Here is a 56233-nt window from a genome sequence, read left to right as displayed (position 1 = left end):
AGCTATGCGCTGCGGCGGCGGCTGCTGCGCGGCTTCTTCCTGCGCCGTGGTTCTGCCAGCGAAGATGCCGAAGATCTGGCGCAGGAGGTTTACCTGCGGCTGCTGCGCAGCACCGGTGAGCATGCCGACGCGGTCGAGAACCCGGAAGCCTACCTGTTCACCGTGGCGGCCAACCTGGCGCGCGAGCACGCGCGCGCGCGTTCGTCGCTGCCGCCGTTGGAGGACGTCGACCTCCTGGCCGAAGTGCTGAAGAGCGAAGAAGACATCGAAGGCGAATTCGAGCGCGCGCAGCGCTGGAACGATATCCGCACCACCATCGCACGGCTGCCGGCCACCACGCGGCGGGTGATGGAGCTGCATTACCGCGACGGGCTGGACTGCCCGGCAATCAGCCAGCAGTTGCAGGTGTCGGTGCACATGGTGCGCAAGCATATCGGCAAGGGGCTGGAAGCCTGCAGGAAGGCGCTGGGCGCCAGGGAGCTCACATGAAACGGAATCCATCGGGTGCGGCCGACGACGCGATCGCCAGCGAGGCCATGGACTGGTTCCAGCGCAATCGCGAGGGCGTGCTGGGCGAAGCCGAGCGGGTTGCGTTGCTGGACTGGATGAAGCGCTCGCCGGAGCATGTGCGCGCCTATATGCACGCCCTCGCACTGCACCGGCAGGTCGGTGAGGCGCTGCAATCGGCATCGGCTGAAGAGGCCTCGGTACCGCCACAGCAGGCCGCTGCCAAGGTCGTGCCGCTGTTCGGACACGCACAGGCCCCGCTGCGCAGTGCGCCGCACAGCCGTCGCACGCGTTGGTGGGGGGCGGCTGCCGCAGCCTGTATCGCCCTGCTCGGCGTGGGCCTGGTACCGCAGCTGATGCCCACCGAGCAGCTGTACAGCGCCGACCATGGTGAACTGCGTGACCTGGTGCTGCCCGACCAGACCCGGGTGCGGCTGAACGCGGACAGCCGCCTGCGGGTGCGCATGGGCGGGTTCAGCCGCAAGGCGGAACTGCTGCAGGGCGAGGCGACGTTCGACATCGCACGCGATCGGCGCCCGTTCGAAGTGCAGGTGAACGGGTTGCAGATCCGCGATATCGGCACGGTGTTCGATGTGTCGCGACGGCTGCAGGGCACCCGCATCGGTGTGGTTTCCGGCGAGGTGGAAGTGTGGAGCCAGGGTGCGGATGCGCGGCGTCTTGCACAGCTGGGCAAAGGCCAGGTGGTGCAGGTCGACGCGCGCAGCCATGCCGTGGAGTCGTTGGATGTGCCGCTGTCGATGCTGCTGGACTGGCAGCAACGCAAGGTCTCTTTCCTGGACGAGCGGCTGGATGAGGTGGCCGCCGCCTTCAACCGCCACAACCAGGTGCAGGTTCGGGTGCTGGATGAAGGTGCGGCGTCGGCGCGGTTGTCCGGCAGCCTGGATGCGCATCGCATCGGTGCGCTGCAGGCCTTCCTCGAACGCGACCCGCGTTTCGTGGTGAGGCGCGAAGGGGACACGGTGCGGGTCGGCAGTCGCTGAGGGCGGCGCGGCCGTGCACTGTCAGAAAAGATTCATCGAATCCGCGTTCTCCACTTCGGTGGAAGCGGGCTCTTACATGGGAGAAGCCGCTGTCGAGATGCACAGCGGCACCTGCTGCTTTCTCTCTTCCAAGGACCCGTGATGCGCAACACGCTTTACCTGTCGATCATCCTTGCCCTGTCTCCGTGCAGCGTACCGTCGGCTTTCGCGGCCGGTAGCGAAGGGCTGGAGGCGCGAGTGTCTACCCCGATCGCGGCGCAGCCGCTGGCGCGCGCGCTGGAGCAGTTGTCGCGCAGTTCCGGCGTGCAGTTCCTGTACTCGGCCAGCGGCGATGCCCGCATGGCCGGGGGGGTGCCGCGCGGTGCCACCGTCAAGCAGGCGCTGGACGCGCTGCTGGCAGGGACCGGCCTGGGCTACACCGTGGTGGATGGCAATGTCATCGCCATCGATCCGGCACCGGCACGCAACGAACCGAAGCCGGCCGCGCCGAAGCCGCGCGAGGCCGAGGCGATGGTGGCGCCGACCCTGGGCACGGTGAAGGTGATTGCCGCACACGAGGTGATCGACCAGAAGAAGACCTCGCCGGTGATCAAGGATTCGGTGGTCTACGACGAGATGGACAGCTACGGCGACGAGACGCTGGCCGAAAGCCTGATGGCTGCGCCGGGGCTGAGTGCCGTGGAGGATGCCGGTGAGCCCCGTTACGTGACGGTGCGTGGCGTGCAGGCCAACCTCAACTACACCACCATCGATGGCATAGCGATTGCCAGCGTGGGTGGAAGTGGCTCCGGTGAGCGCATGAACAACCTGCAGCTGATTCCCAGCGACATCGGCACCCGCACCGACATCTACAAGAGCTTCAGCGCGGAGCAGGCGCCGGATGCGATCGGCGGCGTGATCGACATCATCAGCCGCAGCGCCTTCGACCGGTCCGGCAAGTACGTGTTCGCCGATGTGGCTGGCATCCATTCCACGGCCGAGACCAATGTCGAGCGCAGCGCCGGTGGCAACCACGAGACCCTGGGTCACTTCGGCAAGAGCGCCAAGATGGTGTTCTCCAACCAGTTCGGCGCCGACCAGGAATTCGGCCTTGTTGCGGTAGCGCGCTATGAGCAGCGTTCGCGCAACAGCGTCAAGCGCTGGGTGGAGTCGAACTACTACTACAACGACGCTGGCAAGTACCTCACCGACGGCACCACCGGGCCGGACGAGGCCAAGGGCTGGAACGGGCTGCGTGCGCCCGGCAATTTCAGCACCGGCACCTACACCAACTTCATCACCAACTTCGGTGGCTCGGCCAAGCTGGAATGGAAGCCATCGGACGATCCTTTCTACGCATCGTTGCTGCTGTACTCGTACCGGTTCTACGAGAACTCGACGATGAACAAGACCGATCTGTACGGCAACGCCAAGTTTCCGATCCGCAACCAGACCGAAGACAGCGGCACCACCCAGATCAACAGCATCTACATCAAGAACCGCCACGACCGCTGGGACCGCAACAACCGCGGTGCCATCGCCAGCTTCAACTGGGACCTGGGTGACCGCTCGCGGCTGACCCTGCGCGGTGGCCACACCGAAGAGACCTTCCACAACAGCCAGGTCTACTGGGGGGTACGCGCCTACCCGAGCAACCTGTTCGTCGATTACGAGAACGACAGCCACGGCTTTCCCAATGCGGTGGCGGTTTCCGATTCCAGCCTGCTGACCAGCTCGGCGTTCAAGCTCAACCCGGCACAGGCCTATGTCTCGCCGCGCGACGCCAAGGAGAGCATCGACAACCTGCGTGCCGACTTCAGCTACAACATCGACGCCGATGCGCGTGGCTTTGGCCTGGCCGCCGGTGCCGAGTACCGTCACCTGAAGATCTGGCAGGACATCGACTTCGACTACTACAAGAGCAGTGCGACGCTGAACGATTACCTGTACCCGGGTTCGACCCTGCTGGGCAGCGTGCCGGGCTTCCCGCTGATCGACAACCGCAAGTGGAACGAGGAGCTGGCACCGAGGCTGGGCAGCAACAACGCGGCCTATCCCAATGCCAACTTCACCAGCGACTACAAGTACGTGGAGGACATCACCAATGCCTATGTATCCGCGCACTACGCCTGGGACCGGCTGCTGCTGATCGGCGGCCTGCGCTACGACCACACGCGCTTCGATGCCTACAGCCCGTTCAGCGACGATGGCGGCACCACCTATACCTCTGCTTTCCGCAAGGCGAGCGGCGGCTACAACAACCTGCTGCCGTCATTGAATGCGACGTTCAAGCTCACCGAGGACCAGCGCCTGCGCTTCTCCGCCAGCCGCACGCTGGGCCGGCCGACGCCGAGCAACATCGCCCAGGCCACCAGCACCAGCTGTGGCGATGACGAGGAGGGCAGGGGCTTCTGCACGATCAAGCAGGGCAACGCCAACCTGCAGCCGCGACGTTCCACCAACATCGACCTGGCGTGGGACCTGTACTTCAATGGCAATAACGGCCTGGTCTCGATCGCGCTGTTCGACAAGGTGATCAAGGACGACATCTACACCCTGACCACCTTCGAGAACGTGGGTGACACGCGCTACCGGGTCACCCAGCCGATGAACACCGATGAGTCCAGGCTGCGCGGCGTCGAGTTCGCGGTCGCCAACCGCAACCTGCAGTGGGGCCGCCAGCGCTTCGACATGTACTTCAACGCGACGCGGCTGGAAGGCCAGACCAACTACCGCATCAGTGATGGTACCGAGCGTCGCCTGGACCGTCTGCTGTACCAGCCGGACTGGTCGCTCAACGGCTCGGTGATCTGGCGCATGCCGTGGAAGAGCGCGCAGCTGCGTCTGTCTGGCACCTACCGCAGCCGGATGCTGGTCGACTTTGGTGATACCCAATGGCTGGATTCGTACTACGACCCGTACATGACCTTCAACATGGCCTTCAGCCACAAGGTCAGCAGGCACGTGACGCTGAAGTACGAGGCCAAGAACCTGTTCAACACGCAGCCGACCTACAGCACCGGTCCGAATGGGCGCTTCCGTACCGAGATCGACGACTACGGCCGCTTCTTCTACTTCCACATCATCTACAACTGAGGGCGCAGCCGTGGATACGATCAATCGCAGGCGATTCCTGGCCCTGGCCGGCCTGTCCGCTGCCGGCGCGTGGATGGGCACGGCGCACGCGCTGGCCGCACAGACCGATGCCGCCGCGCTGAACCCGCGCAACCTGCTGGCGTCGCCGCGGTTCGCCAGCACGCCGTTCACCCTGGGCGTGGCCTCGGGTGATCCTTCGGCCGATGGCATGGTGCTGTGGACACGGCTGGCGACCGAGCCGCTGGTGTTCGGCGGTGGCATGCCGACCCGGCCGATGGTGGTCGAATGGCAGCTGGCCGCGGACGAGGGCATGCGCAAGGTGGTACGCCAGGGTTCGGCGATGGCGCATCCCGAACTCGGCCACGCCGTGCACGTGGAGCTGGGTGGGTTGGCGCCCGCACGGCCTTATTGGTACCGCTTCACCGTAGGCGGCCACGCCAGTGCGGTCGGTTGCACCCGCACGCTGCCCGCAGCCACGGCCGCAGTGGATCGCGTGCGTTTTGCGGTGGCCGGTTGCCAGCACTACGAAGAAGGCCACTACACCGCGTGGCGGCGCATTGCCGAGGAACCGCTGGATTTCGTCTTCCACTACGGTGATTACATCTACGAAGGCGAAAGCCAGCCGGGCCTGCGGAAAATGAACGGCCAGCCGTTCACCAACCTGCGCAATCATGTCGGGCCGCAGACCTACACGCTGGACGACTACCGTCGCCGCTACGCCCAGTACAAGAGCGATGCCGACCTGCAGGCCGCGCATGCGTCGGCGCCGTGGTTCGTCACCTTCGATGACCATGAAGTGGACAACAACTGGGCCGGCGCCCAAGACCAGGACGATACGCCCAGCGAAGTGTTCCTGCTGCGCCGCGCACAGGCGTTCCAGGCCTACTACGAGAACATGCCACTGCGCCGTTCGGCGTTCCCGCGCGATGGCCACATGCAGATGTACCGGCGCGCACGCTATGGCACGCTGATGGACCTGCACCTGCTCGACACACGCCAGTACCGCAGCAAGCAGGTAAACATGGCGCTGCGCGAGGAGGTGGAATCGCCGGAGCGCAGCATTGTGGGTGCGAAGCAGGAGCGCTGGCTGTTCGACGGCCTGGCCGATGCCGCGCCGCGCTGGCACACCATTGCCCACCAGGTGGCGCTGGGCAACTACATGCGCGAGAAGAACGGGTTGGTGCAGTCGTCCGACGACCAATGGTCGGGCTATCTGGACAGCCGCCGGCGCCTGCTCGACCACATCCAGAAGGTCGGATTCGGCAACGTGGTGACGGCGTGTGGCGACGCGCACCGGCATTACGCCAGCGACCTGGTGCAGGACCATCGTGATTCAGGCGTGGTCTCCAGTGAGTTCCTCGCCACTTCGATCACTTCCGGCGCCGACGGCCAGGGCGTGGATGCGTACGCAAGGAATCAGCTCGCGCACAGCCCTTATCTGAGGGCGACCACCGACAAGCGTGGCTATGTGCTGTGCGATGTCACCCGTGATGCGTGGATCGGCGACATGAAAACGCTGGATACCGTGATGCAGCCAGATGGCGCACTGCAGAGCTGGAAGCGCTATGCGGTGGAGCACGGCCGGCCGGGATTGCAGGAGGCCTGATCAGGCACGCCCCCTTGTAGAGTCGAGCCATGCTCGACTGCTTTTCGATCGTTCTTCGATCATTGACCGGAAAAAGCAGTCGAGCATGGCTCGACTCTACAAGGGCGGAGCGGCTCAATCGTGCTCGAACCGCAGTGGTTCGCTGCCCATCGCCGGGTCACTGGTGCCAGGACGCCCATCCTCGGCACGGCCCGCTAGGCGCAGCACACTCTCACCTGCGCTGACCTGCAGGTCATACCAGCCGGCGGTAGGCGTTGCATCCCACGCCAACGACGTCTCTGCATGCGCGGGCAGTGCCAGCGTCTGCTCGGGCATGTGCCCGGCATAGGCACCGGCATGCACGCGCACTTGCTGCGCGCTGTCACCCAGATTGCGCAGGTGCAGCCGCAGCTGGCTGCCAGCATGTTCAACCATGGCCTGCACGGCAGGTGCCTTGGTCGCCCCCTGGAAATGGCGGTGGAAGCCATTCGGGCCCAGCAGCCAAAGGTCGTAGCGACCGTGTACATCCAGCGGCCAGCGCTCCTGCAGTGCTGTGCCCGGTACCAGTGTATAGCGGCGTGGCACCGCACCCAGCCGCAGCCGATCGTAGACATGCAGGACCGCTGCCGCACCTTCGCAGGACAACACCAGTTCCACGCCCGAGGCGTCGATCGCGGCAATCGATGCCTGCGGCCGATAGGGCAGGGCACGCGCCGGGCGTACGCCACGTTCCTGTTGCGCCGGTTCCAGCCCCTCCGGCAACGTCGGCACGGTGCGTCCCGGCAGGGCGGCGGCACGTGCGGCCACCGCGCTCACGTCGGGCAGGCCGCGTACGAACGGACGGGTATCGCGCTGGGCGAAGTCGAAGGCGTTGCTCAGGTCTCCGCAGACCGCACGGCGCCAGGGTGAGATATCCGGTGCGGCCACGCCGAAGCGGCGTTCGATCAGCCGTATGACCGAGGTGTGGTCGTACACCTGCGAATCGACCCAGCCACCGCGGCTCCATGGCGAAATCACGTACAGCGGCACGCGCGGACCCAGCCCATAGGGGCGGCCGCGCAGCTCGGCGGCGTCGTACTTCTCGTCGCCCGGTGCCGGATGGCTGTGGTATTCGCCTTCGGTACTGACCGAAGAGGTACCCGCCCAGCCACCGTTTATCGGTGACGGCGGTGCCGGTGGCGGCATGTGGTCGAAGAAGCCGTCGTTCTCGTCGAACATCAGCAGCAGGGCGGTGCGGCTCCACACCTCCGGATCGGCGGTCAGTGCATCCAGCACGCGTGCGGTATAGGCCGCGCCCTGGGCCGGGCTGGAGGGGCCGGGATGCTCGCTGCCGGCCGCGTCGGCGATGATGAAGCTGACCTGCGGCAGACGCCCATCGACCACGTCCTGGCGCAGCTGCGCCAGGCCACGGGTGCTGACGCCACGTGCGCGCAGCTGCGGGTCATGTCCCGGCGCAGCGCGGTAGGCCTGGCGGAACGCCTCGAAACCCGCCAGCGGGTTGTCGGTGAAGTTGTCGGCCATGTCCTGGTAGATCTGCCAGGAGACACCCGCCTTCTGCAGGCGTTCGACATAGCTGGTCCAGCGATACGACGCCGGATGCCCGCCGTGCTCGGGGAAGTTGTCGTGCGAGTTGGCGATCACCGGGCCGCCAGCACGCGCGTGTGCATCATTGTGACCGGTCCACAGGAACACCCGGTTCGGGTTGGTTCCGGCCTGCATCGCGCAGTGGTAGGCGTCGCAGATGGTGAAGGCATCGGCCAGGGCGAACTGGAAGGGCAGGTCGCTGCGCTGGAAGTAGCCCATCGAGTGGTTCTGCTTGGCCTTCGGCCATTGCCCCATGCGTCCGTGGTCCCAGGCCCGTTGTGCGTCCGGCCAGGTGTGTGGTGTGCCCTCCACCCGCATGTAGCCGAAGTGCGCAGCGGTATCCAGCGGGAACGGTGCGATCGCGCGCGTGCCGCTGGCATCGGGTTGCAGCCACAGGCTGCGGGTACGGCCGCCAGCCTGTAGCGCCGGCGCGGGAGCCACGAAGCGATCGCCGAAACCACGCACGCCCGGCAGCGTGCCGAAGTAGTGGTCGAACGAGCGGTTTTCCTGCATGAACACCACGATGTGCTGCAGGTCTTCGAGGCTGCGCGTCTGCGCGGCGGGGGCGATCGCTGCGGCCCGGGCGATGCTGGGCAGCAGCGGGGAAAGGCCGGCGGCAACGCCGGCCTGCAACAACCGGCGTCGGCCGATATCAGTCACGGGCTCACTCACAGGTCCACACGGAAGGAGATGCCGACAGTGCGCGGGGCGCCGATGAAGGCGTTGTCGCGGCCGTCCACCCCTGCAAGATACCGCTTGTCGGTGAGGTTGCTCACCACCAGGTTGGCACCCATGCCCTTCAGGCGCGGCGACAGGCCCTGCAGGTCGAAGCCGATATTGGCGTTGAACACGGTGGCCGAAGGCAGCTTGTTGACGTTGGCGGCATCGAGGTAGCGCGTGCCGAGGTAGCGACCGGACAGGCCGAAGTTCCAGTTTTCGCCCTGCCAGTCGGCCGACAGCACCAGGGTCTGCTCGGGCTGGCCGATCACCTTGGCACCGTCGACGATGCCCAGCTGGGTATCACGTGCGGCATCGCCACTGCCCAGGTACTTGGAGCGGTTGTAGGTATAGGCGGCGTTGAGGCGCCAGCCGTTGTCCCAGCCATAGCCGAACGCCGCCTCCAGGCCGTTGCTTTCCACGCCGCCGAAGTTCTCGTAAACGCCGTCGGTCTCGCCGAGGTAGTCGATGCCGCTGACGAAGCCGGCCGGCAGGTAGACGATGCGGTTATCGAACTTGATGTTGTACAGGGTGACCGAGGCGGTCAGCGGCCAGCGGCTGATGCGCATGCCCACTTCGATGTTGTCGGCGGTCTCCGGCTCGACGTTGCGGAAGCGCTGCGGGTCGGTCTCGCCGAGCACGCCGGAGGGAATGGCGGCGAAGTTCTGCGAGTAGCCAGCGAACAGCTCCATGCCTTCCACGCCGGGCGCCCAGGTGAAGCCGGTGGACAGCAGCGGATCGGACTTGGAATCGGATTTGACGTGCTCGCTGGCACCGATCACGCGGCGGCGCGACTGGTCGACGAAGAACTGCTTCACGCCCAGGCGTGCGCTGAACGGCCCGAAGCGGGCCACGTCCTCGACGTAGTACATCTGCTCCTCAACCTTGTACTTGTCCTCGAACTGCACCCAGTACGGCTGGTGATCGAAGGCGATGTCCTGGCCGACATTGAGCAGGCGGTGCCAGTCGCGGCGCGCCGAGCGGTCCAGCTTCTCCACCCACAGGCCGCCGCGGATCGTGTTGTCGACCGCACCGAAGGTCTGCCGCCATTCGACGTCGGCGGTCACGCCCATGCGGTCGTTGTCGTAGTGGGTGTGGCGATACGACTGCGCGCCCAGTACGTTGCCGGCATAGCAGTTCGGATCGTACTCGGCAGTGAAGCCCAGCCGCGGGCTGCAGCTGGCAAGGCGCTGCGCGGCACTGCCATCGGGATTGACGAAGAAGATCTGGCCGCGGTTGCTGCCGCCGTACACGGTCTTTCCACCGATGTACTCCGACTCCGGGCGACCGGCACCATCATCGCTGACCTGCGCCAGGTACGGTGGCAGCCAGTCGCCACGACCTTCCATGCGGTGCCCGTAAGCCGCCACCGAGGCCTTGAAGCCGTTGCCGCCGTCGAAGGCCGCGCGCAGGTAGCCGAAGGTGTTCTCGCGCAGCGCACGCGAACCGGAGCGGTAGTTCTGGTCCAGGTAGGGGATGCCGGTGAGGGTGCCGACCAGGTTGTCGCGGTCCGGATTGGTGGCGAAGCCCTTCGGCGAGACGCTGGTGTACTCGGGCTCGTCGGCATCGTTGTAGGACAGGTAGCCGGTCAGCGTCCAGCGATCCAGCTCGGTGATGAACTTGCCGGCGATGTGGTCGTTGCTGGTCTTGCCGCTGCCGTCGATCCAGTCGTGCACGCGTGCCGATGAGGCGCTGACCCAGGCGCGGGTGTGGCCGCCGAGCAGGCCGGTGTCGTAGCGTACGTAGTACTTGCGTGCCTCGTTGTCACCGGCACCGACGACGAAGCGCAGGCGGCTGTCCTGCAGTGGGTCGCTGGTGAGGAAGTTGAGCGTGCCACCCAGCGCCTCGTTCGAGCGCGAGGAGATGTCGGCGGTGCCCTGGCTGACTTCCACCGTCTCCAGGTCCAGGGTGTCGATGTAGCGGTTGGCGAGCGAGCCGCCGCCGTAGCCGGAGCCGCCATTGGGCAGGCCGTCGATGGTGGTGCCGATCTGCTGGGTGTCACGGTTGGTCACGAAGCCGCGCATGCTGATCTGCGTACCCCACACCGACGAACCGGTGGCATCGGCCTCGCTGACCACCACGCCGGGCACTTCGTTGAGCGCGTCGTTGACGCTGCTCATCACGGTCTGCCGGTTCAGCGTCTCCGCGCGTACCGAGGTCTTGGCGTAGCTGGTGGCCTGGCCGATCACCTGGACCTGGTCGAGGGTGCGTGCATCGCTGCTGCGCGCTTCGCCCGTATCGCCCTGCGGTGCGTCGGCCAGGGCGTCCAGTGCGGGGGCGATCAGCAGGGCAAGCAGCGAGACACGGGGAAAGCGCGCAATCGTTCGCATCGAAACCGGACCTTCTAAAGGGGGAAGCTCTGGAGTGTCGGCAGCGGCAATGACATCGGCATGACGTGGCGGCGCACGAACGAAGGCACTGTGGGGACAGTCACGGCCTTCGGTTATGCTCGGCGCTTCAATGGAGCTGAGGTGGTGGCGATGCAGAAGCGGTCGAGGATCTGGCTGGGGGGCGCAGCACTGGTGCTGCTGGCAGGGTGCAACCGGACGCCGGCAGGCGAACAGGCGACCGCACCACCGCCACCGGCTGCAGGCGAGAGCGCCGCCGCGGCGGCAGCGCCGGCGGGTTCATTGGCAGCGGCCGACGGCACCGCACTCACCGACCGCGATGGCAAGCCGGTGCCGCTGGTGCCGTTCGACACCAGCAGCGTGCCGCTGAGCGATACCGCGCTGGGCGGACTGCCGTTCTTCAGCCTGCCGCAGGGCTACGCGCCGCAGAACGCCCCGCACCCGCGCGCCTGGGCGCGCTTCCCGTTCCGGATGGGCGAGGGGGTGCATTGGGTGGAAGGTCCGAGCTGGTCGGCACGCATCGTGACCGACAGTGAGGCGGCCCCCGACAAGGCGTTCTCCGCGATGGAAGTGCAGCGCAACTTCGACGGTGTGATCACCGCCGCTGGCGGCCGCAAGGTCTTTGAAGGCAAGCTGCTGCGCGACATCTACTACGGCCGGCAACTGGAAGGCGAGATCGGTGGTGGCTTCATCGATGCGGTGAACGGTGAACAGGACGCACCCACCACCGTCTATGTGCTGCGCCAGGCCAACCGCACCGTGTGGGTGCAGCTGGCGGTGGACAGCAACGGCGCCGGTCTGGTGGTCGTGGATGACGTTCCGTTCAAGGCCACCGCGCAGTGGTCGGACAGTTTCCCGCATCTGTCCCTGCCGGCCGGCTATCGTGAGCGCAACACGCCCGAGCAGCGTGATTTCGATGCCTTCCTGTTCTGGACGGGAGATCACTTCGAACCGGTCGAGGGCCGCACCTTCGCTGCCGATTTCGACAAGGGCGAGCGCGAATACTCGATGCATGAAGTACGCCGCAACCTTGAGGCGATGATGGCCCAGGCCAACGGCACCAAGGTGTTCGAGGGGCGCATCCCGCACGAGGCGGCCGAGGGTGTGTCGAAGCAGGTGCAGTCGTCCTACGGCAACGCGGCCAGCTACAGCTGGGACAACTACGACACCGTGGTCTATCGCGTCGATCTGGCTGATGGCCGCCAGGTGTGGGTGCATGCTCGCCTGGAATACCTCAGCGCAGGCTGGGTCGTGGTCGAGCGCAAAGGCTTCACCCAGACGGCGGCGCTGCTGCCGGCCGATGCGTTGAAGAAGAAGCTGGACAGCGACGGCCGCGTGGCGATCCAGGTCAACTTCGCCACCGACAAGGCGCAGATCCTGCCGACGTCCGAACCGCAACTGGCGCAGGTGCTGGACCTGCTGCGTGCCGACCCGTCGCTGAAACTGTCGATTGAAGGCCACACCGACAACAGTGGCGCGGCCGCGCACAACCGCAGCTTGTCCGAGGATCGGGCCCGGTCGGTGGTGGCGGCGTTGACCGCCAAGGGCATCGCCGCCGACCGCCTGCAGGCGGCCGGCTTCGGTGCCGACAGGCCGGTGGCCGACAATGGCAGCGAGGAAGGCAAAGCGCGCAATCGCCGGGTCGAGCTGGTCAAGCGCTGAACCACGCCCTCCTCAGTACCGCGCGTCCTTGGGTTTCGGGTCGCGCGGCCAGTCCTTGCTCTTGTTGGCGAAGTCCGGCCGCGGCTGGTTGATGAAGTAGCTGGCGATGTCCACCGCATCCTGGTCGGGCATCACCTGCTGGCCCAGTGGTGGCTCGCGGGTCACCGCCGGCGGCATGTTGTGCTTGACGAAACCGGCCGCCTTGTACAGGCGCGCCATGCCGGCGCCGATGTTGAAGCTGTGGTCGCCCCACAGTGGCGGGAAGGCGATATCACCGCTGGCATCGCGCCGGCCTTCGCCGTTGTCGCCATGGCAGGCAGCACACTGCACGGCGTACAGCGCCTGGCCACGGATCGGGTCCGGGGTCAGCGTGCTGTCGATGGGGCCCTCGCTGGCGGCGGCCACCTTTGCACCGTCTGGCACGGGACTGCTCAGCCACGCCATGTAGTCGAGCATCGCGCGCATCTGCGGTGAGTCCTTCGGTAGCGGCTTACCGTTCATTGAGCGCTGCAGGCAGCCATTGATGCGCTCAGTCAGCCCGATCACCTTGCCCGGACGCGGCATGTAACGCGGATAGGCGCCGCCGCCGGTGTTGAAGTAGTGGTTGCCGAACGGTCGCTTGCCCTCGGCCATGTGGCACGAATTGCAGTTCAGATCGTTGCCGACGTTGTCCGGAAGCAGGCGCGCGGTCTCGTTGAGGATGCGGCGTCCAAGCATCACTGATTCTGCATTGCCCAGCCCGGCGATCTCCTCGGCACTCGGGGCGTGGTAGTGCCCGACCACCTTGCCCTGCGCATCGAGGATATCGATCGTGCTGGCTACGGCAGCATCCAGGTCCGGGTACAGATGGCGATAGGCGAGGGCGCCGGCACCGGCCAGCAGCAGGAGGGTGACCACGCTGCCGACGAGCAGGCGGGAGCGTTTGCGCGAACGTTTCATCGTGCGGCCTCCTGCGGAACGTAGTGCACCGGCTTGTCACGCACCACCCTGCGCATGCGCGCCACGTCGACCTCGCTCACCGCACTGGCCTGGTTGCCCCAGCTGCTGCGGATGAAGGTCAGGATCTGTGCCAGCTGCGCATTCGGCAGCTGCTCGAAGCCGGGCATGGTGAAGGCCATGCGGTCGTGCGGGGTATGCGGCGTGCGGCCGCCGATCAGGGTCACCTGCACCAGCGAGCTGGGGTCATCGGCGAACACGATCGAGTTGCCGGCCAGGGCCGGATAGACGCGTGGCATGCCGCGGCCGTCGGCGCGATGGCACGCCTGGCAGTGCTCGGCATAGGCCAGCGAGCCGGCCACGCGATAGTCGCCGCTGCGCAGTGCGGCGGTGGTGGTGTCGGTACCCGGCGACCACTGCGAACTGCGGCCCTCGCGCGCCGGCAGCTGTTTCAGGTAGCGGGCCATCGCCAGCAGGTCGGCGTCGGACAGGTACTGGGTGCTGTGCTCGACCACATCGGCCATGCCGCCGAAGGCTGCCGAGCGATCGGTGCGGCCGGTGCGCAGGAAGTCGACGATCTCGCCCTCGCTCCAGCTGGCGAGGCCGGTCGACTCGTTGCGCAGGTTCTTCGCGTACCAGCCTTCGAGCACCGAGCCGGACAGGAACTGGCGGCTGCCATCATCGGCCATCGCCTTTTCCTGGAACGCCAGGCCACGTGGCGTGTGGCAGGCGCCACAGTGGGCCAGGCCTTCCACCAGTTCGGCGCCGCGCTGCTGGCCGGCATCCAACGACGGATCCGGGTTGAACGTGCGCGGGCGTGCGAACAGCAGCTGCCACCAGGCCAGTGGCCAGCGCATGTTGGCCGGCCACGGGATCGTGCTGTCGGCGTTGTCCTGCTTCACCGGCTGCACCGAGCCCATGAAATAGGCGTACAGCGCCTTGATCTCGGCATCGCTGGCGATCACGTACGAGGTATACGGCATCGCCGGATACAGTGGCTGGCCATCGTGACGGAAGCCGCGGCGCACCGCGCGTTCGAAGTCGGCGTAGTCGTAGGCACCGATGCCGGTGTCCGGATCGGGCGTGATGTTGGTCGAGTAGATCGTGCCCATCGGCGTTTGCATGCCGAGGCCACCGGCGAACGGCTTGCCGCCCGGCGCGGTGTGACAGGCGGCGCAGTCGGCGGCGCGCGACAGGTACTGTCCCTGCGCGATCAGTGCCGGGTCGTGGATGTCGACCTGCGCCGTCTGTCGAGGTGCGAACCAGTAGGGCGTGGTGCGGGCGATGCCGTAGGCGGCGGCCAGCGTGGCGGCCAGGGCAATGGCGAGCTTGAACGAGGTGCGCATGGCGGCACTGTGGGCAATCCCGCGCGCGCGTTCATTGATCCGGATCAATGACTGAACGGATACAGCTTGTACACCAAGCTGAATCGTTCCTGCGTTGTCATCAAGCCGTCATCCGCGCGCGATAGATGACCGGTCTATCGGGGCGTTAACGTCCCTGCCTGTCTGATTCACCCCTATGACGTGATATGAAGCGCCTGCTGCTGTTGCTGGCGTGCGCCGGCCTGTGGCTGGCTGCATGCTCCTCCTCCATCAATGCCTCGTCCACCTCACTCGCCGATCGGCTGATCGCACCGGGTGGCGTATCGACCCTGCTCGATCGCCCGCGCATTGCCGCGGCCATCGCCGAACTGCCCAACCGCCATGGCTTCGCGCCGGGCCGCGATGGCGTGCCGATCTTCTGGCGTGTGTTCGATCCCGGCGATTACGGCGCGCGTTACCACTACCTGCCGCAGCGCCATGAGAACGGCCTGCCGCTGGATACCGGCCTGAGCCTGGCGGTGCCGCAGCCGTTCCGCGCGCAGACGCCGCGCGGCACCGTAGTGCTGCTGCACGGCTGGATGATGAACGGTGATTCGATGCTGCCGTGGTCGCTGCAGCTGGCCGAGTCCGGCTACCGCGTGATCACCCTGGACCTGCGCAACCATGGCCAGTCCGGTGCCGGTCCGTCCGGATACGGCACCTACGAATCCGATGACGTGGTTGATGTGATCGGTGAGCTGCGTGCACGCGGTGAAGTGACCGGTCCGTTGTACCTGTTCGGTGTGTCCTACGGCGCGGCCACGGCGGTGTTCACCGCCGACAAGCTGGGCGACCAGGTGGAAGGCGTGGTGGCGATGGAATCGTTCGCCAATGCCGGTGTGGCGATCCGCACCATGATCCCGCACCTGATGGGACTGCAGCCGGAAGGCCTGAAGGCGCAGGCGGTGGCGTCGTACGCGCGCTGGCGCTACGGCGGCCAGGACATCAACCAGGTGATCGCCGCCGCCAGCCGCCGCATCGATGTTGACCTGGACCGCGTGGACGTGGCGCGCGCGTTGGCCGATACCCGCGCCTGCGTACTGCTGCTGCACGGGCAGGGCGACCAGCACATTCCGGTCAGCCAGGGCCGCGAACTGGCCCAGGCCAATCCGCGCGCGCACTACATCGAGATGCGCGGCGAGGACCACATCACCCTGCCGCTGCGACTGGACCTGCTGGCGGGCGTGGTCGATGACTGGATGGCGCGCGACGAGCACCATCCGCAGAGCGCGTGCCCGGCACCACAGCTGCCGGCCCAGGCCGAGTGGCTGGTGCACGACACCAACCTGCCGGTGAAGGCTCCAACGCGCGGTTGAACAAAAAAGGGGACGGAGGGGATTAAGTCGTTTCCCGCACACCTGGGCCAGAAACGACTTAATCCCCTCCGTCCCCTTTTTCTGTCAGGGCAGGCGTCGTGCCAGTGAGCGCGCCGACGCGGCGACGCCGAGCAGCAACGCGGCCACGCACAGGAGGGCGAAGCCGAGGCTGGTGGCGTGTGCGAGTGCGCCGATCGCGGCCGGACCGGCCAGGATGCCGGCATACCCCAGCGTGGTGACCGCGGTGATGGCGATGCTCTCCGGCATCACCCGCTGTTGGCCCGCCATCGAGAACAGCGCCGGCACGATGTTGGCGCAGCCCAGCCCGACCAGTACGTAGCCGGCCAGCGCCACCGGGAACGATGGCACCAGCGTCGCCAGGGTGAATCCCGCAGCCGCGGTGATGCCGCCGAAGACCAGGGTGCGGGTCCGGCCGAGGCGCTCGACGATGCCGTCGCCGAACAGGCGCATCGCGGTCATCGCCAGGGTGAACAGTGCGAAGCCGGCACCGGCCTGGTCACGTGGCACCTGCCGCACTTCGGCGAGGAACACCGCGCTCCAGTCCAGCATCGAGCCCTCGGCGAGGAACACCACGAAGGCCAGCACGCCGATGAACAGCACCACGCCATGCGGCAGTGCCAGCAGGGGGCCTTCATGCAGGATCCGTTGTGGGCGCCAGTGCGGTGCCGACAGCACTGCCACCAGCAGCAGTGCCGCCACCGACACCAGCGCGGCCAGCCAGAGTGGAGTGCCGAGGATCAGCAGGCCCGTCATGCAACCGGCACCGACGAAACCACCGATGCTGTAGAAGGCGTGGAAGCCGGACATCATCGCGCGCCCGGCGTCGCGTTCGACCGCCACCGCCTGCATGTTCACCGTGCAGTCCATCGCACCCACGCCGGCACCGAACACGAACAGGGCAGCACCCAGCGCGAAAGGCGAGGGGGCAAGCGCCAGCAGTGGCAGTGCCAGCAGCACCATCGCGCAGGTGGCCACCAGCAGCCGGCGGCACCCCAGCCGCCCGGTCAGCGCACCCGCCAGCGGCATCGCCAGCAACGAGCCCAGGCCGAGGCACAGCAGTACCGCGCCGAGGCTGGCATCGGACAACCCCGCCTTGGCTTTGGCATAGGGCACCATCGGCGCCCACGCGGCGGTGGCGAATCCGGGAATGAAGAAGGCAGCACGGGTGGCGTGCTGCTGGGCACGTGGGGATGAAGGCGTCATGCGCGGTGCGAAGCTCCAAGGATCACTCGTGGAAACGTTTTCAGGCCGAATCGGCAAGTGCCATGCGTGACATCGGGTGACGCATACGAATGCAGTGACCCGATCGCGTCACTGGCGATTAACGCCGCCCACGGACAGTGGCTGCACGGTCGGCATCCCGCCGGCCGCTGCCGGAGATCTGTACATGAGCACGACACCGACCATCCTCCTCGTCCATGGATTCTGGGGCGGGGCCGCACACTGGGCCAAGGTGATCCTGGAACTGCATCGCAATGGCCACGATCGTGTGCAGGCGGTGGAGCTGCCGCTCACGTCGTTGGCTGATGATGCAGGACGCACCCGGAAAATGATCCGGCAGATCGGCGGGCCGGTGCTGCTGGTCGGTCACTCCTATGGCGGCGCGGTGATCAGCCAGGCTGGCAACGAGGACAACGTGAAGGGCCTGGTCTACATCGCCGCTTTCGCGCCTGATGCCGGCGAGAGCCCTGGTGGCATCACCCAGCAGCACCTGCCGGAGGCGGCGCCGAACCTGGCACCGGACAGCGATGGCTACCTGTGGCTGCGTGCGGACAAGTTCCATGAGAGCTTCTGCCAGGATCTGAGCGAAGACGAGGGCCGGGTGATGGCGGTGACCCAGAAGGCACCGCTGGCCAGCACCTTCGGTGATGCGGTGAGCGACCCGGCGTGGAAGCACAGGCCGAGCTGGTACCAGCTGTCCCGCCACGACCGCATGATCGCGCCGGAGAACCAGAGGGCCATGGCCACGCGCATGCAGCCCAAACGACTGCTGGAGCTGGATGCCAGCCATGCCTCGCTGGCCTCGCAGCCGAAGGACGTGACCGCGCTGATCCTGGAGGCCTGCGCCGCCATCGGCGGCTGAGCCTGCGGCAGCGCGCCGCACCACAGCACATCGCACGACAGCCGGGGCGCAGGGGAGTACACTCCTGCGCCTGCGGCCATCCGGCCGCGTCCCCGTCTTCCCTCCAGCCGCCGCCAGAGGATCCCACCCGATCGTGGAGGTCCCGTCGTGCTGTCTGTGCCTGATGCCCGTATTCCGTCCCCCTTGCCGCGTCGCCGTGCGTTGCCGCAGGCGCTTGCCCAGGGCCTGCTGATCACCGCACTGGCCAGCAGCGGCATCGCAGCCGCGCAGTCCACCACCGAGCCGGACAAGGCCGCCGAGGCCCCGGCATCGCAGACCCTGCAGACCGTGCAGGTCACCGCCAATCTGCTCGGTACCATCACCGAGGGCAGTGGCGCGTACACGCCCGGCACCATCGCCACCGCCACCCGCCTGGTGCTGACCCCGCGGCAGACCCCGCAGACCATCAGCGTGATCACCCGCGCACAGATGGACGACTTTGGCCTGAACGGCATCGATGACGTCATGCGGGTGACTCCGGGTATCAGCATCGTTACCTACGACAGCGAGCGCACCGAATACTACGCGCGTGGATTTGCCGTGCAGAACTTCCAGTACGACGGCATCCCGATGTCGCGTGACTCGGCCTATTCGGCGGGCAACACGCTCAGCGATACCGCGATCTATGACCGCATCGAAGTGCTCAAGGGCGCGACCGGCCTGCTCACCGGCATGGGCGATCCGGGCGCGACCATCAACCTGGTGCGCAAGAAGCCGGGCAAGGACTTCGCCGGCAGTGCGACGCTGGGTGTCGGCCGCTGGGATGACTATCGTGCCGAGATCGATGTGGGTGGCCCGTTGACCGCCGATGGGCGTGTGCGCGGACGCGCGGTCGGTGCGTGGCAGGACAAGCATTCCAATCTCGACTTCTACCAGCGCACCAGCAAGGTGGGCTACGCGGTGCTGGAAGCCGATCTGGGCGAACGCACCCTGCTGACCGTGGGTGGCGATGCGATGGACAGCGACCCGAAGGGCTCGACCTGGGGTGGCATCCCGCTGCTGGACAGCCAGGGCAACTTCAACGGCATGCCGCGTTCGTTCAACAACGGCACCCATTGGAGTGGCTGGCGCCAGTACGTGCGAACCGGTTTCGCCACGCTGGAACATACGTTCAGCAATGACTGGATTGCCAAGCTGCAGCTCAACCATCAGGTCAACGGCTACGACGCGGCGCTGGCGGGGGCGGCCGGTGGCAATCCCGATCCGATCACTGGTGAAGGGGTTTCGTTGTGGCTGGGCAAGTACGTTGGCAAGACCGTCAGCAACGCGGCCGACTTCTACCTGAGCGGTCATTTCGGCCTGTTCGGCCGCGAGCATGAGTTGGTGGTCGGTGGCAGTGCCTCGCGCAAGCGCTGGACCAATACCGGCTACTCGCCGCAGCCGGGCTACCCGACAGAAGTACCCGACTACCGCGCATGGCAGGGCGACATTCCCGAGCCGGAGTGGCAGCGCAGCTACAGCAACAACGAAGTGACGCGTGAGAACGGCCTGTACGTGGTCGGCCGTTTCGACGTGGCCGATCCACTGAAGGTGATCGTGGGCAGCCGCCTGGCCAGCTACCGCTCGCCGGACACGCGCGAGACCGGCGTGTTCGTGCCGTATGCCGGTGTGGTCTACGACCTCGGTCAGCACTATTCGGTGTACGCCAGCTACAGCACCATCTTCAAACCGCATAGCGAACGCGACGAGCAGGGCAAGGCACTGGATCCGCTGGAAGGCCGCAGCTACGAGATGGGCCTGAAGGCCGAGTTCCTCGATGGGCGCTTCAACGCCAGTGCGGCGCTGTTCCAGCTCGACCAGGACAACTTTGCCCAGCCCACCGGCGGCAAGACACCGGACGGTCAGGATGCCTATCGCGCGCTGATGGGCGTGCGTACCAAGGGCTACGAGCTGGAAATGTCTGGCCAGCTGGCGGAAGGCTGGCAGGTGCAGGGTGGGTTCTCGCACAAGATCGCCCGCCAGGCCGGTGCCAAGGTCACCACGCTGGAACCGGAAAACCAGTTCAGCCTGCACACCAGCTATCGCCTGCGTGGCGACTGGAAAGGCCTGACGCTGGGCGGTGGTGCGCGCTGGCAGGATTCCACTTTCGGCGAGATCACCAACCCGGCCACGCAGGCCAAGGTGGTGCATCGCACCCAACCCTACTGGCTGCTCGATGCAATGGCGCGCTATGAATTCAACGATCGCCTGTCGGCCACGCTCAACGTCAACAACCTGCTGGACAAGCGGTACTACACGATCTTCAGCTGGTACAGCACCTATACCTGGGGTGAGCCGCGCAACGTGCGGTTGAGCTTGAATTACAGGTTCTGACGCGGCTCTACACATACGCCCGCGATGCTTTTCGGCATCGCGGGCGTTGTCGTTACAGCGGCAGGTCGAACACCAGCACTTCGGCGTCGTTGCCGTTTTCCAGGGTCAGCTGCGCTTCGTCGCTGACCTGCAGTGCATCACCGGCTTCCAGTGTGATGCCATTGACCTGCAGCTGGCCACGCGCCACCTGCACATAGGCGCCACGGCCGTTGCCGAGGGCGTGGTGCAGCTTCTGGCCGCCATCGAGGATGGTGGCGAAGATGCGGGCATCCTGGTGGATGCGCAGCGAACCGTCGGCACCGTCCGGCGAGGCGATCAGGCGCAGCTGGCCGCGCTTGGTTTCTGGCGCGAAGTGGGTCTCCTCGTAGGACGGCGTGATGTTCTCCGCGTCCGGGAAGATCCAGATCTGCAGGAAGTGCACGGTCTCGTCGGCCGAGTGGTTGAATTCACTATGGCTGACACCGCTGCCGGCGCTCATGCGCTGCACGTCGCCATAACGCAGCACCGAGCCGGTGCCCATCGAGTCCTTGTGCTCCAGCGCGCCGCCCAGCACATAGGAAACGATCTCCATGTTGCTGTGGCTGTGGGTGCCGAAGCCCTGGCCGCCGATCACCTTGTCTTCGTTGATCACCCGCAGCGGTCCGAAGCTGACGTAGCGGGGGTCGTAGTAGTTGGCGAAGGAGAAGGTATGGCGCGAGGACAGCCAGCCATGCTCGGCCAGGCCACGGGTAGCGCTCTTGCGGATCTGCAGCATGATGGAATCTCCTTGTTCGATGGTTTCGATGGGGCGGGGTGGGCTGGTAGCCGCTGTGTTTCCCCGTTGGAGAGAAGTATCCGCTTGCGCCCGGGGTTTGAAAAACGGATAGTTTTGACAGCCATCATCGAAAAATTCGAATGCTCAAGCTCAGCCTCGATGCCCTGCAGATCCTGGACGCCATCGACCGCCGCGGCTCGTTCGCCGGCGCCGGCAAGGCCCTGCACAAGGTGCCTTCGACCATCTCCTACACCGTGGCCAAGCTGGAGGAGGACCTGGGCGTACAGCTGTTCAACCGGGTCGGCCCGCGCGCCGAGCCGACCGAGGCTGGCCGCGCGCTGCTGGACGAAGGACGGCACCTGCTGCGCGCGGCCCGGGAGCTGGAACTGCGGGTGCGCCGGGTGGCGTCGGGCTGGGAGACCGAACTGACCCTGGCGGTGGACTCGGTGTTCCCGACCTGGCTGCTCGGCCCGGACATCGCCGCGTTTCGTGAGGCCGAGGCACCGACCCGGCTGCGGTTGATCGGCGAGGCCCTGTCCGGTACCTGGGAGGCCTTGCTGGACCGCCGTGCCGACCTGCTGGTCGGTGCGCCGGGCGAGGGTCCCAGCGGCGGCGGTTACGTGGTCGAGCCGCTGGGCACGGTGGAGTTCGTGTTCGCGATCGCCCCCGACCATCCGTTGGCTGCAGTGCCGGGTGTGCTCGGTCGCGAGCAGCTGGTCGAACACTGCGCGATCGCGGTCTCCGATTCGGCGCGACGGCTGCTGCCGCGCACGGTCGGCCTGTTGATGGGCCAGGAGATGCTGACGGTGCCGGACATGGCCAGCAAATTGAAGCTGCAGTGCGAAGGCGTGGGCTTCGGTTTCCTGCCCGAGCCGTGCGCGCGCGCTGCGGTGGCGCGTGGCCAGCTGGTGATCCGTGAGGTGGAGGAGCACAAGCCGGAAGAGACCTTCTGGCTGGCCTGGCGCACCGGCGAGGATGGTGCCGCACTGCGCTGGTGGCGCGAGCGCCTGCGCAGGCCGGAGCTGCTGTCGCAGTGGTGGCAGTCAATGGCACGGGGTTAGGGGTACGGCAGGGCTGCGCCCTGCACCCGCTCCGAGCTGGAGCAACAGCAACAGCAGAAGCTGGTTTCCTGTGGGGAGGCGGGGTGGGTCCGGTTGCGGGAGACGCCGTAAACCCATCCATGGGGGCTTGGCCGCGGCATCCATGCCGCGGACACTCCCGCAACCGGACCCACCCCGCCTTCGACAGTTTTCCGCGATCTGTCGGAACGGCATGGACCGCTGTTGGTAGGTGTCGACCTTGGTCGACACAGTAGATCCACGCCATGGGTGGATGCTTTTCGATCTCGATTCGAAATATTCGATTCCGATGGAGATTCATCCACGCATGGCATGGATCCATCAGATCGCGGAAATCTGTCAGGGGGGGGGCATGGGCAGGCAGGACCGTTGGCGGCATGGATGCCGCCATCGAGCCCCCATGGATGGGTTTACGGCGTGTCCTGCCTGTCCATGCCGCCCCGCCAACCCACGGAATGCCAACTTTTGCTGTTGCTGTTGCCGTTGCCTTGGCTTGAAGCATCTGCAGGTGCAGGGCGCAGCCCTGCCGAAAAACACACATAAAAAAACAGCAGGCCGAGGCCTGCTGTTTCGGTGTAATGGTGCGCCCGGAGAGATTCGAACTCCCGACCGCCTGGTTCGTAGCCAGGTACTCTATCCAACTGAGCTACGGGCGCCAATTACATAAACTTGTTGTGCTGACTGTGTATGGTGCGCCCGGAGAGATTCGAACTCCCGACCGCCTGGTTCGTAGCCAGGTACTCTATCCAACTGAGCTACGGGCGCGCGGTACACAATCAACTTACTGCTTAATTTTACTGCATTTCCAGCGGCGGATGCTGAAAACCTGTCGAGTGGTGCGCCCGGAGAGATTCGAACTCCCGACCGCCTGGTTCGTAGCCAGGTACTCTATCCAACTGAGCTACGGGCGCCCTGCGACAGGAGCGGAATTATGCGGATGTCGGCGCGTACCGTCAACAGTTTTGTGAAAATTTTCATCCAACTGAATGAAAAAGCTGTCAGCCACGGCATTCGGGGCCTTCAGCCAAGCGAAGTGGTCGGCGCGCGTGCCCAGTTCCTGCGCGGACAGCACGCGCAGCTGCGCGGCCACATTCGGCAGTTTCGCCAGCAACGTCTGCATCGAACCGATCGGTGCCAGCCAGTCCTGTTCCATCAGCACCGCCTGCGCGCTGCCATGCACGCGCGCCATCTGCGCATCGAGGTCTTCGTCCATGCCGGCCGCGGCGTAGTGGTTGTTCAGGCCCACGCGCGCCCAGTCGGCGATCAGTCCGCGTGCTTCGGTGCCACCGAAGCCGAGGCGGCGACCATGCAGCACGCCCTGGCGTTGCGCGAGCCACGGCAGGAAGCGGTAGACCAGCGGCAGCAGCCAGCCGCGCGGTGGTGGGAAGCCACGCCAGAACGGTGAGCCGCTGGCCGCCAGCCACAGCCGGTTGAAGTGCTGCGGGTTGCGGCCGGCATGCACGCAGGCCAGCTGCCCACCGAGGCTGTGTCCACCGATGATCCAGGACAGGGCGCCGGCTTCGTCATCCGCTGCGGCCAGGACGGCCTGGCTGGCCGGCAGATCCTGTTCGAGTACTTCGCGATAGCCCCAGTCCTGCGTGCGCGACGGGCGCAGCGAGCTGCTGCCGTTGCCGCGCCACTCATGCAGGTACACCGCCACGCCCTTCGCAGCCAGCGCCTGCGCCAGCGGCAGGTAGTGGCGCGCGGCCACGCCCAGCGCCGGCAGCCACAGCAGGCGCGCGATGGGCCGTGCGGGCACGCAGGCGATCACTTCGTAGCGATGGCCATCAGTGCACTGCACGGCAACGACGTCCGGTGCGAGACTCATGCGTGCGGTGCCGCGCCGAAGTGATCGAGTACCAGCACCTCGCTGCGGCCAGGCGCGTAGCCCTGCTGCAGGCCGCGCGCAACGTAGTCGATGCCGGCTTCGCAGGCATTGGCCAGGCTCAGGCCGTTGCACAGCTGCGCGGCGATGGCCGAGGCCAGCGTGCAGCCGGTGCCATGTGCGTCCAGCGGCAGGCGGGCGTGAATGAATTCTTCGCTGCTGACGCCGTCGAAGTAGCGATCGATCACGCGGTTGCCTTCCTGCAGGTGGCCGCCTTTCAGCAGCACCGCACCGGCACCGAGATCGAGCAGGGCGGAGGCAGCCTGTTCGGCGTCATCGCCGTTGCCGATCTTCCGGCCGATCAGGAGTTCTGCTTCCGGGGTATTGGGCGTAACCAGCGTCGCCAACGGCAGCAGGCGTTCGCGCATGGCCTTGAGCGCACTTTCCTCCAGCAGGCGGGCGCCGCTGGTGGCGACCATCACCGGGTCCAGCACCACGTGCGGCGGGCGATGCTTTTCCAGGGCGTCGGCGACCGCATGGATCACCTCGGCGTTGGCCAGCATGCCGAGTTTCACGGCATGGATGTCGAAGTCATCGAAGCAGGCTTCGATCTGCGCCTGCAGGAATGCGATCGGCGGCACGTGCACGGCGGTGACGCCACGGGTGTTCTGTGCGGTCAGTGCAGCGAACACGGCCAGGCCATGCACGCGGTGCGCGGCGAAGGCCTTGAGATCGGCGGGGACGCCGGCGCCACCGCCGGAGTCGGATCCGGCGATGGTGAGGGCGGAAACGGGAGTGGTCGGGCTCATCCGGCGATTGTGCCGTGGTCACCGCAAAGACGGTAGCGTCGATGCGGGAGATGGGGTCAGATCCCTTTTCCTGCGGAAAAGGGATCTGACCCCTGGAGCGCGGCCCTCAATGGCGCCAGCGCGCCCACTGCTGGTACAGCACATAGCCCAGCCCGGTCAGGCCGGTGAGCAGGGCGGGGGCGAGCAGGGCGTCGTATTGCCAGCGCATGAACAACCAGGCGCCGATGATGCCGCCGCCGAGGAAGCCGCTGATGATCAGGCCGCTGAGGGTCAGCCGCCGTACCTGCAGCGGCAGTCCGCGCAGCAGGTGGCCCAGGCCGATGCCGAGGTCGGTGAACATGCCGCTGAGGTGGGTGGTGCGCACCACCGCGCCACTGAAGGTGGTGGCCATCGCGTTCTGCAGGCCGCAGGCCATGGCGGCGGCCAGTGCGCCCCAGATCTGATGCTGTTCGAACAGCGGAATGGCCACCAGCAGCAGTGCCGATTCCAGCGCCAGCGCGACGCCGTAGCGGCGGCCCAGCTGCAATGCGCTGTCCTGGATCAGCAGGCCGCTGAGCATCGCGCCCAGCGAGAACGCGATCAACAGTCCCCATAGATGGCCGACTGCGCGCCAGTCGCCCTGGGCCAGCGCCATGCCGAGCTGGCTGGTGCTGCCGGTCATGTGGCTGACCGCCTGGTGCTCGAAACCGAGGAAGCCGACCACGTTGACCATGCCGGCCACGCACGAGAGCGCGACCGCGCCGATCCAGACCCAGGTGGGCAGGCGTATTCCCATCGGCGGGGCCCCTCAGGGCCCGCCGAAGCCGCCGTTGAACTGCAGCTCGCTGAAGGTGTTGCTGGCCGGGTCGAATACCGCGCCCCAGAACTGCGTGCCGCCGTCACAGACGCGGATCGCTTCCCGTGCCGGGTTGATGCCGCTGTCGTCGGGCAGATGGAAGGCGTTGATGTAGATCAGACGCTTGCCGGCGCTTTCGATGCCGACGTACTGGCGGTCGAAGTCCAGCACCTTCGGTACCTGTGATTCCAGCGACGACAGCTGCGCTTCCAGCTGGTCGATCTGCTGCCGGCTGGGCGCCCAGTAACCACTGACCCGCCCGGCCTCGCGGCCGGGACTGGGGCGCGAGCAGGTATCGAGCACCTGCGCGGCGATGATCGGGCGGGTGACCACCCAGGATTGGCCGGTACGCTCGGCGGTCGGCACGCTGGCCGGGCCGCGCGTGGTGGTGCAGGCACCCAGGACGGCTGCGAGGGCGATCGCAGCCGTGGGCAGCAGCAGGCGGGTGCAGCGGTTCACAACACCTCCGAAGCGTAATCGGCCAGGCGTGAGCGTTCGCCTCGGCGCAGGGTGATGTGCGCACTATGCGGCCAGTTCTTGAAGCGATCCACCGCGTAGGTCAGGCCCGAGGTGGTCTCGGTCAGGTACGGGGTGTCGATCTGCTCGACGTTGCCCAGGCAGACGATCTTGGTACCGGGGCCGGCACGGGTGATCAGCGTCTTCATCTGCTTCGGGGTGAGGTTCTGCGCCTCGTCCAGGATCAGGTAGCGCGACAGGAAGGTGCGGCCGCGCATGAAGTTCATCGAGCGGATCTTGATGCGGCTGGCCAGCAGGTCGTTGGTCGCCTGGCGCCCCCAGGTGCCGCCTTCCTGGTTGTGCGTGAGCACTTCCAGGTTGTCGGTCAGTGCGCCCATCCACGGCGTCATCTTCTCTTCCTCGGTGCCGGGCAGGAAGCCGATGTCCTCGCCGACGCTGACCGTGGCGCGGGTCATGATGATCTCGCGGTAGCGCTGCTGGTCCATCGTCTGCGCCAGGCCGGCGGCCAGCGCCAGCAGGGTCTTGCCGGTGCCGGCGGTACCCAGCAGCGTCACGAAGTCGATCTCCGGATCCATCAGTGCGTTGAGCGCGAAGTTCTGCTCGCGGTTGCGTGCGCTGATGCCCCACACGGCGTGGCTGCCGTGGCGGAAATCATCGACCAGCGACAGCACCACCTTGCCGTCGCCGACCACGCGGCTGACGCGCAGCTCGACTTCATCTTCGCCAGGCAGGTAGACGTACTGGTTCGGGTACCACTCCTCGCCATCCTGGGCCAGGATTTCGTAATGCGTGCGGCCCTTGTCGCTCCAGCTGCGCAGGTCATCGCCGTGGCGCTTCCAGAAGTCTTCCGGCAGCTCGGTGGCGCCGGTGTAGAGCAGGCTGAAATCGTCCAGCGCACGGTCGTTCTCGTAGTCCTCGGACACGATGCCGGCGATCGCGGCCTTGATCCGCAGGTTGATGTCCTTGGAAACGAACACCACCGGCAGGTCCGGGGTTTCTTCCTTCAGCGCCAGGATCGCGCCGAGGATGGCGTTGTCCGGAATGACCTTGCCGAAGCTCTTGCCGGCGTCGAAATGGCTGGTCTGGAAGCGCAGCTTGCCGGCGCTCTGCTTGCCGCGCAGCTGCAGGCCATTGGGACGCTGCAGCGGAATGCCGTCGGCCAGGTTGTCCAGGCCGGATTCCTGCACCAGCTCGTTGAGGAAGCGGCTCACCTGGCGGGCGTTGCGGCTCGCTTCGGAGGTGCCCTTCTTGCCGTTGTCCAGCTCCTCGATCACCTGCATGGGCAGGTAGACGTCGTGCTCCTCGAATTTGAACAGCGCGGTGGGATCGTGCATCAGCACGTTGGTATCCAGCACGTAGATGCGCTTGCCTCGGGTCATCGTCGATTCCTGGTTACGGACAGGGAAAAACCACCACGGCCTGCCGCGGGGCAGGGTGATGGCAGACACAGTAGGCAGTGGGACTCACTTGGACTGGGAGGCCTTCAGTTCGGCGAGAACGGCATCGGCATGGCCGGCAACCTTGACCTTGCGCCAGGACTGCACGATGCGGCTGTCGGGGGAAATCAGGAAGGTGCTGCGTTCGATGCCACGTACCTGCTTGCCGTACATGTTCTTCATCCTGATCACGTCGAAGGCGCTGCACAGCGCTTCGTCGCCATCGCTGACCAGCGGGAAGTTGAAGCCCTGCTTGGCGCAGAAGTTGTCGTGCGACTTCACCGAGTCGCGCGAGACACCGAGTACCACCGCGCCTGCCTTCTTGAATTTCGGCAGCAGTGCGTTGAAGTCGATGCCTTCGGTGGTGCAGCCGGGGGTGCTGTCCTTGGGGTAGAAGTACAGCACCAGCCAGTGGCCGGCGTAGTCGCCGAGGGTGGCCTGTTCGCCACCGGACAGCGCCAGCGGCAGGGAGAGGGTGGTGCTGTCCAGGGTATCGCCGTTGTTCATGAGGTCCTTCTGTCGAGCCTGGGTTCTTTCTACGACAATTGCATGAAACGCCACGCGCCCGTGAGAGGCGCGCGAAGAATCAGAATTTCATCGGGTCCATGATCGCGTCCAGGTTCAGGTGGTCGCAGAATTCAAGGAAGTCGTCGCGCAGCGCGGCGATGTGCATGTTGGCCGGGACGCCAATGGTGACCTGCGCGCTGAACATCTCCGCACCGGTCTGCATGGCGCGGTAGCGCGTGCTCTGCAGGTTCTCGATGGTGATGCCCTGGCGGTCGAAGAAATCGGCCAGCTGGAACAGGATGCCGGGCTTGTCGGCGGCGATCACTTCGACGATGTAAGGCAGCAGGTTGGACTGCGCCTGCTTGGCGGCGGTGCGGTACCAGACCAGTTTCAGGCCCTCTTCGCGCTCCAGCCGGGTCAGCATCGCTTCCAGCTTGGCCACCGAGTCCCAGGAGCCGGTGGCCAGGGCGGTGACCGAGACATCGCGGCCGACCGTGGCCAGGCGTGCGTCCACCAGATTGCAGCCGCTGTCGGCAATGCGGCGGGTGACGGACAGCAGGGGGGACTCCGGATGCGTCGTGTAGGCGTTGATCAGGAGGTGGTTTTCGCTCGGCGCGGGGCGCAGGGTGGTGTCGGTCAAGGCGATTCCGGGTAATGCATGCGTTAGTCTGAATGCCCGCCTGAGGCGGGGATCCACCGGTGTCCAGCATACTTGCCCGTGCTTTCGCGCCGCAAGTAACATTCAGGTCGCCCCCGGCCTTTCGTGGCGGGCGTTTTCCCTTCCCAGCCAAGAGCAGCACGTCCTTGTCCCTTTCCGGCCTCATCACCGCGCTGGCGACCCCGTTCCGGGCCGACGGTGCCCTCGATCCCGACGGTTGGCAGCGCCTGCTGCACCTGCAACTGGAAGGTGGCGTCCATGGCGTTGTCGTAGCCGGCTCGACCGGTGAAGCAGCGACCCTCACCGATGCCGAGTACGACCTGCTGCTGGCCAGCGCGGTCGAGCGAATCGGCGGCCGCATCCCGGTCATGGCCGGTACCGGCCTGTCGGGCACCGCCAAGACCATCGAACAGACCCGCCGTGCCGCCGCGCTTGGCGCCAGCCACGCGCTGGTGGTCACCCCGCCGTACGTCCGGCCGACCCAGGCTGGCCTGATCGCGCACTACCGCGCAGTTGCCGGCCAGGGCGGGCTGCCGGTCGTGCTGTACAACGTGCCCGGCCGTACCGGGTGCGACATGCAGCCGGAGACCGTGGCCGAGCTGGCCAGCCATCCCAACATCGTCGGCATCAAGGAAGCGGTGGGTGACACCGGCCGGGTGCAGGCGCTGCTGGCATTGCGCAGCCCGAAGTTCGCGGTGCTCAGTGGCGATGACGGCACGGCCGCGCGCTCGATCCGGGCCGGTATCGATGGCCTGATCTCGGTCGGCTCCAACGTGCTGCCCGGCGCCTACCGCCGGATGTGCGAGCTGGCTGCCGCCCACGATCACGAAGCCACCGAGTCCTGGGATGCGCGCCTGCATCCGTTCCATGATTTCTGCGGCGTTGAGCCGAACCCGATTCCGGTCAAGGCGCTGCTGCGTCGCATCGGCATCGGTCACGACCTGCGTCTGCCGCTGCTGCCGCTGTCGGCGGCGCACCATCCGGCGGCCGACCATCTTGCCGGCGACATCGCCGCCCTCGAAGCCCTTTCCAGCCACTGACCTTCCGTCTTGGTCTGACCCAGGAGATTCACATGCGTCAATCCGTTTCCACCGTCCGCGTGCTGTCCTACGCGCTGCTTGCCGTGGCCGTCGCCGCCGGCACCACCGGCTGCTTCAAGCGTGGCGTCAAGGGCGACTACGCCCTGGCCCCGGAAATGCGTCCGCTGGAAGTGCCGCCGGACCTGAACCTGCCGGCCACCACCGGTGACAACAAGGTGCCGGCGCTGGTCTCGGCAACCAAGCCGGCCGCGCCTGCGGCTGCGGCTCCGGCCGTGGGCAACACCGGTTTCACCATTGCCGGCGGCAAGGATGAAGCCTTCGCCAAGGTCGGTACCGCACTGGAAGGCGTGGCGGGTGTGACCATCGCCAGCCGCGCGCAGCTGCTCGGCTCGTACGATGTGGCCTACGAAGGCAGCAACTTCCTGGTTCGCGTGGTTGCCGTCGATGCCGGCGCCTACATCTCCGCGGTCGACCCGCGTGGCCTGCCGGCCACTGCAGAAGCGCCGGTGAAGCTGATCGCCGCGCTCAAGGCAAAGCTGGCCCAGTAAGGGCTGCCTCTGGTAGAGGCCGACCTTGGTCGGCGCTTCTGTGCCAACCAAGGTTGGCACCTGCCGGATCGTGCGGTGGGTATCTGCGGGATCGTGCGGTTGGTATCTGCCGAGCAACGAGAAAGGGCGCCATGGGCGCCCTTTCTCGTTGCTGCAGCAGGCGCTTCTCAGCGCTCCAGCAGCTTCAGCTTGTCCGGCTTGCCGTCCCATTCGCCGGCATCGGCGGGCGGGTCCTTGCGCACGGTCAGCACCGGCCACTCCTTCGCCAGCTCGGCGTTGAGGGCAACGAAGCCTTCCTGGCCGGCGGGGACGTCGTCCTCGGGGAAAATCGCGTTGACCGGGCACTCCGGCTCGCAGAGGGTGCAGTCGATGCACTCATCCGGGTCGATCACCAGGAAGTTCGGGCCTTCGTGGAAGCAATCCACGGGGCACACTTCCACGCAATCGGTGTGTTTGCACTTGATGCAGTTTTCGGTGACGACAAAGGGCATGGGCTGGGGGTGGATCGATTCCTGAACCCGACAATTCTAGAACAGGTTGGCCCCCGGTGTCGGCGCGGGGCCGAAAACGGGCGTCTGGCAGGCGCGGCCGTGGCGGATATTGGCGGCATGGCGCGGCCTGTGCGACGCTGCGGGAGCGTCGGCTGCCCTGGCGGCCGAAACCCCTTCCCAGCAGGATTGCCCATGCCCCAAGCCCAGTCCGGCGCCGCCTCCCATGGCGGCGAGAACACTGCGTTCATTGTCCTGATCAGTTGCGTGGCCACCCTAGGCGGTTTCCTGTTCGGCTTCGACAGTGGTGTCATCAATGGCACGGTCGATGGCCTGCGCCAGGCCTTCAACTCCAGCGAGGCCGCGCTGGGCTTCGAGGTGGCTTCGATGCTGCTGGGCTGCGCGATCGGTGCCTTCCTGGCGGGCTGGCTGGGCGACCGCCTGGGGCGTCGCGGTGTACTGATCGTCTCGGCGCTGATGTTCCTGGTTTCGGCGCTGGGCGCCGGTGCCGCCCATGCTTCCTGGCTGTTCATCGCCGCCCGCGTGCTCGGCGGCTTCGCCGTAGGCGCGGCCAGCGTGATGTCACCGGCCTACATCGCCGAGGTGGCCTCGGCGCGCTATCGCGGTCGCCTGGCCACGGTGCAGCAGATGGCGATCATCTGTGGCCTGTTCGCGGCCTTTCTCAGCAACTACCTGCTGGCCCGCGCCGCCGGCGCCTCGACCGAGCCGTTGTGGCTGGGCCATGAGGCCTGGCGCTGGATGTTCTGGATGCAGGCACTGCCGTCGGGGCTGTTCCTGCTGTTGTTGCTGGTGATTCCGGAGAGTCCGCGCTTCCTGGTGCTGAGGGGGCGGCGGGCGCAGGCGAGGGCGGTGCTGGCCCGGCTGTATGGCGAGGACGCCGCAACGGCCAAGCAGGCCGAGATCGAGGCGAGCCTGGCCCAGGACCAGCACAAGCCGCGCTTCAGCGACCTGCGCAGCAAGGCCACCGGCAGACTGCGCCCGATCCTCTGGGTAGGCATTGGCCTGGCCATGTTCCAGCAGCTGGTCGGCATCAACGTGGTGTTCTATTACGGCGCGGTGCTGTGGCAGGCGGTGGGCTTCTCGGAAAGCGACGCGCTGCTGATCAACGTGCTGTCCGGCGCGCTGAGCATCGGCGCCTGCCTGCTGACGGTGCTGCTGATCGACCGCATCGGGCGCAAGCCGCTGCTGTGGATCGGCTCGGTTGGCATGTCGGTGGCGCTGGTGCTGATGGTGGTGGCGTTTGCCAGCGGCAGCCTGGTCGATGGACGCCTGCAGCTGTCCGATGGCATGGGCCGGCTGGCGCTGGTCGCCGCCAATGTCTACGTGGTGTTCTTCAACATGTCCTGGGGCCCGGTGATGTGGGTGATGCTGGGTGAGATGTTCCCGAACCAGATCCGCGGCCCGGCGTTGGCCGTTGCTGGTGCGGCGCAGTGGACCTCGAACTTCGCGATCACCGTGACCTTTCCGATGCTGCTGGCCGGCATCGGCCTGGCCGGGGCCTACGGCATCTACGCTGTCGTTGCGATCCTCTCGATCTTCTTCGTGGTCCGCTGCGTGCGCGAGACCAAGGGCAAGGAGCTGGAGCAGATGGAAGGCTGACGGCCGGCCTGTGTTTCAGCGCCTCCTTTCTCCGTGGGGAGGCTGCAGGCCAGCCGATCCAGGACACGCCGTAAACCCATCCATGGGGGCTCGATGGCGCCATCCATGGCGCCAACGGTCCTGGATCGGCGGGCCTGCAGCCTCTGGTCAGATCATGGGTTGCGCGGACGCGGCGCAGCACGTCGGGGTCGAGTTTGCCGCGAGTACGGAAACTGTGAAGAGCGCGGGCAAGGCCATCCAGGGCAGGACCGTGAGCGCCATGGATGGCGCGACCGAGCCCCCAGGGATGGGTTTACGGCGTGTCCTGCCCTGGATGGCCTTGCCCGAGCTCCTTTCGGGAGGGTTGGCGCTACAGCGATCAAGCGGGCGGGGTGCGCCAAATCCGGAAAACAGAAAAGCCCGCACAAAGGCGGGCTTTTTCGGTTCCTGCTGCGGCGACTGGCGCTCCCTAGGGGACTCGAACCCCTGTTTTAGCCTTGAGAGGGCCACGTCCTAACCACTAGACGAAGGGAGCGTAACTGTGTCGCTGCCGAGGCAGGAGCGCTAGTATATGCACCTCGATGCCATTGGGCAATCCCGAAACTTCAACCGGAAGCGCCAACATCATTTCCCCTGCTACATCACCGTTCAGCCTGCGCGTCATCCCGCGCGACCAGCACACGATCTCCCGCAAGGACATCAGCCCGAACGCCCTGCGCGTGCTTTATCGCCTGCGCGATGCCGGCTTCGGCGCCTACCTTGTCGGCGGCGCGGTGCGCGATCTGCTGGTCAATGGCCAACCCAAGGATTTCGACGTGGCCACCGACGCCACGCCCGAACAGGTCAAGCAGTTGTTCCGCAACTGCCGCCTGATCGGTCGCCGGTTCCGACTCGCCCATGTGGTGTTCGGCCGCGAGATCATCGAAGTCGCCACCTTCCGTGCCAACAGCGATGACGGCAGCGGCGACCGTGAGATGGAAAACGGCATGCTCGTGCGCGACAACGTGTACGGCACCATCGAAGACGACGCCGTCCGCCGCGACTTCACCTGCAACGCTCTGTACTACGCCATCGAGGACTTCTCGGTGCGCGACTACACAGGCGGCTTCGAGGACGTGCAGGCGCGCCTGATGAAGCTGATCGGCGACCCCGAACAGCGCTACCGCGAGGATCCGGTACGCATGCTGCGTGCGGTGCGCCTGGCGGCCAAGCTCGGCTTCCAGATAGAAGAGGGCACCGCCGCGCCGATCCCGCGCCTGGCCGACCTGCTCAATGAAGCCGCGCCGGCACGCCTGTTCGAGGAAGTGCTCAAGCTGTTCCTGTCCGGGCACGGCGTGGCCAGCTTCGAAGGCCTGGAGCGCTACGGCCTGCTGGATGTGCTGTTCCCGGAAAGCGCCAAAGCGCTCAAGTCCAACCGCACCGGCGCGCTGCGCCGCATGCTGGTCGAAGGTCTGGCCAACACCGATGCGCGCGTGGCCAACGACGAGCCTGTCTCGCCCGCGTTCCTGTTCGCGCTGCTGCTGTGGCCGGCCTACTGTCGCGCGCAGGCGACCCTGCTCAAGCAGGGCGTGGCGCCGGAAGAAGCGCAGCGTCGTGCCGCTGACCGCGTCACGGTGCAGCAGCTGAGCACCATCGCGCTGCCGCGCCGCTTCTCGCTGCCGATGCAGGAGATCTGGCTGCTGCAGTCGCGCTTCGGCTCGCGCCAGCGCAAGCGCGTGTTCCGCACCCTGACCCATCCGCGTTTCCGTGCTGCATTCGACTTCCTCAGCCTGCGCCAGGTAGCCTCGGCCGAACACGCCGCCGATGTTGAATTCTGGCGCGAGGCACAGGCACAGTCCGGTCGCGAACTGGAATCGTCGCTGGATGCGATGCACAGCGAAGAGGGTGACGACGAGAACGGGGCGCCGCGCAAGCGTCGCCGTCGCCGTCGTCGTCCGGGTGCCCCGGCCGGTGCAACGGGCGAGTAAGCGATGACCCTTGCCTGGATCGGCCTCGGCGCCAACCTCGGCGACGCGGCCGCCACCGTCGGCGCGGCGATTGCCGCGCTCGACGACCTGCCCGGTACCCGCCTGCGCCAGGCCTCACGCCTCTACGCCACCCCGGCCTGGGGCAATGAAGACCAGCCACCGTTCGTCAACGCGGTGGCTGCGGTCGACACTACGTTGCCGGCCGATGAGCTGCTGCAGGCGATGCTGGCGCTGGAGCAGCGCTTCGGCCGCGTGCGCGACCCGTCGGTGCACTGGGGCCCGCGCGCGCTGGACCTGGACCTGCTGCTGTATGGCGCGCAGGAACTCGACCAGCCCGGGTTGAAGGTGCCGCACCCGTACATGCACGAGCGCGCCTTCGTGTTGGTGCCGCTGGCCGAAATCGCGCCGGATCTGGCCATTCCCGGCCACGGTCGCGTGCAGGATGCAGTGATGCGGGTGGATGCCTGCGGGATCGCGCCGTTAGGGTGATAATGGCCGGGTTATCTCCCCCGGTTATCAGCACATGAGCACCCACGCAGACAGCAAGCCCTGGACCGTTCCCGCCCTGGCCGAAGCCAAGCGCAATGGCCAGAAGCTGGTCATGTTGACCGCCTACGACGCCGGCTTCGCCCGCACCTTCGATGCCAACGGCGTCGACCTGATCCTGATCGGCGATTCGCTGGGCATGGTGGTGCAGGGCCATGATTCGACCCTGCCGGTAACCGTGGCGGACATGGTCTACCACACCCGCGCCGTGGCCCGCGTGCTGCAGCGTGCGCTGCTTGTGGCCGACCTGCCGTTCGGCGCCGATGCCACCCCGGAGCGCGCGCTGGATGCCTCGTTGCAGCTGCTGCAGGCCGGCGCTGAGATGGTCAAGATCGAAGGTGCCGGCTTCAAGGTCGACATCATCCGCTACCTGGTCGAGCGCGAGATTCCGGTCTGTGCGCATCTGGGCCTGACCCCGCAGTCGGTGCTGCGACTGGGTGGCTTCAAGATCCAGGGGCGTGGCGATGCCGCTCGCCAGCTGGTGGAAGATGCCAAGGCTGTGGCCGCTGCCGGCGCCAGCATCATGGTGCTCGAATGCGTGCCGACCCCGGTCGCCGCGGACGTGACCGCTGCGGTGGATGTGCCGACCATCGGTATCGGTGCCGGCCCGCAGTGCGACGGCCAGGTGTTGGTGCTGCACGATTTCCTTGGCCTGGACAGTGGCCATCGCCGTCCCAAGTTCGTCAAGGATTTCCTTGCCGAAGGCGGTTCGGTGGCCGGTGCCACCCGCGCCTATGCCGACGCCGTGCGCGACGGCAGCTTCCCCGACGAACAGCACGCCTACGCCCAATGATCCAGACCTTCAACGAGCTCGGCGCACTGCGCGGGCAGATCGCCGAGTGGAAGCGCGAGGGCCTGCGCGTGGCGCTGGTGCCGACCATGGGCAACCTGCATGGGGGCCACCATTCGCTGGTGACCCTGGCCCGCCAGTATGCCGACAGGGTGGTGGCGAGCATCTTCGTCAACCCGACCCAGTTCGGGCCGAACGAGGACTTCAGCCGCTACCCGCGCACGCCCGAGGCCGACGTGGCCGGGCTGGAGCAGGTCGGCTGCGATGCGGTGTGGCTGCCCAGCGTCGAGGCGATGTACCCGCTAGGCGTGGACAAGACCACGCAGATGCACGCGCCCGGCGTCAGTGAAGTGCTGGAAGGCGCCAGCCGACCGGGTCACTTCGACGGTGTCTGCACCGTGGTCGCACGCCTGTTCCTGCAGGTACAGCCCGACGTGGCCGTGTTCGGCCGCAAGGACTACCAGCAGCTTGCCGTGATCAAGCAGATGGTGGCCGAGCTGTCGTTCCCGATCCAGATCGTTGGTGCGGAGATCGTGCGTGACGAGGATGGCCTGGCCAAGAGTTCGCGCAACCAGTACCTGAGCGCCGAACAACGCCCGGTCGCGACCACCATCCACCGCACCCTGATGGGCATGCGCGAGGGTTATGTCGCCGGGCAGGCACGCGAGCGCATCGAGGCCGATGCCACCGCTGCGCTGCAGGCCGCCGGTTTCCAGGTCGACTACGCCGTGTTGCGCACTCCGGAACTGGCCGAGCCGACCTTCGACGGCGGTGGCCGCGTGGCGCTGATTGCCGCGCGGCTGGGCACCACCCGCCTGATCGACAACCTGGAGTTCTGAGCCGCATGCGGCTCCGGGGTGCCCGCAATGGGCGCCTCTCGCCATCCCACGGACGGGAGACCGGAAATGAACACCCCCACCACTGATACCGGCCGCCTTGCCCAGGCTTCGATCCTGGCGGTGCTGGCCGCCGGCATGCTGCCGGCGCAGCTGTTCGGCGGCCTGCTGTTCGCATTGGACCTCGGGCGTACACCGGTGCCGGCCCTGATCGGTGGCGGGCTGATGTTCGTACTGGCGGTCTGCAATGCCATTGCCGTGCTGTTGCCGATGGCGCTGATCCTGCAGTCTCAGCAGCGCCTGCGCCGGGTCGGTTTCGTCCTTGTGGGGTTTGGCCTGGGCGCGCTGGCCATGGCCACCTGTGCCTGGCCGGGCGACGACAGCGGCCCGCTGCTGCAGCGCCTGCGCTATGTCGACACCTTCGATGTGATCAGCTATGGCCTGTCAGTGCTGGCTGCCGGGGGCTTCGGTGCGGTGGCCGGCTGGGCGTTCCATGCGGTGTTTCGCCTGTCGCTGGCAGCTAGCGTTGGCCCCATGCCGCCAGCGTTGCCGGGCGAGGGCGCCTGAACAGCCTTCAGCGTCCTGCTGCAGCCCCCTGACGATGGCCAAGCGGGTGCTAGAATCCGCTCTTTCCTTTGCCGTTGCAGCGCCCCATGCACCTGTCCCTGCTCAAGACCAAGATCCACCGCGCCACCGTCACCCATTCCGAGCTGAACTACGAAGGCTCCATCGCCATCGATGACAACCTGCTGGCTGCCACCGGCATCCGCGAGTTCGAGCAGGTGCACATCTGGGACGTGACCAACGGTGCGCGCTTCTCGACCTATGCCATCCGCGCCGAAGCAGGCAGCGGCGTTGTCTCGCTCAACGGTGGCGCCGCGCGCCACGTGCAGGTCGGTGACATCATCATCATCGCCGCGTTCGCCAGCATGACCGAGCAGGAAGCTGACAGCTTCAAGCCAAAGCTGGTGTACGTTGATGGCAACAACCAGATCTCCCACACCAACGACACGATCCCGACACAGGCCGCATGACAACGAACAACGGATTCGACTCGCTGCATTCCCACGCCCAGCGCCTGAAGGGCGCAAGCATTCCCAGCCTGCTCGCCGCCGAACCCGGCCGTGTACAGGATCTGGCGCTGCGGGTCGGTCCGTTGTATGTCAATTTCGCCCGGCAGAAATACGATGCCGCGGCGTTGCAGGCGCTGTTGGCGCTGGCGGCCGAGCGTGATGTCGGTGGTGCGATCACGCGCCTGTTCCGCGGCGAGCAGGTCAACCTGACCGAAGGCCGCGCCGCGCTGCATACCGCGCTGCGTGGCGATGTGGTCGATGCGCCGGTGGCGGCCGAGGCCTATGCCACCGCGCGCGGGATCCGCCAGCGCATGGGCGTGCTGGTGCGCGCGCTGGAAGACAGTGGCGTGACCGATGTGGTCAGCGTCGGCATCGGTGGATCCGACCTCGGTCCGCGCCTGGTCGCCGATGCGCTGCGCCCGGTCACTGGTGCGCGCCTGCGCGTGCATTTCGTGTCGAACGTGGACGGCGCTGCCATGCAGCGCACGCTGGCCACGCTGGATCCGGCGAAGACCGCCGGCATCCTCATCTCCAAGACCTTTGGTACGCAGGAAACCCTGCTCAACGGTCAGATCCTGCACGACTGGCTGGGCGGCAGCGAGCGCCTGTATGCCGTCAGCGCCAATCCGGAGCGTGCCGCCAGGGCCTTCGCCATCGCCGCCGATCGCGTACTGCCGATGTGGGACTGGGTCGGTGGCCGTTATTCGCTATGGTCGGCGGTCGGTTTCCCGATCGCGCTGGCGATCGGCTTCGAGCGCTTCGAGCAGCTGCTGGAAGGCGCCGCGCAGATGGATGCGCATGCGCTGGATGCACCGCTGGAGCGCAACCTGCCGGTGCTGCACGGCCTGACCGATATCTGGAACCGCAACCTGCTGGGCCATGCCACGCATGCGGTGATGACCTACGACCAGCGCCTGGCGCTGCTGCCGGCCTATCTGCAGCAACTGGTGATGGAAAGCCTGGGCAAGCGCGTGCAGCGTGATGGCCTGCCGGTCACCACTGACACCGTGCCGGTGTGGTGGGGCGGGGCGGGCACCGATGTGCAGCACAGCTTCTTCCAGGCGCTGCACCAGGGCACCAGCATCGTTCCGGCCGACTTCATCGGCTGCGTGCACAACGATGATCCCTACACGATCAATCACCAGGCCCTGCTGGCCAACCTGCTTGCACAGACCGAGGCGCTGGCCAATGGCCAGGGCAGCGACGATCCGCACCGCGATTACCCGGGCGGCCGCCCGAGCACGCTGATCCTGCTCGACGCGCTGACCCCGCAGGCGCTGGGTGCGCTGATCGCCATGTACGAACACGCCGTGTACGTGCAGTCGGTGATCTGGAACATCAACGCGTTCGACCAGTTCGGTGTCGAGCTGGGCAAGCAGTTGGCCAGTGGCCTGTTGCCGGCGCTGCAGGGCGAGGATGTGGCCGTTGCCGATCCGATGACCCGCGAGATCCTGGCGCAGCTCAAGCGCTGAGGTTCTGGTGCCGGCCAGCGGCCGGCACTACAGGTGGTCCTGCCTTCTGGTAGTGCCGGCCGCTGGCCGGCATTCTGGCGATGCCTTCACCGTTCATGAGGGTGCCGGCCAGCGGCCGGCACTACCACGTCACCGGCTCGGGTCGCGCTCCGGGCTCGGCCGCTTGGCCAGCTTGCGCTGTAGTGAGCGCCGGTGCATGCCGAGCAGGCGCGCGGCCGCCGACACATTGCCACCGGTCTCGTGCATCGCCTGCTGGATGTGTTCCCATTGCAGGCGGCTGATCGGGGTCATCGCATCGGGCACTTCCATTTCGCCATCGTCGGCCGGGCCGTCGTCTTCCTCGCCGAGGGCGCGCAGGATCATCGGCACCGTGGCCGGCTTCGGCAGGTAGTCATCGGCGCCGAGCTTGATCGCCTCCACGGCGGTGGCGATGCTGGCGTAGCCGGTCACCAGCAGGATCCGCATGTCCGCGCGCAGGGCGCGCAATGGCTGGATCAGGGACAGGCCGGAATCGCTGCCCAGCTTCAGGTCGATCAGGGCGAACGCCGGCGGATGCTGCCGGGCCAGCGCCAGTGCGCTGGCGGCATCCTGTGCGGTCTGGGTTTCAAGTCCCTTGCGCGCCAGGCTGCGCTGCAGGGTGCGCAGGTACAGCTCGTCGTCGTCGACCAGCAGGCCAAGGGTGGAGTGATGCAGGCTCATGGGGTGTCCTCGCGTGGGGCCAGCGGCAGGCGGAAGCCGACGCGGCTGCCGGCCCCCTGGGCCGGGCGCATCCACATCTCGCCGTCGAGGCGTTCGATGGTGGCATGGGACAGGGCCAGGCCGACGCCCATGCCCTCGCTCTTGCTGCTGCCGAACAGCTTGCCCGGCAGCACGGCGGCACGGGCGTCGAAGCCATGGCCGTAGTCGCGGACTTCGCCGATCAGGTCGTCGCCTTCGATGCGCAGGTCCAGGTCCACGCGTGGCCGGCCGGCCTTCTCGCCGGCATCGGCGGCATTGTTGAGCAGGACCATCAGCAGATGGCCCACGCCCGGGTCGAGTGGCAGCCGCAGCGGTGCATCGTCGTTGCGGTGCAGGTCGATGGTCGGCCGTACCAGGCGCCACTGCTCCAGCACCTGCTGGGCGCTGGAATGGCTGCGGCCGGGCGCGTCGGCCGAGGCCGGTGCGGCCAGCGCCAGTACGCGCTCCCGGCACTGCACCAGCAGCTCGCGCAGGGTTTCCATGTCCTCGCGCACTTCCGGCTCTTCGCTGCGCTCGGCGACATCGTCGGCGAGCAGGGTCATGGTCGCCAGCGGCGTGTTCAGTTCATGCGCCACCGAGGCGGCATGGGTGGCCAGCGCGACGATGCCCTCGTTGCGGGCGAAGCGCTCGCGCAGGGCCGACAATTCCAGTTCGCGCTCCCGCAGGGCCAGCGCCAGCCGGGTGGAGAAGGCCAGTACCACCGCGGCGGAAATCAGGAAGTTGGCGACCACGCCCCAACGGTTGAGGTCCTGCGCGCGGAAATAACCGTCCGGCAATGGCTGGCCGAAGATGCCGCTGGCGGCGTAGCCGAGCAGGCAGGCCAGCGCCACCGCCAGTGCCCAGCGCAGGGGCAGGGCGAACGCGGCCAGCGCGATCAGGATCAGGAACAGCGAGCTGAACGGGTTGGCCATGCCGCCGCTCCAGCCGACCATCCAGGTCAGGATGATCACGTCCACCAGGATGTGGCCGAACGCGGTCAGCGGTGCGGTATCGGCCGCTTCCGGACGCAACTGGGTATAGATGTTGAACAGGGTCAGCACCGCCACGCCGGCCCACAGCGGCAGCTGCGGCAACGGCAGGCCCAGCACCCAGGTGGCAACCAGGATGGTGGCGGCCTGGCCGCCTACGGCAAGCCAGCGCAGGCTGCACAGGGTACGGAGAAACGGGGCGTCGGGACCGGTCATTCACGCTCATCGTATGCGTTCACGGGCGGGCGTGCCTGCGACAATAGGCCGCAGCCGTGCCGCCGGCTGAATGCGAGTCACCCGGAATGCGGGGGCGGGCGGTAGAATGCGCCCATGCACGACGCCGTCACCCGCCCGACTCCTCCCTCCGATGCCACCTCCTGGCCCCGCCGCCAGACCCATGCCGTGCAGATCGGCGGGGTCACCGTAGGCGGAGGCAAGCCGGTGGTGGTGCAGTCGATGACCAACACTGACACGTCCGACGTGGCCTCCAGCGTGAAGCAGGTGGCCGAGCTGTGGCGGGCCGGTTCGGAAATGGTGCGCTTGACCGTCAACACCGTTGAAGCCGCTGCGGCGATCCCGCGCATCGTCGACAAGCTGGCGATGATGGGCATCGACGTGCCGCTGATCGGCGACTTCCATTACAACGGCCACCAGCTGCTGACCGCCGAACCTGCCTGTGCCGAAGCGCTGGCCAAGTACCGCATCAACCCGGGCAACGTCGGCTTCGGCAAGAAGAAGGACCTGCAGTTCGCGCAGTTGATCGAGTTCGCGATCCGCTACAACAAGCCGGTACGCATCGGCGCCAACTGGGGCTCGCTGGACCAGGCCCTGGCCGCGAAGCTGATGGACGAGAACAACCTGCGCGAACAGCCCTGGGATGCCGGTCGCGTGCTGCGCGAGGCGCTGATCCGTTCGGCGCTGGATTCGGCCGAGCAGGCGGTGGAGCTCGGTTTGCCGCGTGATCGTATCGTGCTGTCGGCCAAGGTCAGTGGCGTGCAGGAACTGATCGCGGTGTACCGCGACCTGGCCCAGCGTTCGGACTTCGCCCTGCACCTGGGCCTGACCGAGGCCGGTATCGGCAGCAAGGGCATCGTTGCCTCGTCGGCGGCACTGAGCGTGCTGCTGCAGGAAGGCATCGGTGACACCATCCGCATCTCGCTGACCCCGGAACCGGGCCAGTCGCGCACGCAGGAAGTGATCGTCGCCCAGGAACTGCTGCAGACCACCGGCCAGCGCGCCTTCACGCCGCTGGTCACGGCCTGCCCGGGCTGCGGTCGCACCACCTCCGAGTTCTTCCAGGAGCTGGCCAAGGTGGTACAGAACCATGTGCGCGAGAAGATGCCGCTGTGGAAGATCCACCACCCGGGTGCGGAGAACATGACCCTGGCGGTGATGGGCTGCATCGTCAATGGGCCGGGTGAGTCGCGGCACGCCAACATCGGTATTTCGTTGCCGGGCACCGGTGAAACCCCGGCCGCGCCCGTGTTCGTCGATGGCGAGAAGAAGGTGACCCTGCGTGGCGAGAACATCGCCCAGGAGTTCGTCGCCCTGATCGACGATTACGTCGAACACAAATATGTCCGAAGCGCCGGATAAGCCCGCGATCCTCGCTGCGCCGGAGTCCGCCTCCGGTTTCCGCCACTGGATGGCGCGCAATGCCTGGCGCCTGCTGCTGCTGTTCGGTGGCGTGCTGCTGCCGCTGGCCGGTTTCGTCGCCCTGGCCGACGAAGTGCACGAGTTTGAATCGTTCCATTTCGACGCGCCCCTTCTGTGGCAGATGCATGGCCTGCATTCGCCGCTGCTCGACCGCTTCTTCGTGCTCATTTCCAGACTGGGCTACGAGTGGTTCCTCATCCCGGCCGATGTGCTGATCATCGGCGCGCTGCTGGGCTACCGGCGTTGGCGCGAGGCGACCTTCGTGGCGGTCAGCTTCGTCGGCTCGGCGCTGCTGAACATGGGCAGCAAGCATTTCTTCCAGCGCCAGCGCCCCAGCCTGTGGGAATCGATCGCGCCGGAGTCGACGTTCAGCTTCCCGAGCGGCCATGCGATGGGCTCGATGACCCTGGCGGTGACCCTGGTGCTGCTGGCCTGGAACACCCGCTGGCGCTGGCCGGTGCTGCTGCTCGCACCGGCGTTCAGCCTGCTGGTCAGCGTGTCCCGGGTCTACCTGGGGGTGCATTACCCCTCCGATATCCTGGCCGGATGGTGTGCCGCGCTGGTTTGGGTGGTAGGGTGCTATCTGGTCATGTTCAGTCGCCGGCACCCTTGGCGACGTCACGGCTCGCCGCCAGCGAAGGCCAGCGAAGCATCATCACAGGGGGTTTGACGTGGATGGCCCTTCGGGGACGTCTACGTGATAGATCAGTTGTTTCGTTGCAGCAGGTTCTGCAAGACAGGGGGCAAGCACAACGCGTCGTACTGTGATGCGCAAGGCAGATCGCCGGCGCTGCATTACGGGCGCGCTTGCAGGGTATCGGCACCCTGCCTAGCTTGACCTGCAATGGCCGCATTCGAAGAGGTACATGAATGACGATTCGAGTCTACCTGGTGGATGACCACGCACTGGTCCGCACCGGGATGAAGATGATTCTGTCGGGGGAAACCGACATCGAGGTGGTGGGCGAAGCCGAGACCGGTGAAGATGCGCTGCGCGAAGTGCGCCAGCTGCTGCCGGACGTGGTGCTGTGCGATCTGCACCTGCCGGGCGTGAGCGGCATGGAAGTGACCGAGCGCATCGTCCGCAGCCACCGCAATACCCGCGTGGTGATCGTGTCGGTGCTGGAAGATGGCCCGCTGCCGAAGCGGCTGCTCGAGGCTGGCGCCGCCGGTTACATCGGCAAGGGCTGCGATGCGCAGGAGTTGTTGCGCGCGGTGCGTGACGTGGCCGGTGGCCGTCGCTACCTGGGCACCAGCATCGCGCAGAACCTGGCGCTGTCGACGGTGGAAGGCAACGGTTCGCCGTTCGACAGCCTGTCCCCGCGCGAGCTGGAGGTGGCGTTGCTGCTGACCCAGGGCCTGCGCCAGGAAGACATCGCGCGGCGGCTGAGCCTGAGTGCGAAGACGGTGAACACGCACAAGGCGCGGTTGTTCGAGAAGATGGGGATCCACGACAACATCGCGCTGGCGCGGATGGCGAGCCAGTACGGGCTGGTGGATCCGGCGCGGCCGCTGTAAGGGTTTCGGCCAACGGCTGAGCCCCTCGCGGTGTGCGGTAGGATTCGTCGGATCGGCCCTGCGGAGGGATTGCGCAGGGGGCGCCGTGAATCCATCCCTGGAGGCTCGAGCGCGCCATCCATGGCGCTTACGCCCCTGCGCAATCCCTCCGCAGGGCCACGGACAGTTTCCGTGCGCCGCCACCGCGGAATGAAGAAGGAAGAGCAGGAGCGGGTCGCGCGCTTTGCGCGCTCGTCGCCTAGGGTCGGATCCATTTCCCGGTGGGAAAGGGCTCTGACCCCTGATGATGCCGGAGCCGAGCGTGGGCTCGGCTCTACACCTTTGTCGGGCTCAGTGGCCGCGCACGCGCTTGATGATCTTCGCGGCGTCAGCGGCGCTGGCGCGCACCTTGTCCCATGCGTCGTCGGCGATCCAGTTGCCCGGCACCATCCACGAACCGCCGATGCAGACCACGTTCTTCTGCTCGAGGTATTCGGCGGCGGTGTTTTCGGTGATGCCACCGGTCGGGCACAGCTTCAGGTCGGCGACCGGGCCGGCCAGGCCCTTGATCATCGCCAGCCCACCCACGGCCGTGGCCGGGAACAGCTTGCACACGCGGAAGCCACGCGCATACAGCGACAGCAGCTCGGTCGGCGTTGCCGCACCCGGCACCACTGGTAGCGGCGCAGCGGCCAATGCATCGGCCAGCGCCGGCGGCGTGCCCGGTGTCACCAGGAAGTCCGCGCCCGCATCGATCGACTGCTGCATCTGCTCCACGGTCAGCACCGTGCCCGCACCCACCACTACGTCCGGCAGCTCGCGCTTGAGCATCGCCAGCGCTTCCATCGCCACCGGCGTACGCAGCGTCAGCTCGATCGCCGGCAAACCACCTTCCAGCAGCGCCGCGCTGACCGCACGCGCCTGGTCCAGCGTATGAATCGTCACCACCGGCAGGATGCCCGCCGCACGCAACAGCTCCGCCGCCTTCACCTGATGTTGTTCGATACCCATAGCTTTGCTTCTGCCTTTGCTTCTGCGTTTGAATTTGATTTTCAGTGATCACTTCGCGGCGCGAGGGCGCCGGGAAACTGTCCTGAGGCGGCGGGTAGCCCCCACCAGGACCGTGAGCGCCATGGATGGCGCGACCGAGCCCCCATGGATGGGTTTACGGCGTGTCCTGGTGGGGGCTACCCGCCGCCTCAACCAGGACACTCACCGCCAACGCACACCCGCAACGCTCTTCAACCCTCAGGCGTCTTTCGCCTCATGCGGCGCCGCCGCCGCCGCGGCATCGTGCCCCAGCTCGTACTCCGCATCGTAGTCCCACGGCCCACCATCAGCCGCCGCCGGCCCGCACGAAATCGAAATCGCCCCCTGGTCGGCCGGACCCACCACGCGACGGTTGATCGCGAACAGGTTGCGGCCCAGATCATGCGCGGCTGGCGCGGTGTTCGGCGCCAGCGGGCGCGCGGCCCATTCGGCCGCGTCCACCAGCACTTCCAGCGTGCCGGCCTCGCCATCGAGGCGGATCATGTCGCCCTCGCGCACCTTGGCCAGTGGACCGCCGCGCGCCGCTTCCGGCGTCACATGGATCGCCGCCGGAATCTTGCCCGAGGCACCGGACAGGCGGCCATCGGTGACCAGCGCCACGCGCCGGCCCTGGTTCTGCAGCAGGCCCAGCAGCGGCGCCAGCGAATGCAGTTCCGGCATGCCGTTCGCACGCGGGCCCTGGTAACGCACCACCGCCACGAAATGCTCGGGCAGCAGGCCGCCGGCATGCAGCTTGTTCAGCACCTGCGGCGCATCGACCACTACCGCCGGCGCCTCGATCGTGCGGTACTGCGGCTTCACCGCCGACAGCTTGATCAGCGACTTGCCGAGGTTGCCGCGCAGCAGGCGCAGGCCGCCCTGGTGTTCGAACGGATTGTCGACGCCACGCACCACTTCGTCATCGGCGCTGCGTTCCAGGCCCGGCAGGTAGACCAGCCGGCCGTCGCGCAGCTGCGGCTCGCGCGCATAGTCGGCCATGCCGCCACGTGCCACGCTGACCAGGTCGCCATGCATCAGGCCCGCCTTGATCAGTTCGCCGAACACGAACGCCGGGCCACCGGCAGCGGCAAAGCGGTTCACGTCAGCATCGCCGTTCGGATAGACGCGCGCCAGCAGCGGAATCAGCTGCGACAGTTCGTCGAAGTCGTCCCAGGTCAGCACGATGCCGGCCGCACGCGCCACCGCGATCCAGTGGATGGTGTGATTGGTCGAACCACCGGTAGCCATCAGCGCGATGACCGCGTTGATGATCGCGCGTTCGTCGATGATCCGGCCCAACGGGCGGAAGTCGTCGCCGAGTGCCGTGATGTCCAGCGCGCGCTCGGTCGCTTCGCGGGTCAGGGCGTCGCGCAACGGCGTGCCCGGATTGACGAACGATGCGCCCGGCAACTGCACGCCCATTGCTTCCAGCAGTACCTGGTTGGAATTGGCGGTGCCGTAGAAGGTGCAGGTGCCGGCGCCGTGGTACGAGGCGGACTCCGCTTCCAGCAGTTCTTCGCGGGTAGCTTCGCCGGCAGCGTAGCGCTCGCGCACTTCGGCCTTCTGCTTGTTCGGGATGCCCGGGGTCATCGGGCCGGCCGGCACGAACACCGCCGGCAGATGGCCGAAGGCCAGCGCACCGATCAGCAGGCCCGGCACGATCTTGTCGCACACACCGAGGTAGACGGTGGTGTCGAACATGTCATGGCTGAGCCCGATCGCGGTGGCCTGCGCGATCACATCGCGCGAGAACAGCGACAGTTCCATGCCGCCGCGGCCCTGGGTGACACCGTCGCACATCGCCGGCACGCCGCCTGCCACCTGTGCGGTGGCACCCAGCTCACGGGCGATCTCGCGGATCTGCTCGGGATAGGTCTCGAACGGCTGGTGCGCCGACAGCATGTCGTTGTAGGCGGTGATGATGCCCAGGTTCGGTGTCACGCCACCGCGCAGGCGGCTCTTGTCGGTGCCGCCGCAGGCGGCGAACCCGTGGGCGAGGTTGCCGCAGCTCAGGCGGCTGCGGAACGGGCCTTCACGCAGGGAGGCGTCGATCGCGGCCAGGTAGGCGGCGCGCGAGGCGGCGCTGCGGCGGATGACACGCTCAGTGATGGCTTGCAGTTGCGGATGGAGGCTCATTGGCTACCGGCGTTCGTGGTGGCGAGAGGCAAGCGGCGGCACGGCGCCGCCGCCAACATCAATCAGCCCAGTGGACGCGCAGGCGCGCGCCTTCCAGGTTGATCGCATTGAGGATGGGGTACTGCTGGACGTCATTGCTGTCCAGCGCCTGGCGTAGTACCTGCAGCTTCTGCTTGCCGCGCAGCAGCAGCAGGCGCTGGCGGCACTGGCGCAGGCCATGCGGGGTCAGGGTGATGCGCAGCGGCCACTGGTTCGCGCCCGGGCAGCCGGTGGCATCCAGCGCCGCGTAGGGCAGGGTGCTTTCCAGTGCGCGGGCCAGGTCCTTCGAGCCCGGGAACAGCGAGGCGGTGTGGCCGTCGTTGCCCATGCCCAGTGCCACCAGGCTCGGCGGCTGGCTGTGCTGGGCCTGCAGGTTGGCGGTGTACACGCATTCCGGCAGGGGCTTGCCGATGCGCACCAGCGGATCGAAATGCGCACCTTCGGCGCGCTTCAGCAGGTGTTCGCGCACCAGCCAGGCATTGCTGTCGCGATCCTGCGGCGACAGCCAGCGCTCGTCGGCCAGGCTCACTTCCACCCGGTCCCAGTGCACGTCCAGTTCGGCCAGCGCCTGGTAGACCGGTGCCGGCGTGGTGCCGCCAGACAACAGGATGCGGGCACGGCCCACTTCGTTGATGTCGTGGTTGAGGGTCTGCGCCATCTCGGCGGCCACCGCCTCGATCCAGCCATCGGCATCGCCGTGCTGGATGAACTCGATGCGGTCGTCGTGGAAGGTGGTGGGGCTCATGCGGCAACTCCAGGTGCGTCACGTTCGGCGTCGGCGGCGTAGGCGGCGGCGCCCAGCAGTCCGGCGTGGGGATGCATCACGGCCAACGAGGGCACCCGCGCCATGATCGAAGAGAAGCGGCCCTTGTGTTCGAAGCGCTGGCGGAAACCGGAGTGCTGCAGCGAATCGAGCATCTTCGGGGTCAGCCCGCCGGTCAGGAACACGCCGTCCCACGCACCCTGGGTCAGCACCAGGTCGCCTGCGATGGCGCCGAACACGGCACAGAACACATCCACGGTGCGCATCGCCTGCGGATCACCGTGCAGGGCACGCGCGGTCACGTCCACCGGCTGCAGTTGGCCCGGATCGATGCCGGCCATCTCGCACACGGCACGATGGATGTTGACCAGCCCGGGGCCACAGATCAGGCGTTCGTTGGAGACGCGGCCGAACTGCTCGGACAGGATCTCCAGGATGCGGATTTCCTCCGGCGTTCCCGGCGGGAAGCTGACATGGCCGCCTTCGGTTTCCAGCGGGTAGCAGCGGCCATGGCGCAGGATCAGGCCGCCGACACCCAGCCCGGTACCCGGCCCGATCACCGCGTAGTTGCGCGGCTGGCCCGGCTTGCCCGGGACCCAGGCGGCGCCGCCGACCTGGACCACGTCTTCGGGCTGCAGTAGTGAAATCGCCATCGCCTGTGCGGCGAAGTCGTTGATCAGGTGCAGTTCGTTGAAGCCGAGCATGGCTGCAGTGCGGCTGCGCGAGATCACCCACGGGTGGTTGGTGATGCGCGCTTCGTCACCGTCGACGCGACCGGCCACCGCGAACACGCCGCGGCTGGCCGTGGCGCCGATCTGTTCCAGGTGGTGGCGCGCGGCATCACCCAGCGACGGGAACTCCGCCACCGCGTATTCGCGGATGCTGTCCTTCTGCAGCGGTGCGTCCTGCGAGGTGTCGGCCAGGGCGAAGCGGGCGTTGGTACCGCCGATGTCGGCGACCAGCACCGGCTGCGAGCTGGCACTCATGCCGACGCTCCGCTGTCCGGCGCGTCCACGCCCTGCGGCAGGAACTCGCCCGCATTGCTCGGGCCCCATTGGCCGGCCGGGTAGGGCTCCAGCGGCAGCTTGGCGTCCTTCCAGGCGTCGGCGACGCTGTCGATCCACGCCCAGGCGGCGCGCACTTCGTCATCGCGCACGAACAGCGTGTGGTTGCCGTTGAAGGCATCCAGGAACAGGCGTTCGTAAGCGATGCGGCGGTGCAGGCCGGTCGGCACCGACAATTCCAGTTCCAGCGGATGCAGTTCCAGCGCGCCCCATTCCGGGCCGGCCAGGCTGCTCATCAGGCCCAGTTCGATGTTTTCCTGCGGCTGCAGCTGGAATACCAGGCGGTTCGGTGCGGCCTGCGCGCGCTGCGGGCGCTCGAACAGCCAGTGGGTGACCGGCTTCAGCGTGACCACCACGCGCGTGGTGCGCTCGGGCAGGCGCTTGCCGGTGACCAGATGGAACGGCACGCCGCTCCAGCGCCAGTTGTCGATGTGCGCGGTGACACCGGCGAAGGTTTCCACGTCGCTGCCTTCCGGCGGCTGGTAGGCCTGGGCCGGCTGGCCGTTGATGGTACCGGCGGTGTAGCGGCCACGGATGCTGTCACGCGCGGCGTGCTTGGCATCGAGCGGGCGCAGGGCGCGCAGCACCTTGACCTTCTCGTCGCGGATGCGGTCGGCTTCCAGCGAGGCCGGCGGCTCCATCGCCACCATGCACAGCAGCTGCAGGATGTGGCTCTGCACCATGTCGCGCAGGGCGCCGGAGCGGGCGTAGTAGGCGTCGCGGCCATCCACGCCTTCGCTCTCGGCCACCAGGATGTGCACCGATTCGATGTAGTTGCGGTTCCACACCGCTTCCAGCAGCGTGTTGCCGAAGCGCAGCGCGATCAGGTTCTGCACTGCGGCCTTGCCCAGGTAGTGGTCGAGGCGGAACACGCGGTCCTCGTCGATCCACTGGCCGATCGTGCTGATGATTTCCTCGGCGCTCTCGCTGTCGCTGCCGATCGGCTTCTCCAGCATCAGGCGTGCGGGTGCGGCGAGGGCGCCGCCCTTGGCCAGGCCTTCGCAGGTGGAGATGTACAGGCCCGGTGGGATGGCCAGGTAGCTGACGCACTTGCGGTGCACCAGGTCGGAAACTGCGGCGGCAACCGAGTCGACGTCGCGCAGGTCCACCGAACGGTAGTCGATGCGGCGCAGCAGGGCGCTGATGTCGTCCTGCGTGGCCATCGGCATGGCCTGCTGCAGGCGCGGCCGCAGGATGTCATGGAAGGCTTCAGTGTCATGCCCGGACAGGGCAAGTGCACGGATGCGGAAGTCCTCCGGCAGCAGGCCGTCGCCAAGCAGGCGAAGCAGCGAAGGGAACAGGTAGCGCTGGGCCAGATCACCTGTGGCACCGAACAGGAAGAGGGTGTCGTGCATCGCTCGAGTTTCAGATCCGGGTGACATCGTTGTCAATCGCTTCATGGCTGGGTTCGGGGGACATCCGCGCAACTGCCTGTCCGAGGCTCGTCAGGGGCGTTCTCCGGGGTAGCGGAAGACCGTTCCATTCGAAACCACTGCCTCGGCGGAACCTTCGTTCAACCGCCGACGCAGATCGGTGCGCACCGATCATCGGATAGTGCCACGTGAAAACGTTTACATGGCAGAATGGGCAACTGTATTCGATTGCAGTGCTCGCCGTCATGCGGCAGGCGCGCAATCATCACTGCCATCGGGAGGGCCGAGGCAGTCCCAAAAGACAGCCCGGCTTCGGGCGGACCGGATAGGTGATATGGCAAAAGTGCAGTTGCAGGGTGTGCGCAAGGTCTATGACAACGGCCAGGTCGCGGTGAAGGACGCCAGCTTCGAGGTCGCCGATGGCGAGCTGATGGTGCTGGTCGGACCGTCCGGCTGTGGCAAGTCGACCCTGCTGCGGATGGTGGCTGGCCTGGAGGAGATCAGTGGCGGCACGCTGACCATCGGTGATCGCGTGGTCAACGACGTGGCGCCGAAGGATCGCGACATCGCCATGGTGTTCCAGAGTTACGCGCTGTATCCGCACATGACCGTGGCCGAGAACCTGGCCTTCGGCCTGAAGCTGCGCGGGCATGACAAGGCGACCATCGACAAGCGCATCGCCGAAGCAGCGCAGACCCTGGGCCTGACCGAGATGATGGACAAGCTGCCCAAGGCGATGTCCGGTGGCCAGCGCCAGCGTGTTGCGCTGGGCCGTGCACTGGTGCGCGAGCCGGCGGTGTTCCTGCTGGACGAGCCGCTGTCCAACCTCGACGCCAAGCTGCGCCACAGCGTGCGCACCGAAATCGCGCAGCTGCACCGCAAGCTGGGCACCACCATGATCTACGTGACGCACGACCAGGTCGAAGCGATGACCCTGGGCCAGCGCATCGTGGTGCTGAAGGACGGCATCATCCAGCAGATCGATACGCCGATGGCGCTGTATGACCGCCCGGCCAATCTGTTCGTGGCCGGTTTCCTCGGCAGCCCGGCGATGAACGTGCTGCGTGGCACGCTGCAGGGCGATGCCGGTGGTGTGACCGTGGTCGACGGCGAATGGCGTGCACCGCTGGGCCAGGCCACGATCGATCCGGCGTGGCTGCAGAAGCCGATCGCGGTGGGCGTGCGCCCGGAGCACCTGCAACCGGCGGCCGCCGATGATGCGCATGCGTTCATCGCGCGCATCGAAGGCATCGAGCCGGTCGGCAACGAGATCTTCGTGAATCTGAGCAGTGGCCAGCACGCGCTGACCATGCGCGTGGCGCCGCAGTCGCTGCCGGCGGTGGGCGAGCAGATCCGCGTGGCGATCCACCCGCAGGGCCTGCACTTCTTCAACCCGGAAACCGGCGAGCGCCTGTAACGGGTAGTGCCGGCCGCTGGCCGGCAACCTCAACCAGGCATGGTTGCCGGCCAGCGGCCGGCACTACCATTCCTTCATCCACCGGATTCAGCGCGCCAATCCATCCAGCAGCGGCATGCGCTGCGCGATGGCATCACCGACCTGCAGATCAGCGTCGCTGGCTTCCAGCGGCAGCACCGCCAGTGCCAGGTCGCCGGCCACGCAGGCAATCGTGCCCAGCGCTGCGCCATCCTGCTGCACGCCATCGCCGGCCTGCGCCGGTGCCGCGGTATGCAGCAGCTGCACCGCGCGCTTGGCTTTGCCGAGGAAGTGGGTGCGGGCGACGATTTCCTGGCCGGGATAGCAGCCCTTCTTCACGCTGTAACCGTTCAGGCGGTCCAACCCCAGCTGCTGCGGGGTCCACACTTCGCGCTGGCTTTCTTGCAGCCGGGGCAGACCGTAGCGCAGGTCGGCCTGGCGCCAGGCCAGTGCGAAAGCGGCCTCATCGGCTTCACTGCCGGCGGCGAAGGCATCGGCGCTGCCAATGCGCAGGGTCCGCGGCAAGGCATCGCTGCCCAAGTCCAGCTCCCAGCCGTCACCTGCGGTCTGCGCAATCGCGGCGCCACTGGCGGCCTCGGGTGCGGTGAACGCGCCGGCCACCGCCAGATCGCTGCGCACCTGCACCTTCACCTTTCGGCGGAACACGAAGCGCTGCAGTTGCGACGCAATCGCATCGGCATCGCCGTCGGCCAGCACCAGCATCACGTGGTCGTCCGCCAGTCGAAGCAGCTGGAACACCGCCAGGGTGCGGCCCTTGGCGCTCAGCCAAGCGCTCCACTGCCAGTGCTGCAGGGGCAGGGCGGTGACATCGCTGCTGAACTGGGCGTGGGCAAAGACAGCCGCATCCGGGCCTTGCAGGCTCAGCAGCTGGTGGCCGGGCAGGCGCGGATATCCGACGAAAGCAGGGGGCAGGTTGTCAGGCACGTGAACGAGGTCTAAAATTTGTGCGTTGCGAGACCGAACATGATAGGCCAAACAACCCCCACTCCCGACGACGAATCTGAAGCCCCGCTGGTCCCCGCGGCACCCGTGCCCGTGGAACAGGAAAAAGCAGAGGAATTCGGCGGCCGCGGCGGACTTGATCCGGTGCGGTACGGCGATTGGGAGAAAAACGGACGCTGCATCGATTTCTGATCAGCATTGAGCCAACGCGGCCGCGTGCCGCCCAGCCGAGACAACGAGCCCAGCGAATGGCGACCAGACAACGCCCACTTTCCCCGCACCTTCAGGTGTATCGCTGGCAGATTCAGATGGCCACCTCGATCCTGCATCGAGCCACTGGCGTCTTTCTGTCTGTTGGTGCCCTCATCATCGCCGCCGGCCTGCTGGCCCTGATGATGGGGCCCGAGTCCTGGAACTGCTTCACCGGCCATGCCGGGGCCTGGTATGGCCGCGTGTTCCTGTTCGCGTGGACATGGTCGTTCGCCTATCACCTGTGCAATGGCATCCGCCATGTGGTGCAGGACTTCGCCATCGGCTTCAGCATCCCCGCCTTCATCCGCAGCAGCTGGCTGTCGGTCATCGGCAGCCTGGTGATCACCCTGCTGGTGTGGGCCTATGTGATGTTCGGAGGTGCCGCGTGAGCAAGTTCCGTACCCCGTTGAAGAGCGTGCGTGGCCTTGGCTCGGCCAAGACCGGCACCGAGCACTTCGTGCACCAGCGCCTGACCGCCGCCGCCCTGGTGGCGCTGGGCATCTGGTTCCTGGTCTTCGTGCTGAGCCTGCTGGGTTCGGACTACGCGACCGCCGCCGCCGCCGTGGCCAAGCCGTGGAACGCCGTGCCGCTGATCGGCCTGCTGATCGCCATGTTCTGGCACGCGCAGCTCGGCATGCAGGTCGTGCTGGAAGACTACATCCACGAATCGCTGCTGGCCCTGGTGCTGCAGACCGCGGTGAAGTTTGTCGCCGTGCTCGGCATGATCGTCAGTGTGTTTGCGGTGGGCCGCATCGCCCTCGGCGTTGCCTGAGCCCAGGCACCAACACAGGAATCCAGATTAGATGTCCGCTTACAAGATCACCGAACACAAGTACGACATGGTCGTGGTCGGCGCCGGCGGCGCCGGCCTGCGCGCCACGTTCGGCCTGGCCGCCAAGGGCCTGCAGACCGTGTGCCTGACCAAGGTCTTCCCGACCCGTTCGCACACCGTTGCCGCCCAGGGCGGTATCTCGGCCGCACTCGCCAACATGGGCGAGGACGACTGGCGCTACCACTTCTTCGACACCATCAAGGGGTCGGACTGGCTGGGCGACCAGGACGCCATCGAATACATGTGCCGTGAGGCCATCCCGGCCATCATCGAGCTCGAGCACTACGGCGTGCCGTTCTCGCGCACCGCCGAAGGCAAGATCTACCAGCGTCCGTTCGGTGGCATGACCACCAAGTACGGCGAAGGCCCGGCGGCGCAGCGTACCTGCGCGGCGGCCGATCGTACCGGCCACGCGATGCTGCACACGCTGTACCAGCAGTCGCTGAAGCACGACGCGCGCTTCATGATCGAGTACTTCGCACTCGACCTGATCTTCGATGACGAAGGCGCCTGCCGCGGCGTGCTGGCCCTGGACATGTCCGACGGCACCCTGCACCTGTTCCGCGCCCAGGGCGTGGTGCTGGCCACCGGCGGTTACGGCCGTGCCTACTTCAGCGCCACCTCGGCGCACACCTGCACCGGTGACGGTGGCGGCCTGGCCATGCGTGCCGGCATCGCCATGCAGGACATGGAGTTCGTGCAGTTCCATCCGACCGGCATCTACGGTGCCGGCTGCCTGATCACCGAGGGTGTCCGCGGTGAAGGTGGCATCCTGCGCAACAGCAGCGGCGAGCGCTTCATGGAGCGCTACGCACCGCACTACAAGGACCTGGCCTCGCGCGACGTGGTCAGCCGTTCGATGACCATCGAGATCCGCGAAGGCCGCGGCGTCGGCGAGCACAAGGACCACATCCTGCTCGACCTGACCCACCTCGGCCCGGGCGTGATCGACGAGAAGCTGCCGGGCATCGCAGAAAGCGCCCGCATCTTCGCCGGCGTCGACGTGCACAAGCAGCCGATCCCGGTCATCCCGACCGTGCACTACAACATGGGTGGCATTCCGACCAACTATCACGGCGAAGTCGTGCGCAAGGTCGGCGACAACCCGGATGCCGTGGTGCCGGGCCTGTACGCCATCGGTGAAGCCGCCTGCGTGTCCGTGCACGGCGCCAACCGCCTGGGCTCGAACTCGCTGCTGGATCTGGTGGTGTTCGGTCGTGCGGTGGCCAACCGCTGCGCCGAGACCATCAAGCCGGGCGCTTCGCACAAGCCGCTGCCGGCCGATGCCTGCGACAAGGCGCTGGGCCTGCTGGACAAGCTGCGCCACGCCAACGGCGATACCCCGACCTCGGTCATCCGCGATCGCATGCAGCGCACCATGCAGGCCGACGCGGCGGTCTTCCGCACCAGCCAGACGCTGAAGGAAGGCTGCGAGAAGATGGACAAGATCTTCGACTCGTTCCAGGACGTGAAGGTCTCCGACCGTTCGCTGGTCTGGAACTCGGACCTGATCGAGACCTACGAGCTGAACAACCTGCTGCTCAACGCGGTGGCGACGATCAACTCGGCCGAACAGCGCAAGGAAAGCCGCGGCGCGCATGCGCACGAGGACTATCCGGACCGCGACGACGTCAACTGGCAGAAGCACACCCTGGTCAGCGTCGACGAGAAGGGCAAGTGCAGCTTCGACTACCGTCCGGTGCACATGTACACGTTGACCGATGACGTGTCCGTGGTGCCGCCGAAGCCGCGCGTGTACTGATCCGCCCCCGCCTACCATGCAATCCGCGCCCACGGGCGCGGGCCGCCTGAGCCAACGAGAGCAGCCATGGCCGAGTTTTCACTCCCCAAGAATTCCAAGATCACGAAGGGCAAGCACTTCCCCGTCAAGAACGGCGGCAAGAACGTGCGCACCTTCAAGATCTACCGCTGGAGTCCGGACGACGACAGCAACCCGCGCACCGATACCTATGAAGTCGATCTGGACGCCTGTGGCCCGATGGTCCTGGACGCCCTGATCAAGATCAAGAACGAGATCGACCCGACCCTGACCTTCCGCCGCTCCTGCCGCGAAGGTATCTGCGGTTCGTGCGCGATGAACATCGACGGCACCAACACCCTGGCCTGCACCCGAGCCATCTCGGACTGCGGCAAGAAGGAAGTGCCGATCTACCCGCTGCCGCACATGAACGTGGTCA

General features: G+C 66.7%; 50 protein-coding genes and 4 tRNA genes (2 of these 54 cut by a window edge). 28 read left to right on the top strand and 26 right to left on the bottom strand.

What is annotated here, in order from left to right; genetic code table 11:
• The 4 genes from VPH47_RS13170 to VPH47_RS13155 all read left to right on the top strand — a co-directional run.
• Positions 1-489: the 3' portion of an RNA polymerase sigma factor gene (locus VPH47_RS13170; RefSeq protein ID WP_164162086.1), read on the top strand. Its footprint begins 27 nt before the window's first position; the window shows 489 of its 516 coding nt (coding positions 28-516); its start codon lies beyond the left edge, outside the window; the stop codon is at positions 487-489.
• On the top strand, positions 486-1508 hold the full coding sequence (locus VPH47_RS13165; protein ID WP_197610562.1) for a FecR domain-containing protein: 1023 nt from the start codon (positions 486-488) through the stop codon (positions 1506-1508). The genes VPH47_RS13170 and VPH47_RS13165 overlap by 4 nt, the downstream gene beginning before the upstream one ends.
• Before the next feature lie 141 nt (positions 1509-1649).
• Positions 1650-4583, top strand: coding sequence for a TonB-dependent receptor (locus VPH47_RS13160; protein WP_368851004.1), 2934 nt, complete (start codon positions 1650-1652; stop codon positions 4581-4583).
• A gap of 10 nt (positions 4584-4593) precedes the next feature.
• A complete protein-coding gene (locus VPH47_RS13155; protein WP_368851003.1) occupies positions 4594-6189 on the top strand; it encodes an alkaline phosphatase in 1596 nt (531 codons plus the stop codon).
• Positions 6190-6303: 114 nt separating this feature from the next.
• Here VPH47_RS13155 and VPH47_RS13150 read toward each other — a convergent pair whose 3' ends face one another.
• Positions 6304-8412: a phosphocholine-specific phospholipase C gene (locus VPH47_RS13150; RefSeq protein ID WP_368851002.1), complete on the bottom strand. Its 2109-nt coding sequence runs from the start codon at positions 8410-8412 to the stop codon at positions 6304-6306.
• Positions 8413-8420: 8 nt separating this feature from the next.
• Positions 8421-10799: a TonB-dependent receptor gene (locus tag VPH47_RS13145; RefSeq protein ID WP_368851001.1), complete on the bottom strand. Its 2379-nt coding sequence runs from the start codon at positions 10797-10799 to the stop codon at positions 8421-8423.
• A gap of 150 nt (positions 10800-10949) precedes the next feature.
• Here VPH47_RS13145 and VPH47_RS13140 point away from each other — a divergent pair, with 150 nt between their 5' ends.
• Positions 10950-12479 (top strand): OmpA family protein, encoded by a 1530-nt coding sequence (locus tag VPH47_RS13140; protein WP_368851000.1) that lies wholly within the window; start codon positions 10950-10952, stop codon positions 12477-12479.
• 12 nt (positions 12480-12491) lie between these two features.
• Here VPH47_RS13140 and VPH47_RS13135 read toward each other — a convergent pair whose 3' ends face one another.
• Positions 12492-13418, bottom strand: a complete 927-nt coding sequence (locus VPH47_RS13135) for a c-type cytochrome (RefSeq protein ID WP_368850999.1) — start codon at positions 13416-13418, stop codon at positions 12492-12494.
• Entirely contained in the window at positions 13415-14761 is a 1347-nt protein-coding gene (locus VPH47_RS13130; RefSeq protein WP_368850998.1) for a cytochrome c, read from the bottom strand. The genes VPH47_RS13135 and VPH47_RS13130 overlap by 4 nt, the downstream gene beginning before the upstream one ends.
• Before the next feature lie 185 nt (positions 14762-14946).
• Between VPH47_RS13130 and VPH47_RS13125 the strand changes: the two genes are divergently transcribed.
• Positions 14947-16095 carry an alpha/beta fold hydrolase gene (locus VPH47_RS13125; protein ID WP_368850997.1) on the top strand — a complete coding sequence of 383 codons (1149 nt, stop codon included), beginning with the start codon at positions 14947-14949 and terminating at the stop codon, positions 16093-16095.
• Between the two features lie 84 nt (positions 16096-16179).
• On the opposite strand, the gene VPH47_RS13120 is transcribed toward VPH47_RS13125, so the two are convergent.
• The gene (locus tag VPH47_RS13120) at positions 16180-17319 is read right to left on the bottom strand and encodes an MFS transporter (RefSeq protein WP_368850996.1); all 1140 of its coding nucleotides are present in this window, start codon (positions 17317-17319) and stop codon (positions 16180-16182) included.
• A gap of 184 nt (positions 17320-17503) precedes the next feature.
• Between VPH47_RS13120 and VPH47_RS13115 the strand changes: the two genes are divergently transcribed.
• Entirely contained in the window at positions 17504-18199 is a 696-nt protein-coding gene (locus tag VPH47_RS13115) for an alpha/beta hydrolase (protein ID WP_153855143.1), read from the top strand.
• 147 nt (positions 18200-18346) lie between these two features.
• Positions 18347-20551 carry a TonB-dependent siderophore receptor gene (locus VPH47_RS13110; protein WP_368850995.1) on the top strand — a complete coding sequence of 735 codons (2205 nt, stop codon included), beginning with the start codon at positions 18347-18349 and terminating at the stop codon, positions 20549-20551.
• Positions 20552-20603: 52 nt separating this feature from the next.
• Here VPH47_RS13110 and VPH47_RS13105 read toward each other — a convergent pair whose 3' ends face one another.
• On the bottom strand, positions 20604-21305 hold the full coding sequence (locus VPH47_RS13105) for a pirin family protein (protein ID WP_012510689.1): 702 nt from the start codon (positions 21303-21305) through the stop codon (positions 20604-20606).
• A gap of 140 nt (positions 21306-21445) precedes the next feature.
• Here VPH47_RS13105 and VPH47_RS13100 point away from each other — a divergent pair, with 140 nt between their 5' ends.
• Positions 21446-22366: a LysR family transcriptional regulator gene (locus tag VPH47_RS13100; protein WP_368850994.1), complete on the top strand. Its 921-nt coding sequence runs from the start codon at positions 21446-21448 to the stop codon at positions 22364-22366.
• A 597-nt stretch (positions 22367-22963) separates the two neighbouring features.
• On the opposite strand, the gene VPH47_RS13095 is transcribed toward VPH47_RS13100, so the two are convergent.
• The 10 genes from VPH47_RS13095 to VPH47_RS13050 form a co-directional block, all read right to left on the bottom strand.
• Positions 22964-23040, bottom strand: a tRNA-Arg gene (locus VPH47_RS13095).
• Positions 23041-23072: 32 nt separating this feature from the next.
• Positions 23073-23149: transfer RNA gene (locus VPH47_RS13090), tRNA-Arg, on the bottom strand.
• Between the two features lie 69 nt (positions 23150-23218).
• Positions 23219-23295: transfer RNA gene (locus VPH47_RS13085), tRNA-Arg, on the bottom strand.
• Positions 23286-24212, bottom strand: a complete 927-nt coding sequence (locus tag VPH47_RS13080; RefSeq protein WP_368850993.1) for an alpha/beta fold hydrolase — start codon at positions 24210-24212, stop codon at positions 23286-23288. The genes VPH47_RS13085 and VPH47_RS13080 overlap by 10 nt, the downstream gene beginning before the upstream one ends.
• Entirely contained in the window at positions 24209-25018 is an 810-nt protein-coding gene (gene thiD / locus VPH47_RS13075) for a bifunctional hydroxymethylpyrimidine kinase/phosphomethylpyrimidine kinase (RefSeq protein WP_049423499.1), read from the bottom strand. Before thiD ends, VPH47_RS13080 begins: the two co-directional genes overlap by 4 nt.
• A 106-nt stretch (positions 25019-25124) precedes the next feature.
• Entirely contained in the window at positions 25125-25793 is a 669-nt protein-coding gene (locus VPH47_RS13070) for a YoaK family protein (protein ID WP_153855140.1), read from the bottom strand.
• A gap of 12 nt (positions 25794-25805) precedes the next feature.
• Entirely contained in the window at positions 25806-26312 is a 507-nt protein-coding gene (locus VPH47_RS13065; RefSeq protein WP_032128845.1) for a hypothetical protein, read from the bottom strand.
• Entirely contained in the window at positions 26309-27709 is a 1401-nt protein-coding gene (locus tag VPH47_RS13060; protein WP_010484287.1) for a PhoH family protein, read from the bottom strand. The genes VPH47_RS13065 and VPH47_RS13060 overlap by 4 nt, the downstream gene beginning before the upstream one ends.
• A gap of 84 nt (positions 27710-27793) precedes the next feature.
• Positions 27794-28273 carry a peroxiredoxin gene (locus tag VPH47_RS13055; RefSeq protein WP_049434212.1) on the bottom strand — a complete coding sequence of 160 codons (480 nt, stop codon included), beginning with the start codon at positions 28271-28273 and terminating at the stop codon, positions 27794-27796.
• Between the two features lie 79 nt (positions 28274-28352).
• Positions 28353-28913, bottom strand: a complete 561-nt coding sequence (locus VPH47_RS13050; protein ID WP_368850992.1) for a glycine cleavage system protein R — start codon at positions 28911-28913, stop codon at positions 28353-28355.
• Positions 28914-29077: 164 nt separating this feature from the next.
• Between VPH47_RS13050 and dapA the strand changes: the two genes are divergently transcribed.
• Entirely contained in the window at positions 29078-29971 is an 894-nt protein-coding gene (dapA, locus tag VPH47_RS13045) for a 4-hydroxy-tetrahydrodipicolinate synthase (RefSeq protein WP_368850991.1), read from the top strand.
• A gap of 32 nt (positions 29972-30003) precedes the next feature.
• A complete protein-coding gene (locus VPH47_RS13040; protein ID WP_110711909.1) occupies positions 30004-30519 on the top strand; it encodes a hypothetical protein in 516 nt (171 codons plus the stop codon).
• Between the two features lie 167 nt (positions 30520-30686).
• Here VPH47_RS13040 and fdxA read toward each other — a convergent pair whose 3' ends face one another.
• Positions 30687-31010: a ferredoxin FdxA gene (fdxA, locus tag VPH47_RS13035; protein ID WP_005409054.1), complete on the bottom strand. Its 324-nt coding sequence runs from the start codon at positions 31008-31010 to the stop codon at positions 30687-30689.
• A gap of 192 nt (positions 31011-31202) precedes the next feature.
• On the opposite strand from fdxA, the gene VPH47_RS13030 reads away from it, so the two are divergent.
• Complete coding sequence (locus VPH47_RS13030) at positions 31203-32627, top strand: sugar porter family MFS transporter (RefSeq protein ID WP_368850990.1); 1425 nt, start codon at positions 31203-31205, stop codon at positions 32625-32627.
• Positions 32628-33066: 439 nt separating this feature from the next.
• Here the strand turns inward: VPH47_RS13030 and VPH47_RS13025 are convergent.
• Positions 33067-33141, bottom strand: a tRNA-Glu gene (locus VPH47_RS13025).
• 46 nt (positions 33142-33187) lie between these two features.
• Here VPH47_RS13025 and pcnB point away from each other — a divergent pair.
• The 7 genes from pcnB (at position 33188) to pgi (ending at position 39290) form a co-directional block, all read left to right on the top strand.
• Positions 33188-34573, top strand: a complete 1386-nt coding sequence (gene pcnB, locus VPH47_RS13020; RefSeq protein ID WP_162622022.1) for a polynucleotide adenylyltransferase PcnB — start codon at positions 33188-33190, stop codon at positions 34571-34573.
• A gap of 3 nt (positions 34574-34576) precedes the next feature.
• Entirely contained in the window at positions 34577-35062 is a 486-nt protein-coding gene (gene folK / locus VPH47_RS13015) for a 2-amino-4-hydroxy-6-hydroxymethyldihydropteridine diphosphokinase (protein WP_110711912.1), read from the top strand.
• Positions 35063-35096: 34 nt separating this feature from the next.
• Positions 35097-35912 carry a 3-methyl-2-oxobutanoate hydroxymethyltransferase gene (gene panB, locus VPH47_RS13010; protein WP_153855138.1) on the top strand — a complete coding sequence of 272 codons (816 nt, stop codon included), beginning with the start codon at positions 35097-35099 and terminating at the stop codon, positions 35910-35912.
• Positions 35909-36748, top strand: a complete 840-nt coding sequence (gene panC, locus VPH47_RS13005; protein ID WP_368850989.1) for a pantoate--beta-alanine ligase — start codon at positions 35909-35911, stop codon at positions 36746-36748. The genes panB and panC overlap by 4 nt, the downstream gene beginning before the upstream one ends.
• 66 nt (positions 36749-36814) lie before the next feature.
• Positions 36815-37312, top strand: a complete 498-nt coding sequence (locus VPH47_RS13000) for a hypothetical protein (RefSeq protein ID WP_097047849.1) — start codon at positions 36815-36817, stop codon at positions 37310-37312.
• 86 nt (positions 37313-37398) lie between these two features.
• Positions 37399-37779, top strand: a complete 381-nt coding sequence (gene panD / locus VPH47_RS12995; protein WP_004153087.1) for an aspartate 1-decarboxylase — start codon at positions 37399-37401, stop codon at positions 37777-37779.
• The gene (gene pgi, locus VPH47_RS12990) at positions 37776-39290 is read left to right on the top strand and encodes a glucose-6-phosphate isomerase (RefSeq protein ID WP_350260060.1); all 1515 of its coding nucleotides are present in this window, start codon (positions 37776-37778) and stop codon (positions 39288-39290) included. The genes panD and pgi overlap by 4 nt, the downstream gene beginning before the upstream one ends.
• Positions 39291-39419: 129 nt before the next feature.
• On the opposite strand, the gene VPH47_RS12985 is transcribed toward pgi, so the two are convergent.
• Complete coding sequence (locus tag VPH47_RS12985) at positions 39420-39989, bottom strand: response regulator transcription factor (RefSeq protein WP_110711917.1); 570 nt, start codon at positions 39987-39989, stop codon at positions 39420-39422.
• Positions 39986-41212, bottom strand: coding sequence for an ATP-binding protein (locus tag VPH47_RS12980; RefSeq protein WP_119007669.1), 1227 nt, complete (start codon positions 41210-41212; stop codon positions 39986-39988). The genes VPH47_RS12985 and VPH47_RS12980 overlap by 4 nt, the downstream gene beginning before the upstream one ends.
• Before the next feature lie 114 nt (positions 41213-41326).
• Between VPH47_RS12980 and ispG the strand changes: the two genes are divergently transcribed.
• The 3 genes from ispG to VPH47_RS12965 all read left to right on the top strand — a co-directional run bounded on the left by ispG (position 41327) and on the right by VPH47_RS12965 (position 44170).
• A complete protein-coding gene (gene ispG / locus VPH47_RS12975; RefSeq protein WP_087922229.1) occupies positions 41327-42592 on the top strand; it encodes a flavodoxin-dependent (E)-4-hydroxy-3-methylbut-2-enyl-diphosphate synthase in 1266 nt (421 codons plus the stop codon).
• Positions 42573-43322: a phosphatase PAP2 family protein gene (locus VPH47_RS12970; RefSeq protein WP_110711919.1), complete on the top strand. Its 750-nt coding sequence runs from the start codon at positions 42573-42575 to the stop codon at positions 43320-43322. The genes ispG and VPH47_RS12970 overlap by 20 nt, the downstream gene beginning before the upstream one ends.
• Before the next feature lie 200 nt (positions 43323-43522).
• Positions 43523-44170 (top strand): response regulator, encoded by a 648-nt coding sequence (locus VPH47_RS12965; RefSeq protein WP_004153112.1) that lies wholly within the window; start codon positions 43523-43525, stop codon positions 44168-44170.
• A 330-nt stretch (positions 44171-44500) separates the two neighbouring features.
• Here the strand turns inward: VPH47_RS12965 and eda are convergent, their stop codons facing one another.
• From eda to zwf, 5 genes are all read right to left on the bottom strand, one after another.
• Positions 44501-45160, bottom strand: a complete 660-nt coding sequence (gene eda, locus VPH47_RS12960) for a bifunctional 4-hydroxy-2-oxoglutarate aldolase/2-dehydro-3-deoxy-phosphogluconate aldolase (RefSeq protein WP_248860335.1) — start codon at positions 45158-45160, stop codon at positions 44501-44503.
• A 237-nt stretch (positions 45161-45397) separates the two neighbouring features.
• Positions 45398-47314 carry a phosphogluconate dehydratase gene (gene edd / locus VPH47_RS12955; protein ID WP_368850988.1) on the bottom strand — a complete coding sequence of 639 codons (1917 nt, stop codon included), beginning with the start codon at positions 47312-47314 and terminating at the stop codon, positions 45398-45400.
• A 58-nt stretch (positions 47315-47372) separates the two neighbouring features.
• The gene (gene pgl, locus VPH47_RS12950) at positions 47373-48098 is read right to left on the bottom strand and encodes a 6-phosphogluconolactonase (RefSeq protein WP_110711923.1); all 726 of its coding nucleotides are present in this window, start codon (positions 48096-48098) and stop codon (positions 47373-47375) included.
• Positions 48095-49102, bottom strand: a complete 1008-nt coding sequence (gene glk / locus VPH47_RS12945) for a glucokinase (protein ID WP_110711924.1) — start codon at positions 49100-49102, stop codon at positions 48095-48097. Before glk ends, pgl begins: the two co-directional genes overlap by 4 nt.
• Positions 49099-50535 (bottom strand): glucose-6-phosphate dehydrogenase, encoded by a 1437-nt coding sequence (gene zwf, locus VPH47_RS12940; protein WP_010484333.1) that lies wholly within the window; start codon positions 50533-50535, stop codon positions 49099-49101. Before zwf ends, glk begins: the two co-directional genes overlap by 4 nt.
• A 352-nt stretch (positions 50536-50887) precedes the next feature.
• Here zwf and VPH47_RS12935 point away from each other — a divergent pair, with 352 nt between their 5' ends.
• Complete coding sequence (locus tag VPH47_RS12935) at positions 50888-51970, top strand: ABC transporter ATP-binding protein (RefSeq protein WP_153855131.1); 1083 nt, start codon at positions 50888-50890, stop codon at positions 51968-51970.
• Positions 51971-52057: 87 nt separating this feature from the next.
• Here the strand turns inward: VPH47_RS12935 and VPH47_RS12930 are convergent, their stop codons facing one another.
• Positions 52058-52933 carry a folate-binding protein YgfZ gene (locus VPH47_RS12930; protein ID WP_164162809.1) on the bottom strand — a complete coding sequence of 292 codons (876 nt, stop codon included), beginning with the start codon at positions 52931-52933 and terminating at the stop codon, positions 52058-52060.
• 39 nt (positions 52934-52972) lie between these two features.
• Here VPH47_RS12930 and VPH47_RS12925 point away from each other — a divergent pair, with 39 nt between their 5' ends.
• The 5 genes from VPH47_RS12925 to VPH47_RS12905 form a co-directional block, all read left to right on the top strand.
• Positions 52973-53143, top strand: coding sequence for a DUF1674 domain-containing protein (locus VPH47_RS12925; protein ID WP_005409075.1), 171 nt, complete (start codon positions 52973-52975; stop codon positions 53141-53143).
• Between the two features lie 56 nt (positions 53144-53199).
• Positions 53200-53592 (top strand): succinate dehydrogenase, cytochrome b556 subunit, encoded by a 393-nt coding sequence (gene sdhC, locus VPH47_RS12920; RefSeq protein WP_024958620.1) that lies wholly within the window; start codon positions 53200-53202, stop codon positions 53590-53592.
• Positions 53589-53975, top strand: a complete 387-nt coding sequence (sdhD, locus tag VPH47_RS12915; RefSeq protein WP_024958619.1) for a succinate dehydrogenase, hydrophobic membrane anchor protein — start codon at positions 53589-53591, stop codon at positions 53973-53975. Before sdhC ends, sdhD begins: the two co-directional genes overlap by 4 nt.
• Before the next feature lie 31 nt (positions 53976-54006).
• Complete coding sequence (gene sdhA / locus VPH47_RS12910) at positions 54007-55797, top strand: succinate dehydrogenase flavoprotein subunit (RefSeq protein ID WP_049445482.1); 1791 nt, start codon at positions 54007-54009, stop codon at positions 55795-55797.
• A gap of 66 nt (positions 55798-55863) precedes the next feature.
• A protein-coding gene (locus VPH47_RS12905) for a succinate dehydrogenase iron-sulfur subunit (RefSeq protein ID WP_005409079.1) crosses the window boundary here: on the top strand, positions 55864-56233 show its start. The gene runs 416 nt beyond the window's last position; only the first 370 of its 786 coding nucleotides appear in the window; its start codon is at positions 55864-55866; its stop codon lies off the right edge, out of view.

The organism is Stenotrophomonas sp. WED208, from assembly GCF_040984485.1.
GTDB classification, from domain to species: Bacteria; Pseudomonadota; Gammaproteobacteria; order Xanthomonadales; family Xanthomonadaceae; genus Stenotrophomonas; species Stenotrophomonas riyadhensis.
This window is presented reverse-complemented; position numbering and strand designations above follow the sequence as displayed.

Bases quoted from the DNA above. Each gene is read 5' to 3' on its own strand.
- VPH47_RS13165 (WP_197610562.1), top strand. From the start codon at position 486: ATGAAACGGAATCCATCGGGTGCGGCCGACGACGCGATCGCCAGCGAG.
- VPH47_RS13160 (WP_368851004.1), top strand. From the start codon at position 1,650: ATGCGCAACACGCTTTACCTGTCGATCATCCTTGCCCTGTCTCCGTGC.
- VPH47_RS13145 (WP_368851001.1), bottom strand. From the start codon at position 10,799: ATGCGAACGATTGCGCGCTTTCCCCGTGTCTCGCTGCTTGCCCTGCTG.
- VPH47_RS13140 (WP_368851000.1), top strand. From the start codon at position 10,950: ATGCAGAAGCGGTCGAGGATCTGGCTGGGGGGCGCAGCACTGGTGCTG.
- VPH47_RS13135 (WP_368850999.1), bottom strand. From the start codon at position 13,418: ATGAAACGTTCGCGCAAACGCTCCCGCCTGCTCGTCGGCAGCGTGGTC.
- VPH47_RS13130 (WP_368850998.1), bottom strand. From the start codon at position 14,761: ATGCGCACCTCGTTCAAGCTCGCCATTGCCCTGGCCGCCACGCTGGCC.
- VPH47_RS13125 (WP_368850997.1), top strand. From the start codon at position 14,947: ATGAAGCGCCTGCTGCTGTTGCTGGCGTGCGCCGGCCTGTGGCTGGCT.
- VPH47_RS13120 (WP_368850996.1), bottom strand. From the start codon at position 17,319: ATGACGCCTTCATCCCCACGTGCCCAGCAGCACGCCACCCGTGCTGCC.
- VPH47_RS13115 (WP_153855143.1), top strand. From the start codon at position 17,504: ATGAGCACGACACCGACCATCCTCCTCGTCCATGGATTCTGGGGCGGG.
- VPH47_RS13105 (WP_012510689.1), bottom strand. From the start codon at position 21,305: ATGCTGCAGATCCGCAAGAGCGCTACCCGTGGCCTGGCCGAGCATGGC.
- VPH47_RS13100 (WP_368850994.1), top strand. From the start codon at position 21,446: ATGCTCAAGCTCAGCCTCGATGCCCTGCAGATCCTGGACGCCATCGAC.
- VPH47_RS13080 (WP_368850993.1), bottom strand. From the start codon at position 24,212: ATGAGTCTCGCACCGGACGTCGTTGCCGTGCAGTGCACTGATGGCCAT.
- thiD (WP_049423499.1), bottom strand. From the start codon at position 25,018: ATGAGCCCGACCACTCCCGTTTCCGCCCTCACCATCGCCGGATCCGAC.
- VPH47_RS13070 (WP_153855140.1), bottom strand. From the start codon at position 25,793: ATGGGAATACGCCTGCCCACCTGGGTCTGGATCGGCGCGGTCGCGCTC.
- VPH47_RS13060 (WP_010484287.1), bottom strand. From the start codon at position 27,709: ATGACCCGAGGCAAGCGCATCTACGTGCTGGATACCAACGTGCTGATG.
- VPH47_RS13055 (WP_049434212.1), bottom strand. From the start codon at position 28,273: ATGAACAACGGCGATACCCTGGACAGCACCACCCTCTCCCTGCCGCTG.
- VPH47_RS13040 (WP_110711909.1), top strand. From the start codon at position 30,004: ATGCGTCAATCCGTTTCCACCGTCCGCGTGCTGTCCTACGCGCTGCTT.
- fdxA (WP_005409054.1), bottom strand. From the start codon at position 31,010: ATGCCCTTTGTCGTCACCGAAAACTGCATCAAGTGCAAACACACCGAT.
- VPH47_RS13030 (WP_368850990.1), top strand. From the start codon at position 31,203: ATGCCCCAAGCCCAGTCCGGCGCCGCCTCCCATGGCGGCGAGAACACT.
- pcnB (WP_162622022.1), top strand. From the start codon at position 33,188: ATGCCATTGGGCAATCCCGAAACTTCAACCGGAAGCGCCAACATCATT.
- folK (WP_110711912.1), top strand. From the start codon at position 34,577: ATGACCCTTGCCTGGATCGGCCTCGGCGCCAACCTCGGCGACGCGGCC.
- panB (WP_153855138.1), top strand. From the start codon at position 35,097: ATGAGCACCCACGCAGACAGCAAGCCCTGGACCGTTCCCGCCCTGGCC.
- panC (WP_368850989.1), top strand. From the start codon at position 35,909: ATGATCCAGACCTTCAACGAGCTCGGCGCACTGCGCGGGCAGATCGCC.
- VPH47_RS13000 (WP_097047849.1), top strand. From the start codon at position 36,815: ATGAACACCCCCACCACTGATACCGGCCGCCTTGCCCAGGCTTCGATC.
- panD (WP_004153087.1), top strand. From the start codon at position 37,399: ATGCACCTGTCCCTGCTCAAGACCAAGATCCACCGCGCCACCGTCACC.
- pgi (WP_350260060.1), top strand. From the start codon at position 37,776: ATGACAACGAACAACGGATTCGACTCGCTGCATTCCCACGCCCAGCGC.
- VPH47_RS12985 (WP_110711917.1), bottom strand. From the start codon at position 39,989: ATGAGCCTGCATCACTCCACCCTTGGCCTGCTGGTCGACGACGACGAG.
- VPH47_RS12980 (WP_119007669.1), bottom strand. From the start codon at position 41,212: ATGACCGGTCCCGACGCCCCGTTTCTCCGTACCCTGTGCAGCCTGCGC.
- ispG (WP_087922229.1), top strand. From the start codon at position 41,327: ATGCACGACGCCGTCACCCGCCCGACTCCTCCCTCCGATGCCACCTCC.
- VPH47_RS12970 (WP_110711919.1), top strand. From the start codon at position 42,573: ATGTCCGAAGCGCCGGATAAGCCCGCGATCCTCGCTGCGCCGGAGTCC.
- VPH47_RS12965 (WP_004153112.1), top strand. From the start codon at position 43,523: ATGACGATTCGAGTCTACCTGGTGGATGACCACGCACTGGTCCGCACC.
- eda (WP_248860335.1), bottom strand. From the start codon at position 45,160: ATGGGTATCGAACAACATCAGGTGAAGGCGGCGGAGCTGTTGCGTGCG.
- edd (WP_368850988.1), bottom strand. From the start codon at position 47,314: ATGAGCCTCCATCCGCAACTGCAAGCCATCACTGAGCGTGTCATCCGC.
- pgl (WP_110711923.1), bottom strand. From the start codon at position 48,098: ATGAGCCCCACCACCTTCCACGACGACCGCATCGAGTTCATCCAGCAC.
- glk (WP_110711924.1), bottom strand. From the start codon at position 49,102: ATGAGTGCCAGCTCGCAGCCGGTGCTGGTCGCCGACATCGGCGGTACC.
- zwf (WP_010484333.1), bottom strand. From the start codon at position 50,535: ATGCACGACACCCTCTTCCTGTTCGGTGCCACAGGTGATCTGGCCCAG.
- VPH47_RS12935 (WP_153855131.1), top strand. From the start codon at position 50,888: ATGGCAAAAGTGCAGTTGCAGGGTGTGCGCAAGGTCTATGACAACGGC.
- VPH47_RS12925 (WP_005409075.1), top strand. From the start codon at position 52,973: ATGATAGGCCAAACAACCCCCACTCCCGACGACGAATCTGAAGCCCCG.
- sdhC (WP_024958620.1), top strand. From the start codon at position 53,200: ATGGCGACCAGACAACGCCCACTTTCCCCGCACCTTCAGGTGTATCGC.
- sdhA (WP_049445482.1), top strand. From the start codon at position 54,007: ATGTCCGCTTACAAGATCACCGAACACAAGTACGACATGGTCGTGGTC.